This window comes from Streptomyces sp. NPDC042364, from assembly GCF_056437585.1.
The window spans coordinates 56828-112852 of sequence record NZ_JBWKAJ010000013.1 but is presented as its reverse complement, the minus strand read 5'-3'; the positions used below and the strand labels follow the sequence as shown (position 1 = coordinate 112852).

56 protein-coding genes and 5 pseudogenes (1 of these 61 running past the window's edge) are annotated in these 56025 nt (G+C 70.1%); 32 read left to right on the top strand and 29 right to left on the bottom strand.

Annotation, left to right across the window (positions count from 1 at the left end; genetic code table 11):
- Positions 1-120: 120 nt before the first annotated feature.
- From AC067N_RS25080 to AC067N_RS25065, 4 genes and pseudogenes are all read left to right on the top strand, one after another.
- Positions 121-996: pseudogene (locus AC067N_RS25080) on the top strand (IS481 family transposase); the annotation flags it as partial.
- Positions 957-2075, top strand: a pseudogene (locus AC067N_RS25075) (replication initiator). The pseudogenes AC067N_RS25080 and AC067N_RS25075, both read left to right, overlap by 40 nt.
- Positions 2072-2260, top strand: a complete 189-nt coding sequence (locus tag AC067N_RS25070) for a helix-turn-helix domain-containing protein (protein WP_478681125.1) — start codon at positions 2072-2074, stop codon at positions 2258-2260. The pseudogene AC067N_RS25075 and the gene AC067N_RS25070 overlap by 4 nt, the downstream one beginning before the upstream one ends.
- Positions 2260-3510, top strand: coding sequence for a tyrosine-type recombinase/integrase (locus AC067N_RS25065; RefSeq protein WP_478681124.1), 1251 nt, complete (start codon positions 2260-2262; stop codon positions 3508-3510). Before AC067N_RS25070 ends, AC067N_RS25065 begins: the two co-directional genes overlap by 1 nt.
- A 133-nt stretch (positions 3511-3643) precedes the next feature.
- On the opposite strand, the gene AC067N_RS25060 is transcribed toward AC067N_RS25065, so the two are convergent.
- The 3 genes from AC067N_RS25060 to AC067N_RS25050 all read right to left on the bottom strand — a co-directional run bounded on the left by AC067N_RS25060 (position 3644) and on the right by AC067N_RS25050 (position 5834).
- Positions 3644-4108 (bottom strand): hypothetical protein, encoded by a 465-nt coding sequence (locus tag AC067N_RS25060; protein ID WP_478681123.1) that lies wholly within the window; start codon positions 4106-4108, stop codon positions 3644-3646.
- A 533-nt stretch (positions 4109-4641) separates the two neighbouring features.
- Positions 4642-5112, bottom strand: a complete 471-nt coding sequence (locus AC067N_RS25055; protein ID WP_478681122.1) for an NUDIX domain-containing protein — start codon at positions 5110-5112, stop codon at positions 4642-4644.
- Positions 5113-5114: 2 nt separating this feature from the next.
- Complete coding sequence (locus AC067N_RS25050; protein ID WP_478681226.1) at positions 5115-5834, bottom strand: XRE family transcriptional regulator; 720 nt, start codon at positions 5832-5834, stop codon at positions 5115-5117.
- A gap of 274 nt (positions 5835-6108) precedes the next feature.
- On the opposite strand from AC067N_RS25050, the gene AC067N_RS25045 reads away from it, so the two are divergent.
- The 5 genes and pseudogenes from AC067N_RS25045 (at position 6109) to AC067N_RS25025 (ending at position 9253) form a co-directional block, all read left to right on the top strand.
- Positions 6109-6360, top strand: coding sequence for a hypothetical protein (locus AC067N_RS25045; RefSeq protein ID WP_478681225.1), 252 nt, complete (start codon positions 6109-6111; stop codon positions 6358-6360).
- A complete protein-coding gene (locus AC067N_RS25040; protein ID WP_478681121.1) occupies positions 6348-6593 on the top strand; it encodes a DUF7848 domain-containing protein in 246 nt (81 codons plus the stop codon). The genes AC067N_RS25045 and AC067N_RS25040 overlap by 13 nt, the downstream gene beginning before the upstream one ends.
- Before the next feature lie 566 nt (positions 6594-7159).
- Positions 7160-7720: pseudogene (locus AC067N_RS25035) on the top strand (replication initiator); the annotation flags it as partial.
- Between the two features lie 5 nt (positions 7721-7725).
- Positions 7726-7944, top strand: a complete 219-nt coding sequence (locus tag AC067N_RS25030; RefSeq protein ID WP_478681120.1) for a helix-turn-helix domain-containing protein — start codon at positions 7726-7728, stop codon at positions 7942-7944.
- Positions 7944-9253, top strand: a pseudogene (locus tag AC067N_RS25025) (tyrosine-type recombinase/integrase). The gene AC067N_RS25030 and the pseudogene AC067N_RS25025 overlap by 1 nt, the downstream one beginning before the upstream one ends.
- A 102-nt stretch (positions 9254-9355) precedes the next feature.
- On the opposite strand, the gene AC067N_RS25020 reads toward AC067N_RS25025, so the two are convergent.
- The 3 genes and pseudogenes from AC067N_RS25020 to AC067N_RS25010 all read right to left on the bottom strand — a co-directional run bounded on the left by AC067N_RS25020 (position 9356) and on the right by AC067N_RS25010 (position 17089).
- The gene (locus tag AC067N_RS25020) at positions 9356-9571 is read right to left on the bottom strand and encodes a P-loop NTPase family protein (protein ID WP_158685673.1); all 216 of its coding nucleotides are present in this window, start codon (positions 9569-9571) and stop codon (positions 9356-9358) included.
- Between the two features lie 27 nt (positions 9572-9598).
- A pseudogene (locus AC067N_RS25015) lies at positions 9599-14860 on the bottom strand (polymorphic toxin-type HINT domain-containing protein); the annotation flags it as partial.
- A 240-nt stretch (positions 14861-15100) separates the two neighbouring features.
- Positions 15101-17089, bottom strand: coding sequence for an AMP-dependent synthetase/ligase (locus AC067N_RS25010; RefSeq protein ID WP_478681119.1), 1989 nt, complete (start codon positions 17087-17089; stop codon positions 15101-15103).
- A 260-nt stretch (positions 17090-17349) separates the two neighbouring features.
- On the opposite strand from AC067N_RS25010, the gene AC067N_RS25005 reads away from it, so the two are divergent.
- Entirely contained in the window at positions 17350-18279 is a 930-nt protein-coding gene (locus tag AC067N_RS25005) for a MaoC family dehydratase (RefSeq protein ID WP_478681118.1), read from the top strand.
- Positions 18280-18325: 46 nt separating this feature from the next.
- Here AC067N_RS25005 and AC067N_RS25000 read toward each other — a convergent pair whose 3' ends face one another.
- From AC067N_RS25000 to AC067N_RS24975, 6 genes are all read right to left on the bottom strand, one after another.
- The gene (locus tag AC067N_RS25000; protein WP_478681117.1) at positions 18326-18982 is read right to left on the bottom strand and encodes a TetR/AcrR family transcriptional regulator; all 657 of its coding nucleotides are present in this window, start codon (positions 18980-18982) and stop codon (positions 18326-18328) included.
- A 64-nt stretch (positions 18983-19046) separates the two neighbouring features.
- Positions 19047-19463 carry a DUF4229 domain-containing protein gene (locus tag AC067N_RS24995; RefSeq protein ID WP_478681116.1) on the bottom strand — a complete coding sequence of 139 codons (417 nt, stop codon included), beginning with the start codon at positions 19461-19463 and terminating at the stop codon, positions 19047-19049.
- Between the two features lie 97 nt (positions 19464-19560).
- Complete coding sequence (locus AC067N_RS24990) at positions 19561-20085, bottom strand: N-acetyltransferase family protein (protein WP_478681115.1); 525 nt, start codon at positions 20083-20085, stop codon at positions 19561-19563.
- 142 nt (positions 20086-20227) lie between these two features.
- A complete protein-coding gene (gene mqnE / locus AC067N_RS24985; protein ID WP_478681114.1) occupies positions 20228-21391 on the bottom strand; it encodes an aminofutalosine synthase MqnE in 1164 nt (387 codons plus the stop codon).
- Between the two features lie 49 nt (positions 21392-21440).
- A complete protein-coding gene (locus AC067N_RS24980) occupies positions 21441-21896 on the bottom strand; it encodes an Lrp/AsnC family transcriptional regulator (RefSeq protein ID WP_478681113.1) in 456 nt (151 codons plus the stop codon).
- Positions 21897-21974: 78 nt separating this feature from the next.
- Positions 21975-22709 (bottom strand): UbiX family flavin prenyltransferase, encoded by a 735-nt coding sequence (locus AC067N_RS24975; protein ID WP_478681112.1) that lies wholly within the window; start codon positions 22707-22709, stop codon positions 21975-21977.
- 90 nt (positions 22710-22799) lie between these two features.
- On the opposite strand from AC067N_RS24975, the gene AC067N_RS24970 reads away from it, so the two are divergent.
- Entirely contained in the window at positions 22800-23423 is a 624-nt protein-coding gene (locus AC067N_RS24970) for a rhomboid family intramembrane serine protease (protein ID WP_478681111.1), read from the top strand.
- Here the strand turns inward: AC067N_RS24970 and AC067N_RS24965 are convergent.
- Genes AC067N_RS24965 through AC067N_RS24955 form a run of 3 tightly spaced genes read right to left on the bottom strand, consistent with a single transcriptional unit; the run spans position 23413 to position 26389 of the window.
- The gene (locus tag AC067N_RS24965; protein WP_107467290.1) at positions 23413-23985 is read right to left on the bottom strand and encodes a Uma2 family endonuclease; all 573 of its coding nucleotides are present in this window, start codon (positions 23983-23985) and stop codon (positions 23413-23415) included. The genes AC067N_RS24970 and AC067N_RS24965 overlap by 11 nt on opposite strands.
- A gap of 47 nt (positions 23986-24032) precedes the next feature.
- The gene (gene mqnP, locus AC067N_RS24960) at positions 24033-24935 is read right to left on the bottom strand and encodes a menaquinone biosynthesis prenyltransferase MqnP (RefSeq protein ID WP_478681110.1); all 903 of its coding nucleotides are present in this window, start codon (positions 24933-24935) and stop codon (positions 24033-24035) included.
- Complete coding sequence (locus AC067N_RS24955; RefSeq protein WP_478681109.1) at positions 24932-26389, bottom strand: menaquinone biosynthesis decarboxylase; 1458 nt, start codon at positions 26387-26389, stop codon at positions 24932-24934. Before AC067N_RS24955 ends, mqnP begins: the two co-directional genes overlap by 4 nt.
- A 152-nt stretch (positions 26390-26541) precedes the next feature.
- Here AC067N_RS24955 and AC067N_RS24950 point away from each other — a divergent pair, with 152 nt between their 5' ends.
- The 15 genes from AC067N_RS24950 to AC067N_RS24880 all read left to right on the top strand — a co-directional run bounded on the left by AC067N_RS24950 (position 26542) and on the right by AC067N_RS24880 (position 36378).
- On the top strand, positions 26542-26937 hold the full coding sequence (locus tag AC067N_RS24950; protein ID WP_478681108.1) for a PLD nuclease N-terminal domain-containing protein: 396 nt from the start codon (positions 26542-26544) through the stop codon (positions 26935-26937).
- 551 nt (positions 26938-27488) lie between these two features.
- Entirely contained in the window at positions 27489-27821 is a 333-nt protein-coding gene (locus AC067N_RS24945; protein ID WP_478681107.1) for a gas vesicle protein GvpO, read from the top strand.
- A 46-nt stretch (positions 27822-27867) separates the two neighbouring features.
- Positions 27868-28329 carry a gas vesicle structural protein GvpA gene (locus AC067N_RS24940; protein WP_478681224.1) on the top strand — a complete coding sequence of 154 codons (462 nt, stop codon included), beginning with the start codon at positions 27868-27870 and terminating at the stop codon, positions 28327-28329.
- Positions 28330-28338: 9 nt separating this feature from the next.
- A complete protein-coding gene (locus tag AC067N_RS24935; protein ID WP_478681106.1) occupies positions 28339-29052 on the top strand; it encodes a GvpL/GvpF family gas vesicle protein in 714 nt (237 codons plus the stop codon).
- Positions 29053-29115: 63 nt separating this feature from the next.
- On the top strand, positions 29116-29379 hold the full coding sequence (locus AC067N_RS24930) for a gas vesicle protein GvpG (RefSeq protein ID WP_478681105.1): 264 nt from the start codon (positions 29116-29118) through the stop codon (positions 29377-29379).
- A 31-nt stretch (positions 29380-29410) separates the two neighbouring features.
- Positions 29411-30022, top strand: a complete 612-nt coding sequence (locus tag AC067N_RS24925) for an ABC transporter substrate-binding protein (RefSeq protein ID WP_478681104.1) — start codon at positions 29411-29413, stop codon at positions 30020-30022.
- Positions 30015-31160, top strand: a complete 1146-nt coding sequence (locus AC067N_RS24920; RefSeq protein WP_478681103.1) for an SRPBCC family protein — start codon at positions 30015-30017, stop codon at positions 31158-31160. Before AC067N_RS24925 ends, AC067N_RS24920 begins: the two co-directional genes overlap by 8 nt.
- The gene (gvpJ, locus tag AC067N_RS24915; RefSeq protein WP_478681102.1) at positions 31157-31717 is read left to right on the top strand and encodes a gas vesicle protein GvpJ; all 561 of its coding nucleotides are present in this window, start codon (positions 31157-31159) and stop codon (positions 31715-31717) included. Before AC067N_RS24920 ends, gvpJ begins: the two co-directional genes overlap by 4 nt.
- Entirely contained in the window at positions 31717-32019 is a 303-nt protein-coding gene (locus AC067N_RS24910; RefSeq protein ID WP_478681101.1) for a gas vesicle protein, read from the top strand. The genes gvpJ and AC067N_RS24910 overlap by 1 nt, the downstream gene beginning before the upstream one ends.
- Before the next feature lie 10 nt (positions 32020-32029).
- Positions 32030-32407 carry a gas vesicle protein K gene (locus AC067N_RS24905; protein WP_478681100.1) on the top strand — a complete coding sequence of 126 codons (378 nt, stop codon included), beginning with the start codon at positions 32030-32032 and terminating at the stop codon, positions 32405-32407.
- A gap of 48 nt (positions 32408-32455) precedes the next feature.
- Positions 32456-32953: a nucleoside deaminase gene (locus AC067N_RS24900; protein ID WP_478681099.1), complete on the top strand. Its 498-nt coding sequence runs from the start codon at positions 32456-32458 to the stop codon at positions 32951-32953.
- Complete coding sequence (locus tag AC067N_RS24895; protein WP_478681098.1) at positions 32946-33950, top strand: isopenicillin N synthase family dioxygenase; 1005 nt, start codon at positions 32946-32948, stop codon at positions 33948-33950. Before AC067N_RS24900 ends, AC067N_RS24895 begins: the two co-directional genes overlap by 8 nt.
- Before the next feature lie 93 nt (positions 33951-34043).
- The gene (locus tag AC067N_RS24890) at positions 34044-34904 is read left to right on the top strand and encodes a hypothetical protein (protein WP_478681097.1); all 861 of its coding nucleotides are present in this window, start codon (positions 34044-34046) and stop codon (positions 34902-34904) included.
- Positions 34901-35275, top strand: a complete 375-nt coding sequence (locus AC067N_RS24885) for a GntR family transcriptional regulator (protein ID WP_478681096.1) — start codon at positions 34901-34903, stop codon at positions 35273-35275. Before AC067N_RS24890 ends, AC067N_RS24885 begins: the two co-directional genes overlap by 4 nt.
- 182 nt (positions 35276-35457) lie before the next feature.
- Positions 35458-36378, top strand: a complete 921-nt coding sequence (locus tag AC067N_RS24880; RefSeq protein ID WP_478681095.1) for a hypothetical protein — start codon at positions 35458-35460, stop codon at positions 36376-36378.
- 101 nt (positions 36379-36479) lie between these two features.
- Here AC067N_RS24880 and ccsB read toward each other — a convergent pair whose 3' ends face one another.
- The 8 genes from ccsB to AC067N_RS24840 all read right to left on the bottom strand — a co-directional run bounded on the left by ccsB (position 36480) and on the right by AC067N_RS24840 (position 45898).
- A complete protein-coding gene (gene ccsB, locus AC067N_RS24875; protein ID WP_478681094.1) occupies positions 36480-37571 on the bottom strand; it encodes a c-type cytochrome biogenesis protein CcsB in 1092 nt (363 codons plus the stop codon).
- Positions 37568-39265 carry a cytochrome c biogenesis protein ResB gene (resB, locus tag AC067N_RS24870; protein WP_478681093.1) on the bottom strand — a complete coding sequence of 566 codons (1698 nt, stop codon included), beginning with the start codon at positions 39263-39265 and terminating at the stop codon, positions 37568-37570. The genes ccsB and resB overlap by 4 nt, the downstream gene beginning before the upstream one ends.
- A gap of 4 nt (positions 39266-39269) precedes the next feature.
- Positions 39270-40067, bottom strand: coding sequence for a cytochrome c biogenesis CcdA family protein (locus tag AC067N_RS24865; RefSeq protein ID WP_478681092.1), 798 nt, complete (start codon positions 40065-40067; stop codon positions 39270-39272).
- A gap of 1 nt (position 40068) precedes the next feature.
- The gene (locus tag AC067N_RS24860) at positions 40069-40671 is read right to left on the bottom strand and encodes a TlpA family protein disulfide reductase (RefSeq protein ID WP_478681091.1); all 603 of its coding nucleotides are present in this window, start codon (positions 40669-40671) and stop codon (positions 40069-40071) included.
- Between the two features lie 76 nt (positions 40672-40747).
- The gene (locus tag AC067N_RS24855; protein WP_478681090.1) at positions 40748-42022 is read right to left on the bottom strand and encodes a polysaccharide deacetylase family protein; all 1275 of its coding nucleotides are present in this window, start codon (positions 42020-42022) and stop codon (positions 40748-40750) included.
- A 457-nt stretch (positions 42023-42479) separates the two neighbouring features.
- A complete protein-coding gene (locus tag AC067N_RS24850; RefSeq protein ID WP_478681089.1) occupies positions 42480-43154 on the bottom strand; it encodes a histidine phosphatase family protein in 675 nt (224 codons plus the stop codon).
- A complete protein-coding gene (hemL, locus tag AC067N_RS24845) occupies positions 43151-44470 on the bottom strand; it encodes a glutamate-1-semialdehyde 2,1-aminomutase (RefSeq protein ID WP_478681088.1) in 1320 nt (439 codons plus the stop codon). Before hemL ends, AC067N_RS24850 begins: the two co-directional genes overlap by 4 nt.
- Before the next feature lie 930 nt (positions 44471-45400).
- A complete protein-coding gene (locus AC067N_RS24840) occupies positions 45401-45898 on the bottom strand; it encodes a hypothetical protein (RefSeq protein ID WP_478681087.1) in 498 nt (165 codons plus the stop codon).
- Between the two features lie 27 nt (positions 45899-45925).
- Here AC067N_RS24840 and AC067N_RS24835 point away from each other — a divergent pair, with 27 nt between their 5' ends.
- Positions 45926-46363, top strand: coding sequence for a hypothetical protein (locus AC067N_RS24835; RefSeq protein ID WP_003974483.1), 438 nt, complete (start codon positions 45926-45928; stop codon positions 46361-46363).
- A 487-nt stretch (positions 46364-46850) separates the two neighbouring features.
- Positions 46851-48278 (top strand): FG-GAP-like repeat-containing protein, encoded by a 1428-nt coding sequence (locus tag AC067N_RS24830; RefSeq protein WP_478681086.1) that lies wholly within the window; start codon positions 46851-46853, stop codon positions 48276-48278.
- 75 nt (positions 48279-48353) lie between these two features.
- Here the strand turns inward: AC067N_RS24830 and AC067N_RS24825 are convergent, their stop codons facing one another.
- Positions 48354-48650: a GntR family transcriptional regulator gene (locus AC067N_RS24825; RefSeq protein ID WP_478681085.1), complete on the bottom strand. Its 297-nt coding sequence runs from the start codon at positions 48648-48650 to the stop codon at positions 48354-48356.
- A 158-nt stretch (positions 48651-48808) separates the two neighbouring features.
- On the opposite strand from AC067N_RS24825, the gene AC067N_RS24820 reads away from it, so the two are divergent.
- Both AC067N_RS24820 and AC067N_RS24815 read left to right on the top strand, forming a co-directional pair.
- Complete coding sequence (locus AC067N_RS24820; protein ID WP_478681084.1) at positions 48809-49177, top strand: hypothetical protein; 369 nt, start codon at positions 48809-48811, stop codon at positions 49175-49177.
- On the top strand, positions 49177-49533 hold the full coding sequence (locus AC067N_RS24815; RefSeq protein ID WP_478681083.1) for a hypothetical protein: 357 nt from the start codon (positions 49177-49179) through the stop codon (positions 49531-49533). Before AC067N_RS24820 ends, AC067N_RS24815 begins: the two co-directional genes overlap by 1 nt.
- 234 nt (positions 49534-49767) lie before the next feature.
- Here AC067N_RS24815 and AC067N_RS24810 read toward each other — a convergent pair whose 3' ends face one another.
- Positions 49768-50364, bottom strand: coding sequence for a hypothetical protein (locus AC067N_RS24810; RefSeq protein ID WP_478681082.1), 597 nt, complete (start codon positions 50362-50364; stop codon positions 49768-49770).
- Between the two features lie 141 nt (positions 50365-50505).
- Here AC067N_RS24810 and AC067N_RS24805 point away from each other — a divergent pair, with 141 nt between their 5' ends.
- Positions 50506-50901: a TOBE domain-containing protein gene (locus AC067N_RS24805; RefSeq protein WP_478681081.1), complete on the top strand. Its 396-nt coding sequence runs from the start codon at positions 50506-50508 to the stop codon at positions 50899-50901.
- A 9-nt stretch (positions 50902-50910) separates the two neighbouring features.
- On the opposite strand, the gene AC067N_RS24800 is transcribed toward AC067N_RS24805, so the two are convergent.
- Positions 50911-51753, bottom strand: coding sequence for a hypothetical protein (locus AC067N_RS24800; protein ID WP_478681080.1), 843 nt, complete (start codon positions 51751-51753; stop codon positions 50911-50913).
- 321 nt (positions 51754-52074) lie between these two features.
- Positions 52075-52566 (bottom strand): ATP-binding protein, encoded by a 492-nt coding sequence (locus tag AC067N_RS24795; RefSeq protein ID WP_478681079.1) that lies wholly within the window; start codon positions 52564-52566, stop codon positions 52075-52077.
- A gap of 407 nt (positions 52567-52973) precedes the next feature.
- On the opposite strand from AC067N_RS24795, the gene AC067N_RS24790 reads away from it, so the two are divergent.
- A complete protein-coding gene (locus tag AC067N_RS24790) occupies positions 52974-53840 on the top strand; it encodes a transglutaminase domain-containing protein (protein WP_478681078.1) in 867 nt (288 codons plus the stop codon).
- 27 nt (positions 53841-53867) lie between these two features.
- On the opposite strand, the gene AC067N_RS24785 is transcribed toward AC067N_RS24790, so the two are convergent.
- Positions 53868-55349: a HAMP domain-containing sensor histidine kinase gene (locus AC067N_RS24785; RefSeq protein WP_478681077.1), complete on the bottom strand. Its 1482-nt coding sequence runs from the start codon at positions 55347-55349 to the stop codon at positions 53868-53870.
- An 11-nt stretch (positions 55350-55360) separates the two neighbouring features.
- Positions 55361-56025: the 3' portion of a response regulator transcription factor gene (locus AC067N_RS24780; RefSeq protein WP_478681076.1), read on the bottom strand. It continues 85 nt past the right edge of the window; 665 of the gene's 750 nt are visible here — the last part of the coding sequence; its start codon lies off the right edge, out of view; its stop codon occupies positions 55361-55363.

Genomic DNA, 56025 nt, shown 5'->3' with positions numbered 1-56025 from the left:
CCGGTCCCGGGAGATGCTTGACACTTCGATCCCAGCTGATGGTTGACGGTGGCCGTGATCGGCTTTTCTGTGCACGTCGTTGTGGTGTGTGGCAGGAGGCCGGGATTGGCTCTGGTGGAGTTGTCGGTTGTCGAGCAGAGATACCGGGCTGTGCTCGCGGTGCTGGCGGGCGCGACGGTGACGGAGATCGCTGCGTCGCTGGGGGTGTCGCGGCAGACGGTGAGCGGGTGGAAGTCGAGGTATGCCGCCTCGGGCCTGGCGGGGCTGGCGGACCGGTCACGCAGGCCGGCCTCGTGTCCGCATCAGGCCTCCGCCGAGGTGGAGACGGCCGTGTGCGAGCTGCGGCGCAAGCACCCTCGCTGGGGTCCGCGGCGGATCGCTCATGCGCTGGAGCGGTCCGGGGCGGTGAGCCCGCTGCAGTCACGGATGACCGTGTATCGGATCCTGGTCCGTCACGGTCTGGTGGAGCCGGGGGTGCGGCGGCGGAAGCGGTCGGATTACAAGCGCTGGCAGCGTGACCGGCCGATGCAGTTGTGGCAGATGGACATCGTCGGCGGGGTGATGCTGGTCGACCCGGTGACCGGGGAGTTGACTGAGGCCAAGGTCGTGACGGGTGTGGATGACCATTCCCGGTATTGCGTGATCGCGTCGGTGGTGGAGCGCGCGACCGGGCGGGCGGTGTGTGCGGCGTTCGCCCGAGCGATGCAGAGGTTCGGGGTGCCGGAGGAGGTGCTGACGGACAACGGCAAGCAGTTCACCGACCGGTTCGGGCAGGGTGGTGAGGTGCTGTTCGACCGGATCTGCCGGGAGAACGGGATCGCGCACCGGCTGACCCAGCCGGCGTCGCCGACCACGACGGGCAAGGTGGAGCGGTTCCATCAGACCCTGCGGCGTGAACTCCTGGACGATTGTGGTCCGTTCGAGAGCGTTGAGGCGGCTCAGCAGGCGCTGGATGCGTGGTCGCCGCCACCGGCCAGCTCGCGCCCCTCGCACGGCAGATAACCGGACTCGGCGGCTGCGCGCACCCGATCCGCCTGACCGGGCACCGTACGCGCCTGGACGCCGTTACCGGTGAGGTCCTCGACCACTTCGACTCCGGCCGGCTCCCGGCAGGCGAACTGCTGGTCCGCTGCGGCAACCGCCGCGCCACCCGCTGCCCGGCCTGCTCCACCGTCTACCGCTACGACACCTACCAACTCATCGCCGCTGGCCTTCGCGGCGGCAAGACCGTCCCCACCAGCGTCGCCGTGCACCCGCGCGTGTTCGCCACCCTCACCGCCCCCGCTTCGGCCCCGTCCACAACCAGCCCGACACCGGCCGCTGCCACTGCGGCGCCCAGCACGCCGACGACGACCCGCTCCTCGGCACCCCGCTCGACCCCGACCGCTACGACTACGCGGGCGCGGTGCTGTGGAACACGCACGCCCCTGCCCTGTGGGCACGCTTCACCACCCACCTGCGCCGAGATCGCCAAGGCCCCCGGGCTCACGCAATGGACCCTGCGGGACCACGCCACGCTCTCCTACGCCAAGGTCGCCGAGTACCAGAAACGGGGCCAGGTCTACTTCCACGCCGTCATCCGCCTCGACGGACCCACCGGCCCCGGCAGCACCCCGCCCGCCTGGGCCACCACCGGGCTCCTCGACCCCGCCGTCCGCGCCGCCGCCACCCGCACCGAACGCACCGCCTGGCGAACCGACCGACCCGACACCCAGACCCCAACCCCGGCGTCGGCTGAGACGCAGACCGGCCAGACGGACGGCAGTCAGGTCAGCGACGACGCCGGACACCTCACTGACCTGGCCGCCGGTCACCGTCCCGGTCACCGCAACATCGACGGTCAGCGCGTGGACTCGGACACGACGCTGGTCATCTCCCACTGGCAGTACGCCGGAACCGGCCTCCTGCCCGAACTCGAACACCTTGCCGACCTACTGCAGACCCGGACCGGGCAACCGACCCGAACCCGCCACTCGGAGCGCCCAGGTGACCGCGCCGGTCAGTCCGCCGGTCACCCGGTCGGCCACGCCACTCATCGGCTGACCAGCACTGTCCGGACGGGGGCCCTCGCGTGACCACCGGCACCGAACTCCTCACCGTCCCCCAGGTCATGGAACGCCTCCAACTCGGCCGCAGCGCCGTCTACGACCACATCCGCACCCGGCAACTCCCCTCCATCACCCTCGGCCGCGCCCGCCGCATCCCCACCCACGCCTTCACCGACTTCATCCGCACCCGCCTGGAACAGGAAGCCGCCTGATGACCACACCCCGCGACGCCCCCGCCTCCCGCCGCAGCCGCGCGAACGGCGACGGAACCGTCTACCAGCGCAAGGACGGCCGCTGGGAAGCCGCCGGATACGTCCTCGCCGCCGGCAACACTCGTCGCCGCGTCCGCGTCTACGGCACCACCCGGAAGGAGGCCCTGGCCAAGCTCACCGAGAAGGTCGCTGCCAGCAACCTGGGCCTGCCCGTCGCTGCGGCCGACAGCACCGTGAGCGACTACCTGACGTACTGGCTCAACAGCGTCGCCGTCCACCAGATCCGGGAGAACACCCACACCCGCTACGCCGCCTGCGTCCGCCTTCACCTCATTCCCGGCCTGGGTACGAAGAAGCTCGCCCGGCTCACCGCCCGCGACGTGCGTACCTTTCTCGACCGGCTCCGCACCACCTGTCAGTGCTGCGCCCAGGAACGGGATACCGACCGGCGCTCCTGCTGTGCCATCGGCCGGTGCTGCGGCAAGGGCCTGTCGCCGCTGACCGTGGCCTACGTCCACTCAGTCCTCAAGTCCGCCCTGGAGCACGCCGTCCGTGAAGACGACGTGCACCGCAACGTCGCCCGCAACGTCAAGACCCCTGCGCCCCGCCCCCGGCGCTTCCAGCCCTTCACCGCGAGCGAGGCAAGGCAGTTCCTGGAGGCAACCAGCGGCGACCGGCTTCACGCGCTGTACGAACTCGCCCTGCGCACCGGTCTCCGCAAGGGCGAACTCCTCGGCCTGCGCTGGGAAGACCTTGACCTCGACGGCGGCACGGCCAGCATTCACCACTCCCTCCAGCGCACCCACACCGGCGGCCTGACCACCCTGCACACCAAGACCCGCGCCTCCGAACGCCGCATCGCCCTTCCCACCGAGTGCGTCCACTCCCTCAAGAACCACCGGGAGCGTCAGCAGGAGGAACGCCGAGTCGCCGGGACTGCCTGGGCAGACAGCGGGCTCGTCTTCACTACCCCGACCGGCCGCCCCCTTGACCCCGCCAACCTCACCCGTCGCTTCGGCCGACTCCTCAATTGGGCCGGGCTCCGCCGTATCCGCTTCCACGACCTCCGACACTCGACCTCGACCCTGCTCCTGGAACAGGGCGTCGACCTCGTCGTCATCAAGGAACTGCTCGGCCACGCCCACATCGGCGTCACCGCCGGCGTCTACGCCCACGTACACCTCCGCCTCCAGCGCCAAGCCATCGACGCCCTGGGCCACGCTCTCGGGCGGCCAGGCCGACGACCCTGACGACCCACCTGCCGCAGCCGTCGTCCGCTGACGTTGCCGTCAGCGTTGCCGTCAAGCAGCGAGAAGGCCCCGCTGGAGGCACTCCGGCGGGGCCTTCGCAATTCACTCCTAATTCTCTTGGGAATGAGATCTCCTACTCCGGAGAGAATCCCCGAATCGCTGGATTATCCGCCAGCCCGGGGGCGAACCCGGTCAGGCGAGAGTACGCCTCTCGCAGGAATTCACCGAATGCATCCACGAGCTCTTCGCGATCGACGGGAACTCGCCATTCATGCTTCGATGACGTAATCACGACGAGATCCCCCTCCCGCCGAAGCCGAATGACTTCATCGTTTTCTGTGAAGCCGATCGCCGAATCCTCTCCTGAAGAAAGGCGATTCAACGCATGACGAAGGGACAAGGCCAGGTCCACAAGGGTCAGGTAGCCCTGCCCAGAGATGACCTCAACCCCATCGACCACGAGCTCTGCACGTACCCCGAAGTACTTGTAACAGAGGTCCATCTCACTGACGGCTGACGGGCTGACCTGGCACACCTTGTCCCAGGTGTCGCGCCAAGGCGACCCAGGACCCGGGGGCTCAAAAGAGAAGTGAATCACGGATTCCTCGACTTTTCGCTAATCATCTAGAACGGGAACGCCGTCACGGCTTTACCGTCGTTAACGATGACACGGATGCTTGTCAACTCTCCACCCCCATTTGCCGGACCAGCCCTGTCGACAGGAACACCGAAGTCCCATTCATATATCTGCCCGGCGCGGGGCCTACCGGTCTCAGGGTCCGGAGTGTTCGGCCTTGGTGTCCCTCGATTGACGGTCTCCGCTATTCGCCCGCGAACATGCTTAGCCTTGCCTGTGAGGATTCCAGCTTTATCGTCGATCTTCACACCGCCAGGCCGGTGCCGATCCACAATGTGCTGCCAGTCTCCATTTTCCAGCGCTGCGGTTCCGCACAGGCCATTCGAATTGTGCACCAGGACCGGCGTCTCGCCCGCCAGCACATAGTACGTGTGCTACGCGGCGCCGCTCCACCTGCTTTTCCGCAGTTCAAGCGCTGTTTGCTGGTCCGGTGAAGTGCGTGGGTGTCCGTGGTTGTGCGGGGTTGTTGCCGTCGGCTACTGCCGTCAGCCGGTTCAGCCCAGGTACGGCTTTTCGCGGTGTTCCAGGAAGTGCTGGAGCCTGAGTCGTTGGGTGTGGTGCATCGGCAGCTGCTCGATCTCTTCCGGCGGTACGAACCGGAGTTCGGTTGACTCATCGGAGATTGCCAGTTGGCCGCCGGTGATGCGGGCGGTGAAGCAGACGTTGAACTGTCGGCGGACCTCGCCGTCGGTGTAGGCGATGATGTGTTTCGGGTCGGTGTAGGTGCCGACCAGGCCGGTGATCTCGACGTCCAGGCCGGTCTCTTCTTTGACTTCGCGGACGGCTGTGCCGGGCAGGGAGTCGGTGAGGTCCATGCCGCCTCCGGGCAGGGCCCATAGGTCGTTGTCGCGGCGGCGCTGGAGGAGGATGCGTCCGTGGTCGTCGGTGACGACGGTGGAGGCGGCGACGACCATGCTGTTCGGCTTGGGTGCGTTGGGGTCGTCGTAGTACTCGGTGCGGGCCACGGTCAGCCTTCCTCTCGTACGGGGGCTGCTGTCGTCCACACGGCGTCGAAGCTCTCGGCGTAGGTGTCGAACATGCCGCCTGTCTCGTGTCGGCGAAGATGCCATACGGGGGCGGCGTACGCGTTGACGCCCCAGACGTGGGCGTTGACGAGTTGCTGGTCGTCGGCGCGGTAGAGGGAGTTGTAGAGCGTGGTTTCGTGGGTGCGGACTTCGATGCCCGGGGTGCTGGCGAGCGGTCTGTAGTGCATGAGTGCGAGGCGGCAGCGGGATTCGATGCCGTGGCCGAACCGCTCCTCTTGGCCGCGGGCTTGGACGTTGTCGCTGTCGGGGTCCCCGATCGCGATGCGGACGGTGCAGCCTTCGGCGGCGCGTTCGGTGAGGAGTTCGTTCAGCCGCGGGTAAGCCTCGTGGAGGAAGACTGCCGCGTAGACGAGGATGTCGATCCGTTCCCGGGCCTGGGCCATCAGGTCGGTGAACGTCGAGACGGGGAGGTCGGCCCGCTGCTCGTAGAGCGCCACCAGTTCGGGGCTGATGGCGCGGGCGGGGCGGGCCTGGCGGAGCGCCGGCCAGAGTGCGTGCACGTCTTCTCCCAGGGCTTTGGCCGCCTGGAGGGCGGTGGCACGGCGTGGGATACGCCCGAGGTTCACCCAGCGCTCGACCGACTTGGGGTCGACCTCGACCTGCTGAGCGAGTGCGGCGTACGTCCAGCCTCCCGCCGTCATGACGGCTCGTAGTCTCTCGTTCGGCACGAGTCTCCCCTTTCGTCTCGGGACGGCACTAGGGACGTTTTACACGGTGCAGGACGTCCCGAAGTGGGGTTTGGTGGAGGTTCCTTCGTCCCAGTGACCGGCGTGAGGATCGGTGCCGACCCTGCGGCACCAACAGGCCCAGGGGCACGCATCAACGCCGCCGAGGAGCGTCACCGTGCCGAATGAGCGCCACCCCATGTGTTCCCGCCCTGCGACTGGACGCCCGGTCGCGCGCCGCCTCGCCGGGGTGGTCACGATGACGGCCCCCACCCCTGATGCCTACAGGCACACCGTCTCGCCCGATACCGGCGCCCTGGTGGTCGACCGGCGGAGCGGCAAGGTGGGCGTGGTGATGGGGCATGTGGGGCCGTACGTGCAGCTTCGACCGCCACGCGGTGGCCTGGAGTGGGACGTGCCGCCCGAGGACGTTCGCCCACCGACTCCGACGGAGGAGTTGAGCGCGAAGGTGGCCGTGGCCAACCGGAGGTGGGGACGGTGACCCCTCGCTCGGTCCTGCGGTACGAGACCTGGACTCTCCAGCCCGACCGCGAACCGGACGCGGAGCCGGTCCTGTACGCGATGCAGTGCGCCGTGGACGGAGAGACCTCACCGTCAAGCGAGGACTTCGCCGAACCGCAGAACTGGGTGCTGCGGCACTGCGGCCAGAACCCGTTCCACCACACCTACCGGGAGATCATCACCCGGCCCTGGCGGGCTTGGCGGCGGACGTGACCCGTCCCGCTCGCTCAGGAGCCGCACCCCGCTGACCTACCCAACTCCCGTCCCTGCCGGGCACGGCCGATCGAGGCTCCCCCTCCTCGTCAGCCCTGGCAGGGGCGGGCCCTTACGTGCGTGCCGTGCCCATGGCCATGAGGTTCTGGCCTCAGCCACAGAAAGTCAGCCACGACGGCGGGCGCCCCGACCGATCACCCGTCACGTGTGTCTCGCTCAACCCCGCACCGGCATCAGCCCAGTTATCTCCATCGTCACGGTCCCAGCCAGGCACAACGGCCGCGTTCCGGACGACAGCTCCGCCGGGGTGTCGACGCCGCACGGTACGAACTCGCCGGACGGCCTCTCGGGAACCCAGCCGGTCTGCTGCTGAGCGGTCGAACAGCGGGGCTTCCGATTGACAGTCCGGCCTATGCCTCTGGGCCCTGCGCGCCGAGTGGTCGGCGGCCGTCGCCAGCGGGGCGGCAGACAGGAGCGGGCGGCGGTCACCGACCGCCGGCGCGCGGCGGCCCGCGTCAGCGGGACGCCCTTGATCAAGTAAAGAAACTCTGAACAGCTCGCCCTGCGCCGAATTCACCGACCAGGCCGTGGCCGCCTACGTGGCCAAGTACGCGACCAAGTCCGCCGACGCCTCCGGCGCCCTCGACCGCGCCCTGTTCTGCCGCCCCTGTCAGGGACGCGGCGCCACCCTCCTGCCCCACGGCACCCCGCTGCCGTGCACCGCCTGCGGCGGCACCGGACAGGCCCGCCCGTTGCCCCGGCTCGCCGTTGCCCGCCATGTGCGGCAGATGATCCGCACCTGCTGGGAGCTGGGCAGGCTGCCGGAGTTCGCCGACCTGAAGCTCTGGAAGTGGGCGCACATGCTCGGCTTCCGGGGCCACTTTTCCACCAAATCCCGCAGCTACTCCACCACCCCCGGCGCGTTGCGCGACGCCCGCCGCGCCTGGCGCACCGAACAGGCCCGCGCCCACGCCGGCCTGCCCAAGCCCCACCCGGACACGACCCTCGTCGTCGGCCACTGGGCCTACCAGGGCACCGGCTACAGCCCCGGCGCGGCACTCCTCGCCGCCGCCGTCTGGCACCGCAGAGAACTCGCCCGGCAGTTCATCGCCGAAGGGGGTTGCTGATAACCATGCAGGCACCCGCCGCGCCCCACCAAGGGCCGAGCACACCGGAGGAACTGCTGACGGTGCCACAGGTCATGGCACGCCTCCAGCTCGGCCGGTCCGCCGTCTACGACCTGCTCCGCACCCGCCAGCTCGCCTCGATCACCCTCGGCCGCGCCCGCCGCATCCCCACCCACTCCCTCAACGACTTCATCCGCACCCGCCTCGAACAGGAAGCCGCCTGATGACCACACCTCGCGACACCCCCGCCTCCCGCCGAACCCGCGCCAACGGCGACGGAACCGTCTACCAGCGCAAGGACAGCCGCTGGGAAGCCGCCGGATACGTCCTCGCCGCCGGGCAACACCCGCCGCCGCGTCCGCGTCTACGGCACCACCCGGAAGGAAGCCCTGGCCAAGCTCACCGAGAAGATCGCCACCAGCAACCGCGGCCTCCCCGTGCCCTCCGCACAGGGCAGCGTTGGCGCGTACCTGACGTACTGGCTCGATGCCGTTGCCGTCCACCACCTCCGTGAGAACACCCACACCCGCTACACCGCCTGCGTCAACCGGTACCTCGTCCCCGGCCTGGGCAAGAAGAAGCTCGCCAAGCTCTCTGCAAAGGACGTCCGCACCTGGCTCAACCAGCTCCGCACCACCTGCCAGTGCTGCGCGCGCGGCATCGATGCGGGCCGTGATGAGCCCCGTTGCTGCGCCGTCGGAACGTGCTGCTCCAAGCGGCTCTCTCCGCTGACGCTGACCTACATCCACTCCGTACTCAAATCCGCACTCGAACACGCCGTACGCGAGGAAGAAATCCCTCGCAACGTGGCCCGTAACGTCCGCACCGGCACACCCCCGGCCCCGACGCTTCGAACCCCTCACCACCGACGAAGCCCGCCAGTTCCTCACAGCCGCGCGCAGACACCGGCTCCATGCCCTGTTCGAACTCGCGCTCCACACCGGACTCCGCAAAGGCGAACTCCTCGGCCTCCGCTGGAAAGACCTCGACCTCGACCGGGGCACGGCCGCTGTCCGCCGCACCTTGCAGCGCACCAGCACAGGCGGACTCACCACATTGCCCACCAAGACCCGAGCCTCCGAACGCCGCATCGCCCTCCCCGCCCGCTGCCTCCAGTCACTGAAGCACCACCACGAACAACAGCAGCGCGAGCGTGAGGCCGCAGGCACCACGTGGCAGCACAACGGGCACGTGTTCACCACTCCCCAGGGCGGACCGATCGACCCGACCAACCTCACCCGCACCTTCACCACGCTCCTCCGCAAGGCCGGCCTCCGCCGCATCCGCTTCCACGACCTCCGCCACTCGACCGCCACCCTGCTCCTGGAACAGGGCGTCGAACTCGTCGTCATCAAGGAACTCCTCGGCCACGCCCACATCGGCGTCACCGCCACCGTCTACGCCCACGTCCGACTCCGCCTCCAGCGCGACGCCATCGACACCCTCAGCACCGCCCTTGACGGTCCTGCCAACGACGAGTCGACCCGCGACGACAGCGACGACCCGCCGCTGTGCGGAGCCACCCTCCACTGACGTTGCCGTCAACTACTGCCGTCACCCACCGCAGAAGCCCCGCCAGGACGCACCTGACGGGGCTTCAAATTTGCTATCGCCACTTAAGGCTGGTGAGCATCTTCACTCTTCGAGGCCGGACTGAAGCCGCTGCCAATCCTCCTGCTGATCGCGCCAGGCAGCGCTCGCATAGATCGCAGTTTTCGCCTCAGGCAAAGACAGGCCAAGCACACGAGAAGCTACGTAGATCGCTTCGATCGGCGACAGGCCAAGTTCCCGCAGTTCCCGGAATACCGGTTCCCGCTCCACTTGCCCTCGGCCCGTGATGCTCGATGCCAAACCGTCCAGTCGAGACCGGTCCACTCTCTAATCTCCTAGGATCTTTGCGACGTCCAAGGTCATCGACCCCGGGCGCTTGTAGATACTGCCGTCCGGTTTGGGGATATGCCGCTCATAGTTCAGCACGACGGTGCTAAACCCCTGGGATCTCGCCTGCTCAGCGACGGAGCGCTTCATCTGGCGGATTGCATCTGGCCCGATCGGGGCGCGGCTCAGCCCTTGGGTCCCCGCCGGGAAGACCATCAGCCCGTCCAGATGCACGGTGTCTCCGGCCACCCTGACGGTCGCCATGGTCTCAACCGTCTGCCCTCCAACATTGAATGATCCGTCCCAGATGTCTCCATCGGTGAATGGAGAACAGTTGCTGTTGTGAACGAGTACCGGCGTCTGACCAGCGAGCACATAGTACGTGTGTATATCGCTAATCGTCAGATCGAACGTGCGCTGCCGCTCTGCGAACTCGCGCGTCTTGACCACCGGTACGGCAGAACCGTCTGCAGCGCGGATGGTCATGCCCGGCTTGAGATCGCCCGCGTCTACCCACGTGCCGTCGGAGTCGGACCAGAAGGGATGGGTTGTGGTCGTGACCAAGGAGTAGGTGCCCTTGGCTGTTTCGATCGTGAGGTCGACGAAGTGCTTGTCGTCCTCGGTGACGATGGTCCCGGCGACTTCACGCACCGTGGTCTCGCCGGTTGTCGGATCGGTGACCGTGAGCTTGTCGCCGATCTCGACGTCCTCGATGGGTTTGGTCGTTCCGTCGGCCATGAGAACTTCGGTGCCGGCGACGAAGCTGTGTGCAGCCGCGATGAGGCAACCGATGGCAGCGCTGTCCGAACGTTTCAGGGCCGCCTGGAAGACGTTGAGCGTGACCTTGGCCAGCTTCCCCAGACCGTAACCGGCGGCTGAGATTCCCGCATCAATTGCAGCATCCTTGCACCCCTTGCCGTTGTAGCAGTCGACGTAGGAGCGGACCCCGATCACTTCGAGGACGTCAATCTCGGGGTTGCCTCCGAACCAGCCAAGCTTGCCCACTGCGGAGCAAAAATCTCCATAGGCCTTGGACGGAGGACACTGAGTCCTGGCCCAGTTCTCCAGGTTGTACTGGAAGTCAATGTTCTCGTGGTAATAGGGGAACTCCGCGGCGAGTTCTTCCTGCGTGGGGATGTAGACACCTTGGATCGTGACTGACTGGCCATAGGGCTGGATGGTCACGGGCCCGTTCATGGGCGCGCCGTTCACTCCCCTGCGCGGCCTGTAAATGGTGCCGCCCCCGGTAGGACGACCGTCCTTGGACAAGGTGCCGTCGCCATGCGTGACCACCCCGGTGCCGCACCCCGCGTCGAATCCCGGCCCACAGGCCAGACCCAGTCCGGTGGCGTCGGTGAAGAAGAGCGGGTTCTGGGCCCCGTACGTATAGCCGTTGAGTGTCTGGGGCTTGTCGATCTCCATGAGGGGGTCGACGCTGATGAAGCGGCCGAGGGCCGGGTCGTATTCACGGGCGCCGAGGTGGGTGAGGCCAGTGACCTTGGTGTCGTCCGTGCCGCCCACGAAGCCCTTGGTGCCCGGCCAGTTGGTCGGGGCGTCACCGCGGATTCCTCCGAAGGGCAGAGTGCGGCGCTGGGTGAGCTTCTGGGTGGCAGCCTCGATCGAGAGTTCACCCGTTCCATGGTGATCCGCGATCGTGAAGGAGATGGACCCGTCGTCCTTCTGCACCGCCTGGTTGCCGCTGCCCAGGTCGAAGTAGCGGGTGGCCTTCGGGGTGGTGGAGCCCTTGGCCAGGGTGATTTCCGTGGCTCCGAGGTACAGCGTCGTCTCGGTCGAGGTTCTGCCGATGAGCCGGTTGCCGTCGGGGTCGTAGAGGTACTCCGTGACCTTGTCCGCGCCTCCTTCGACCGGTTCTGTCACCTTGGCGAGGTGGCCCTCGGTGTCCCAGAGAAGGGTCTGGGTGTCGCCACCGAGGGTGCGGGTCGTGGTGTTGCCGACCTCGTCGTACCCGTAGCTCTGCAGCGCCGTGCCCTCGGGGCCGGCCTCGGTGACGGAGGTCAGGGCGTGCGGCCTTGCCTTACCCACACCCGGGTAGGCATAGGTCCTTTTGGTGTCCTTGGCGGCGTCACCGGTGACGTCGTGCAGCGTCTCGGTACGACGGTTGCCCACGGCGTCATAGGTGTAGGAGTGCCAGTACTTGGCCGGTCCGCCCAGCACACTGGCGGTCGCGGCGGTGGCGCAGGTGGTGGTGCCCTGGGTCCATGCCTCGGTCAGGCGACGCAGGTGGTCGTAGGTGAAGCACTGGGTGTCGGTGCCGGAACGGGAGACGTCCGACACCGAGAGGACATTGCCCACCTCGTCGTAGTCGTAGGTACTGCTCTTGTCGAAGCCCGGGACGCCCTCGCGATGGACGGTCGAGTTGGCAAGGCGCTTGGTACCCATCTCATAGGCGTTGTTGACGAGGACACTCTTACCGCCGCCGCTGGACAACTGGTGGTCCCTGGGTTGTCCGGTCACTGTGTAATCGGTCGTGGCTTTGAGCCCCTGAGGCCCATCGATCCTGATCGGCCGCAGCGTGGCGTCCTCGTAGGCGTAGGCGACCGTCGCGGCTGGCAGGGAACCGGCCTTCGGATACCCGGCACCCTCGACAAGCCCCGACAACGTGTAAGAGGTCGTCGCCACATAAGTACCCTGCAGCGCCCCCTCCGAGGACGGGATCGTCACAGAGGTGCGCAGCGGGCGGTACAGACGGTCGTAAGCCAGCACCTTGGATGTGTAGGCGTTGCCACCGCTGTAGCGAGTGGATTCGGCCAGGTGCCCCTTGGCGTTGCTGATCGTGTCGTAGACGTACTTGCTCAGCAGTTTGCCGCCGGACCCGTCCTCCCTGGTCTCGGTCTTGCGGCCCAGGTTGTCGTAACCGAACCACAGCACAGGAGCCCCGGGGCGAGCGTCGTCGACCTTCGTGAGCTGGCCGCGGTCGTCGTACTCGCTGATCGTCGTGCCCTTGTCCGGGTCGACGGACTTGATCTGCTGGCCGAGCAGGTCGTAGGTGTACTCCCAGGCGTTGCCTTCGGGGTCGGTGACCTTCTTCAGTTCACCGCGTGGCGTGTGGCCGTAGGAGGTGGTGTCGAACGCTGCACTCGCGCTGCGCGTTCGGTGCTGGCGCAGTTCGGTGGTCTGGCCGCGAGCGTCAAAGATCGTGGTGCTGGCCGTGCCTCCGACCGGCGGAATTACCGTGGTGCGGTCACCGCCGTGAATGGTCGTGGTGGTGGCCAGGACCTGTCCGCCGTCCGCGTTTCCTGCGACCTGCTTCGCCTCGATCTAACGTCCCTGTCCGTCGTACCGGTACCAGGTCTGTGTCTCGACGGTCAGTGCGTCGTCGGGCGCGAACAGAACAGTGGAGGGAGCCACCTTGGCGTAGTAGGTGGCGAATTCCTTGCTGATCAGACCACGCTCGTCGTAGAGGACGTCGGTTACCAGGCTTTGTCCGGCCGGTCCCGGTTCCTGGGTCTGACGCGGGCGGAGGAAGCCGTCGTAGAGGACGTACGACGTTCTCTGGGCCCCACCGTTGCCGATCGCCTTCGTGCCGACGGCAACGGCCTTGTTCTCGGCGATGGTGTAGGTGAACTCGAAGGACGGCGTCTGGCCGGTCGACCGGTCGGCCAGCCACACCTTGGAGGAGCGGCCCAGGGCGTCGTAGGCGAAGTTGGTGACGTTGCCGTTGGTGTCGGTCTGGGCCAGGGGCAGTCCTCGTCGGATGTCGTGCGTGGTGGTGGAGGTCTGCGCCGAGCTCGCGTTACCCGCCGTGGCAGGAGGCGTCGTCACTTTTGTGGTGGTTGCGAAGCCCGTAGCGGGAGTTCGCTCGGTCTTGGTGGTACGGCCGTCGCTGCGCGTCGTCCGGGTCAGGACACCGCCTGCGGTGACCTTCACGTCTGCCGTGAGGTCGGTGCTGGTCAGCTGGCGACCGTAGGAGTCGAATGTGGCACCGGACTCCAGGTAGACGGCTGTGGTGCCGTCGTACTTCTTCAGCAGCGCGCTGGCGGTCGCGTCGCCCTTGGTGGGGGCCTCACCGTAAGCGCCCCCGTCGTAGGCGCTCCGGACGTCGGAAATCACGTCGCCGGGGCCTGCCGCCTTGTCACAGGACTTGGCGACGGTCTCCACACGGGAGGGAAGCGTGAGGATGTTGTTGAGCGTGCTGCTGAGCTGGTAGCTCGTTCGGGTACAGCGGTTGTCGTCAGAGGTCGAGTTGTCACCGAAGTCGTCGATGTGGGTCACTCGACCGGCGACCTCGTCGAACGTCGTGGCAGTGGAGGTGATGCGCCATTCGGCGCCGGCCCCGTCGTCCAGTGAGGTGAACGTCTTCGTGTGCCTGGTGCCGGTGAAGTTGGCCGTTACCGTGCCCCAGTCGCGGACCTTCTTGGCCGTCTCGTGGTGCCAGGGACGGTTCACGGTCTTGGAGAGCACCTTGCCGTTCGGCCCCGAGTAGCTGACCGTCTTGTAGGCGAAGCCGGCCGCTGACTCATGGTCGGTGATCGGGTCGCCCTCGCCCTCGCCGAGAGTGACGGTCACTGATTTGGTGTCGCCGCTGGGTTCCTTGCGGTCGCCGTCCATTCCGCGCAGGAAGTACGTCTCCTGCTGCGATTTCATCGCGGACGGGCCGCCAGGTCCACCGGTCTGGACACGCACGCGTCCGTAGCCGCGCCATTGGGACCAGGTCTTGGACTTTTCCTTCGTCAGTCCGTCGTCATCGTCGTAGTGCCAGGCGGCGCCGCCCAGGTAGTCGTACGAGGTGACCTGATCAGGGGCGCCACCCGTACGGTCGGACGCCACGACCGAGTCGACCACGTACTTGTTGAACCAATGGAGTTCAGGGTCCTCGGTGGCGCTACCGCCCATGTACTGGGGGAAGCAGCGGCTGGTGTTGCTCTTCGGGGTCGGCAGCGCGTCCCAGGCACAGGCCGGGTTCGAATAGTTGACGCTGATCTGGCCGCCGGACTCGTCGGCGATGCTCGACAGGCGCTCCTTGACGAAGGGGGCGTGGCCGTCGCCCACCTTGTCGAGTCGATTGGAGTACTGGGAGTAGACAAGGGTGGTCTTCGGCAGGGTGATCGCCGTATCGGCGGTGTGCCCTGTCCGCTGGATGGAGTCCAGCAGCAACTGGTAGTCGACGTCAGCCTGGCCCCAGCGGTGAGCCAGCTTCCAGGAATCGACCTTCTTGTATCCGCTGCCGTCGTAGACCTGGGTGGTGACCTCGGTCAGTCGCTTGCGGGTGAAGAACGAAGGCGAGAAGCGCCCCTCATCGCAATCACCTCGGTGTCGGCGGAGTACTGATTGAACGCCCACCGGTCATAGGTCCTGGAGTAGTAGACCTCGAATCCCGAGCGGAACTGGTCCGTCCGGGCGGTGATGATCGCCCCTTCACCGGGCTTCTTGTCCATCTTGGCCCAGACGGAGCTGTGAAACTGGGCTGCTGCTCCACCGCCCCGGCGTCCGTTCCCCGTCGGAGCACTCGCCGTCACCGCCGTCTGCGCCGATCCGCCGCCCTCACCTCTCGTACAACGCCTCGATCTCCCCCGCGAACGCCTCCTCGATCGCCTCTCTCCGCAGCTTCATCGACGGAGTCAGATGGCCCGCCTCCTCCGTGAAGCCGCCGGGGAGGACGGTGAAGCGGCGGATGGACTCGGGGCGGGAGACGAGGCGGTTGGCCTCGTCGACGGCGCGCTGGAGGACCATGCGCAGCTCCGGGTCGTCGACCAGGAGTTCGGCGGGCACCGCGTGCTTGCCGTTCATCTGGCGCCAGTGGGTGATGCCCTCGGGGTCCAGGGTCAGCAGGGCGGTGACGTACGGGCGGCGGTCGCCGATGACCATGGCCTGGGCGATCAGCGGGTGGGAGCGGAGCCAGTTCTCCAGCGGGGCCGGGGCCACGTTCTTGCCGCTGTCGGTGACCAGGATCTCCTTCTTGCGGCCGGTGATCGTGAGGTAGCCGTCGTCGTCGAGCCGGCCGATGTCCCCCGTGGCGAACCAGCCGTCGGGGCTCGTGGGGACGACCCCGCCGGCCTGGGGGTCCCAGTAGCCGCGGAAGATCTGGCCGCCCTGCAGGAGGACCTCGCCGTCGGCGGCGATGCGCACACGTGTGCCCGGCAGCGGCCGGCCGACCGTGCCGAGGCGGGGGCGGACCGGCGGGGTGACGGTGACGGCCGCGGTGGTCTCCGTCATGCCGTAGCCCTCGAAGACGTCGATGCCGGCGCCGGCGAAGAAGGCGGCCAGGCGGCGGCCCAGCGGGGAGCCGCCGCAGATGACGTAACGGACCCTGCCGCCGAGGGCGTTGCGGATGCGTCGGTAGACCAGGGGGTCGTAGAAGGTGCGGGCCGCCTTGAGGAAGGCGGTGGGGCCGGGGCCGGTGCCGTGCTGCTCGGACTCCAGCGCCTCGCCGTAGCGGCGGGCCACGGCGGCGGCGCGGTCGAAGGAGGAGGCGCGGCCCATGCGTTCGGCGGAGGCGCGGGCCGTGTTGAAGACCTTCTCCAGGACGTACGGGATGAGCAGCAGGAAGGTCGGGCGGAACGACTTCAGGTCCGCGAGCAGGTCCTCGGTGCGGAAGCTCGGCGAGTGCCCGACGCGGATGCGGGCCCGCATGCAGGCGATCGCGACCATCCGGCCGAAGACATGGGCGAGCGGGAGGAAGAGGAGGGTGGAGGCCTCCTCGTCGGTCTTCGCGCGGAAGATCGGGTAGAGGAGGTCGATCGCGTTGTCGATCTCCGCGAAGAAGTTGCCGTGGGTGAGCGCGCAGCCCTTGGGGCGGCCGGTGGTGCCCGAGGTGTAGATGAGGGTCGCGAGGGTGTCGGGGCCCAGCACCCCGCGTCGTACGGCGACTTCCTGGTCGGACACGTGCCGGCCCCGCTCGGCGAGGCGTTCCATGTGGCCCTTCTCGAAGGCCCACATGTGGCGGAGGTCGGGGATGCGGTCGAGTTCCGGGCCGAGGGCGGCGGCCTGACCGGTGGTCTCCACGGCGAGGGCGACCGCGCCGGAGTCCTGGAGGATCCAGCGGGTCTGGAATACGGAGGAGGTCGGGTAGACGGGCACGGTGACCAGGCCCGCCGCCCAGGCCGCGAAGTCGAGCAGCGTCCACTCGTATGTCGTCCGCGCCATGATGGCGATACGGTCGCCCGGCATCAGGCCTTCGGCGATCAGGCCCTTCGCCACGGCGAGCACCTCGGCCGCGAACTCCGCCGCCGTCACGTCCCGCCAACGACCCGCGTCCCCGCTCCCGTTGCCGTTGCCGTTCCCCTTCCCCTTGCCCTTGCCCTTCCCGTCGGCGTCCTCGCGGCCGTCACCGGAAGCACCGCCCCGGTTGTCCTTGCGGCTGAGGACGACCGCCCCGGGCTCGTGGTCCGCGTTGTCGAAGGGGATGTCCGCGAGCGAGCCGTATGCCCCGGGCGTGACCAGCGGGGGGACGTACGCCTCTCGTACCGTGCCGTCCAGCCGCTTCAACTCGGGTTCCACGAGCAGGGGTTCGCTGCGATCGAGCTGGGACACGGGCGGCTCCTGGGCGTTCGGTGTGCCCGGATCGTACGGGGCCGGTGTGTGAGGTTCGTGTGAGTGCGGGGGTGGTCCGGGGATGTTCCGGGGGCGGGGATGTGCAGTGTCGCGGAGCGCTCCGCCGCAGGTCAAGGATGCGTGGACACGACCCGAGGGTCACTCGTCTCCCACGCTCACACACCTGCTCCGCCGGGCCTTTACCTCGGGTAACCTGACTTGGGAGTAAGGACGCGGCGCTGCAAAGGGGAAACGGTCCGATGCCTCAGCTCACCCTCACCGGCCCCCCTCTGCTGCCGCCCCTCCTCGCCCGGGGCGCTCTGCTCTCCCCCTGCAAGAGCCGCAGGCTGCCCCGTACGGCCGCCCGGCACGGCGACGGCACGGTCGGCCGCCTCGACCGCCTGAACCGGCTCGTCCTGCCCGGCGTACGGATCGATCTCGCGCATCTCGCCGCATACGAACGGGTCTGCGGCTTCCCCACCGGTGAGGACGCCGTCCCGCTCACCTATCCGCATGTGCTCGGCTTCCCGCTCGCCATGCGGATCATGTCCGGCCGTGACTTCCCGCTGCCCCTGCTCGGGCTCGTCCACACCTCGGTCGAGATCACCCGCCGCCGTCGGCTGCCGGCCACCGGGGAGTACGAACTGAGCGTGTACGTGGACGGGTTGACGCCCCACCGACGCGGTACCGAGGCCGCGGTGGTGACGGAGGTACGGGACGCCCGCGGTGAGTGCGGCTGCGACGAGATCGCCTGGGAGTCCCGCAGTACGTACCTCGCCCGGCACCGGACGGACCTCGACCCGGGCGCCGTCGACAAGAGCGCGCGTCCGGCGCCCGCGCCGCTCCCCGCCCTCGCCGAGTTGCGGCTCGCCCCGGATGTCGGACGGCGCTACGGGGCGGTCTCGGGCGACCGCAACCCCATCCACCTCCACCCCCTCGGCGCCCGCCTGTTCGGGTTTCCCCGCGCCATCGCCCACGGCATGTGGACGGTCGCCCGCTGCCTCGCCGAACACGGAACGCCCCCGGCGGTCCTGGTCCGGGCCGAGTTCCGGGCGCCGGTCCCCCTCCCGAGCACCGTCACCTACGCGGCGGAGGGCCGCCCCGGCGGCGACTTCGAACTGCGCGGCCCGGACCGGAGGGGCGGGGAGCGGGTGCATGTGGCGGGGAGCGTGTATCCGCTGATCCACTGAGCGCCGGCGCAGGCGTGGGGGCGCGCGGTACGGAGACCGGGAGGACCTACGGCGTGGCGAGGTCGGCCGGTGGGGTCCAGGGGCGGCCGTCCATCAGGTTGCCGAGGCCGGACCAGGCGAAGTTCATGAGGGTGGCGGCGGCCTGTCTGGCCGTGAGGCCGGGCGTGGCGTTGGCCCAGGCGGCGAGGGCCTCGGCGGCACCGACCAGCGCCTCGGCGAGGCCGGCGACCTCGCGTTCGGGGAGGGACGGGTCGCGGCGGGCCTCACGGGCGGCGGCCAGGATCAGCCCCGTCACGAACGCCACCATCTCCTCGCGCATCGCCGCGACCTCGGCGGCGAAGGGCTCGCCGTGCGTACGGGCCTGGAGGTGCAGAACCGCCCAGGCATCCGGGTTGCGCGCGGTGTGGGTGAAGAACGCCCGCAGCCCCTCCCAGAGTTGGCGGTCGGCGGGCAGCCGGGGGTTGACGCCCTCGCGTACGGCGGTGCTGAGCGCCTGGGCCTCGCGGCGGATGCAGGCGGTGAAGAGGTCTTCCTTGGAGTTCAGGTAGAGGTACACCAACGGCTTGGACACGCCCGCCAGTTCGGCGATCTCGTCCATGGAGGCGGCCCGGTAGCCACGCTGCCCGAACGTCCGTACGGCCGCATCCAGCATCTGCTGTTCCCGCACCGCCCGGGGCATCCGTTTGTTCTTCACAGCACCCATGCGGGCAAGCGTACGGTTTTGCCGCCGGGAAAGATCCCGGCCGGCTTTTCCGCGGGGCGGCGCGTTACGAGGCGGGACGGCCCGACGCGGACGGGGTCGCCTCGGCCGTCTCGGACGCGCCGGCGGTCCGGGAAGGCTTGGCCGTCTCGTCGTCGACGGTCTCCGTGGGCGCGCCGTCCTCGTCCCGGGAACGGGCGACGTCGTCCGCCTCGTCCTCCTGACCGCGGTTGGCGGCGATGTTGGACTTCAAGCGGTCGATGGAACGGTCGAGGCGCGGGGCGATCCGGGCGGAGGCCCGGTCGCGCTCCTTGCGGAGGGCGACGAAGCTGATCGGCGCGGACACGACGAGGGCGAGCATGATCATCCACATGCCGTTGGAGGCGCCGAGACCACGCGGGGCGATGCCGGAGTAGACGAGGGCCCAGACGACCACGAAGCAGCCCACGAAGATCCCGAGGCGCATCAGTGTGTAGCGGAGCATCTCAATCCACTCTTCCGTTTCCGTTCCGGACGTTTCCAAAGGCCACCGTCCAGTGAAGCACGGTCGGGGGGCGATCTTGCACGGGGGTGCGGACGGCTCAGTCCAGGGGCAGGAGCATCGTGATGTCGTCGCGGTGGTCGTCCGGGGCGACCCGGATGGCACCGGGTACACGGCCGACCTCCTTGTAGCCGCAGGCCGCGTAGAAGTGCTCCAGGCCGAGGCCGCCGCGGCAGGTGAGGCGGACGGCGTCGATGCCGTCGAAGCCGCGGGCCGCCTCCTCCGCCGCTTTCATCAGGTCACGGCCGTAGCCCTTGCCCTGGTGGGAGGGGTGCACCATCACCGTGTAGAGCCAGACCCAGTGCGTCATCAGGCGGTGCGTGTTGAAGCTGAAGAACGCGGTGGCCGCGGGCTCGCCGGCGGCGTCGAACCCCACCAGCAGCCGCTGCCGGCCCTCCGCCATGCCGGCCATGTGCTTCACCAGCTCGGGACGGATCGCCTCCGGCGAGACCGGGGGCACGAACCCGACGGCTCCACCGGCGTTGGAGACGTCCGCCCAGAGGGCCAGGATGCCGTCACGGAGGGCGGGGGTGAGGCGCGGGTCCAGCTGGAAGGTAAGGGCCATACGGGGAGGTTAGCCATTACTTTTGGCGGTGCTCAAGCGGATTCCGGACCGCGGACACGTGCGGGCGGGTGGGGGCCGATCACACGGTTCCCCGCGCCCGCGGAGCGACCCCGCACCCCCGAGTTGATGGGCGCCCGGCCGTTCAGACCCGCATCGGCTGCGGCGACTCCCGCCGCAGCGGATCCGCCCCCTCGTACTCCCGGATGATCTCGTACCGGGTGTTCCGCTCCACCGGACGGAATCCGGCGTCCCGGATGAGGTCCAGCAGATCCTCGCGGGTCAGCTTGTTCGGCGTGCCGTAGTTGTCCGCGTCGTGGGTGATCTTGTACTCGACGACCGAGCCGTCCATGTCGTCGGCCCCGTGCTGCAGCGCGAGCTGCGCGGTCTGGACGCCGTGCATCACCCAGAAGACCTTCACGTGCGGGACGTTGTCGAACAGCAGTCGCGAGACCGCGAAGGTCTTCAGCGCCTCCGCGCCCGTCGCCATCTGCGTACGCGCCTGGAGCCGGTTGCGTACCTTGCCGTCCTGCATGTCGACGAAGTCGTGCTGGTAGCGCAGGGGGATGAAGACCTGGAAGCCGCCGGTCTCGTCCTGCAGCTCCCGCAGCCGCAGCACGTGGTCGACGCGGTGCCGCGGCTCCTCGATGTGGCCGTAGAGCATGGTGCACGGGGTCTTCAGACCCTTCTCGTGCGCCAGGCGGTGGATCCGCGACCAGTCCTCCCAGTGGGTGCGGTGGTCGACGATGTGCTGCCGGACCTCCCAGTCGAAGATCTCCGCGCCGCCGCCCGTCAGGGACTCCAGACCCGCGTCGATCAGCTCGTCGAGGATCTCCGACGCCGACAGCCCGCTGATCGTCTCGAAGTGGTGGATCTCCGTGGCCGTGAACGCCTTCAGCGAGACGTTCGGGAGGGCCGCCTTCAGCTCCCGCAGCGAGCGCGGGTAGTAGCGCCACGGCAGGTTCGGGTGCAGGCCGTTGACGATGTGCAGCTCGGTGAGGTTCTCGCTCTCCATGGCCTTGGCGAGCTTGACGGCCTCCTCGATGCGCATCGTGTACGCGTCCTTCTCCCCCGGCTTGCGCTGGAAGGAGCAGTACGCGCAGGAGGCCGTGCACACATTGGTCATGTTGAGGTGACGGTTGACGTTGAAGTGGACGACGTCGCCGTTCTTCCGCGTCCGCACCTCGTGCGCCAGCCCGCCCAGCCATGCCAGGTCGTCCGACTCGTACAGCGCGATGCCGTCCTCACGGGTCAGCCGCTCACCGGAGCGGACCTTCTCCTCCAGCTCGCGCTTGAGCCCGACGTCCATGCCTCCGCCTTCCCTCAACGACAACTCAGGCCACCGTACTCCCCCGGTCCTACTGCTCCTCGGGCAGCTCACCCACCCTGTTCTCCCACTTCGTGGAGAGCACGATCGTCGTACGGGTCCGGGAGACGCCCTTCGTGCCGGACAGCCGGCGGATCGTCTTCTCCAGGCCGTCGACGTCGGTGGCGCGCACCTTGAGCATGAAGGAGTCGTCACCCGCGATGAACCAGCAGTCCTCGATCTCGTCGAGGTCGCGGAGCCGGTCCGCCACGTCCTCGTGGTCGGCGGCGTCGGAGAGCGAGATCCCGATGAGCGCGATCACGCCGAGGCCGAGGGAGGCCGCGTCGACGGTGGCCCGGTACCCGGTGATGACTCCGGCGGCCTCCAGCCGGTTGATGCGGTCGGTGACACTGGGTCCCGACAGGCCGACGAGGCGCCCCAGCTCCGCGTAGGAGGCCCGGCCGTTCTCCCTCAGGGCCTGGATGAGCTGCCTGTCCACCGCGTCCATGCGATCGGTTGCCTTCCGCTGAAGAGTTGCTTGGTAGATGAGAGTGGTGCGCCGTGCGCGCGGGTGAGCGGGTGCCGCTCAGGTGGCCCCGGGGGCCGTGGTGCTCGTATCGCCGGTGTCGCTCTTCTCCGAGGGGCGGGCCCGGCCGATCTCGCCCTCCCAGCGCCGGTACAGGGTGTGCGGGACGCCCGCCGCGTCCAGCACCCGGCCGGCCACGAAGTCCACCAGGTCCTGGATGTGCGTGGCTCCCGCGTAGAAGGCCGGGGAGGCGGGCAGTACGGTGGCGCCCGCGTCGTCCAGGGCCACCAGATGCCGCAGGGTCTGCCCGTTCAACGGCGTCTCCCGTACGGCGACGACGAGTCGGCGGCGTTCCTTCAGGGTGACGCTCGCCGCCCGTTGCAGCAGGTCCTTGCTGAGCCCCAGCGCCACACCCGCGACGCACGCCGTCGACGCGGGGACGATCAGCATGCCCTTGACGGGGTACGAGCCCGAGGACGGCCCGGCGGCCAGGTCGCCGGCGCTCCAGTGCCGTACCCGGTCGCCGTCGACGTGCACCGGGAACGTGCCGGGCTTGCCGTCGGCGCCGCGCGACAGCCATTCCCGCAGGTCGTCACGCCAGTGCGCGTCCCGGAACGCGATGCCCGTCTCGTCCAGCAGGGTCAGCCGCGAGGCCCGGGACACCACGAGGTCGACGCTCTCGCCGGCGGCGAGGAGCGCGCGCAGCACGGCGGCGGCGTATGGGGTGCCGGATGCACCGGAGACCCCTACGATCCAAGGCGTACGCGCCGTCTCTCCTGGCTTGACTTGGTTCACGACACCGAGCCTATCCGGCGCCGTGGAGCGGGAACCGGTCAAGGGGGCACGGCCGTTTCACTGAGGGGACGAGTTGAGTCGGGGGTTGACATGGCAGATGGAGTGCGCGGGGCGCTGAGCCCTGATCGGGAGTGGTCGCGCGGGGACCGTGCGAAGGCCGCCGCCAAGCTGATGGCGGGCTGGGTGGCCCTGCTGTGGATCCTCGAAGTGATCGACGTGGCGAGCGGGCACGCGCTGGACGACTTCGGCATCATGCCGCGTTCGGTGCCCGAGCTGGTCGACGTCGTGCCCGCGTCGTTCATCCACTTCGGCTTCGGCCATGTCGCGGCGAACAGCGTGCCGCTGCTGGTGCTCGGGTTCCTCGCGGCACTGGGCGGGCTGCGCCGCTTCGCCGCGGTCTGCGCGCTGGTCATCGTGGCCGACGGCCTGGGCGTGTGGCTGATATCCCCGGACAACACCAACACGGCGGGCGCCTCGGGTGTCGTCTTCGGGCTCTTCGGGTTCCTGGTCGTCAGCGGGTTCGTCGAGCGGCGGCTGGCGGGGGTCGCGGTGGGCATCGTCATCGCCGCGATCTGGGGCGGCTCGATCCTCGCGGGCATCGCACCGACCGCGGCGGGCGTCAGCTGGCAGGGCCACCTGATCGGGCTGGTGGCGGGGGTGGTGTCGGCGTTCCTGTTCCGGCGCCGCCCACACCGCGCGGTGCTCACCGCGTAGGGCGCGCCTTCGGGTCGACGGGGAGGCGGCCGGTGGCGATCGTGAGTTTGCCCAGCGGCGAGTCGACGGTGACGTCGGGGCCGTAGGAGATCGTGTCGCGACCCCGGTAACCGTCGGGGCCGGGGTTCCACATCGTGACGCAGTGGCCCTTGAGCGGGTCGAGGATCAGGTAGTTGGCGATGCCGCGAGAGGCGTACCAACGCGGCTTGAGCTCGTAGTCGCGGCGGATGCTGCCCTGGGACACGACCTCGACGACGATTTCGACGAGGTCGGGTGAGTACGCCCCCTGGTTCTTTTCGACCTCCGCCGCGGGAATGACGGCCAGGTCAGGGCAGAACTCGTTCTCATCGTCGAAGGGGAAGGCAACATCGCTGGTGAAGCCCCATTCCTCGGCCACCTGCTCCCGCAGGGTGTTCCACACCAGTCGGATGGTCTCCGCGTGGTGGGGCTTGACCGGACTCATCATGATGCTGCCCTCGACAATCTCCATGCGATAGCCGGGGAACATGTCCTCGAACCGGCTGAGCTGCGAGTGCAGGCGGTCAATGCCCGAGACGGTCACGCTGGCCTCCCTGGAGTTTCTGCACTCGATGGTAGGCCGCACCGTATTCAGAGGGTCAGACCCCGAACCAGAAGATCCAGCAGCGCGCACACGAACAGGGCAATGCCGATGAAGCCGTTGACGCTGAAGAACGCCCGGTTCAGGCGGGACAGGTCATGCGGGCGCACGATGGTGTGCTCGTAGACGAAGGCGCCCGCCACGATCGCCAGGCCCAGCCACAGGAAGGCGCCCGCGTCCGTGAGCACCGCGTACCAGGCGAACAGGGCCGTCGTCAGGACGTGGCAGACCCGCGCCGCCCAGACCGCCGCCGGGATGCCGAAGCGGGCCGGGACCGACAGGACGCCGGTCTCACGGTCTGAGTCGACGTCCTGGCAGGCGTAGATGAGGTCGAAGCCGCCGATCCAGATGCCGACCGCCAGGCCGAGGACCACCGCGTCCCAGGACCACTCGCCGGTGACCGCGAGCCAGCCGCCGACCGGTCCCATGGCCTGGGCGAGGCCGAGGATGGCCTGCGGGTAGTTCGTGAAGCGTTTGCCGTACGGGTAGACCACCATCGGGATCACGGCGACGGGGGCCAGCGCCAGGCAGAGCGGGTTCAGCAGCGCCGCCGCGCCCAGGAAGACCACCAGGGCGATCAGGGCGCCGGTCCAGGCGTGCTTCACCGACATCGCGCCGGTCACCAGCTCACGGTGCGCCGTGCGCGGGTTCCGCGCGTCGATCTCGCGGTCGATGATCCGGTTGACCGCCATCGCGAAGGTGCGCAGCCCGACCATGCAGACGGTGACCAGCAGCAGCCGTACCCAGTGGACGTTGCCGTCCAGTTGGAACATGGCCGTGAGCGCGGCGATGTACGCGAAGGGGAGCGCGAAGACCGAGTGCTCGATCATCACCAGCCGCAGGAACGCCTTGGTGCGGCCCGGCCGGGGGATCGCGGCGGAGGCGCTGCTCACAGGCCGTACTCCTTCCAGCGGCGGTCGACGAGCGCCGCCGTGGCCGGGTCCGACTCGACCATGTCGGGCCAGCCCCCGTCCCGGGTGTAGCCCTCCTCGATCCACTTCCTGGTCGCGTCGATGCCCGCCTTCCCGCCCCAGAACTGCTGGTAGGAGGCATGGTCGAGGTGGTCCACCGGGCCCTCGACCACCGTGAGGTCGCGGGCGTAGTCCGTGTTGCCGAGGGCCCGCCAGGCGACCTCGTGGAGGTCGTGGACGTCGCAGTCGGAGTCCACGACCACGATCAGCTTCGTCAGGGACATCATGTGGGCGCCCCAGATCGCGTGCATGACCTTCTGCGCGTGCTTCGGGTACTTCTTCTCGATCGAGACGATCGCGCAGTTGTGGAAGCCGCCCGCCTCGGGGAGGTGGTAGTCCACGATGTCCGGGACGATGATCTTCAGCAGGGGCAGGAAGAAGCGTTCCGTCGCCCGGCCGAGGGGGCCGTCCTCCGTCGGGGGGCGGCCGACGACGATCGACTGGAGCAGCGGGCGCCTCCGCATGGTCACGCAGTCGATCTTCAGCGCGGGGAAGGGCTCCTGCGGAGTGTAGAAACCGGTGTGGTCGCCGAAGGGGCCCTCGGGGAGCATCTCGCCGGGCTCCAGCCAGCCCTCGATGACGACCTCGGCGTTCGCCGGCACCTGCAGCGGCACCGTCTTGCAGTCGACCATCTCGATCCGCCTGCCCGCGACGAACCCGGCGAACAGGTACTCGTCGATGTCACCGGGCAGCGGCGCCGTGGAGGCGTACGTCACGGCGGGCGGGCAGCCGAACGCGATCGCGACCGGCAGCCGCTCACCGCGCTTGGCGGCCACCTGGTAGTGGTTGCGGCTGTCCTTGTGGATCTGCCAGTGCATGCCGATGGTGCGCTTGTCGTGGCGCTGGAGGCGGTACAGGCCGAGGTTGCGCACGCCGGTCTCCGGGTGCTTGGTGTGCGTGAGACCGAGGTTGAAGAAGGAGCCGCCGTCCTTGGGCCAGGTGAACAGCGCGGGCAGTTGGTCCAGGTCCACGTCGTCGCCCTGGAGGACGACCTCCTGGACGGGGGCGCTGTCACCCTTCACCTTCTTCGGCGGTACGTGGGTCATCGCGCCGAGCTTCCCGAAGGCCTCGCGCACGCCCACGAACCCCTGCGGCAGCTCCGGCTTGAGCAGACCGCCGATCTTGTCGCTGATCTCGCCGTACGACTTCAGGCCGAGGGCCTTCAGCAGGCGGCGGTCGGTTCCGAAGACGTTCATGGCGAGCGGCATGCTCGACCCGCGGACGTTCTCGAAGAGCAGGGCGGGACCGCCGGCCTTGTTGACCCGGTCGACGATCTCCCCGACCTCCAGATACGGGTCGACCTCGGCCTTGATCCGCTTGAGATCGCCCTCGCGCTCCAGAGCGCGGAGCAGGGAGCGAAGATCGTCGTAAGCCATGGGGTCAAGTATCCCCGAGGGGCTACCCTGACCCCGTCACGGGGCCCGGCGTAAGCTCACGGCTTTCGTCGCGGAGGGCCGGCGCCGCACGGCCCGCCCGTCAGTACCGGGTCCGGCGGACGGGCCCACCACCGCGTTCCAGGGGGCGTTACATGCTCAGGGTGTTGATGTATCTCGTGCCGTTGGCGCTGACGATCTACGCGTTCATCGACTGCCTCAACACCCCCGAGGACGAGGCGAAGCACCTGCCCAAGATCGCCTGGGTGTTCATCATCCTGCTCTTCTGGATCGTCGGCCCGATCGCCTGGCTCGCCGCGGGCAAGCTGCGTCACGCTCCCGCGAACGGCCGCACGCCCTCCGAGTGGCACCGCAGCCGCCGCACGGAGTACATCGCCCCGGACGACAACCCCGAGTTCCTGAAGTCCCTCTCCGAGGAGAACAAGAAGGACGAGTCCCTGCTGAAGAGCTGGGAGGCCGATCTGCGCCGCCGCGAGGAGGAGCTGAAGCGGCAGGAGCGGGAGAAGCGGGAGAAGGACGGCGAGGAGTGAGCCGCGGCGCCTTGTAGGAGCCGGGGCGCCTTGTAGGAGCCGGGGCGCCGTGAAGGAGCCGGGGCGCCGTGTAGGAGCCGGGGCGCCTCATAGCTCGGGGGTGCGTCTCTCGTCGGCGGGTGCGGGGGGTGTGGTTTCTCGCGCCGTTCCCCGCGCCCTGAGAAGCACCCGAAAAGCGGCCGGGGCTGCGCCCCGTGGTTTCGAGGCGCTCGGCCTGTACGCCGCCCACGCCTTCATCTTCGTCTCCGCGGACTCTCCGCACCGCCCGAACGACCCCCGCCACGACCTGGACCTGGCGAGCTAGTGCCTGTTGCGGCACTACGTCCTGGTCAAGCCGATCGAGGCCCGCCCCGGCACGCCCGCCTCCGCCTGGCACCGGGAGCCGAAGCGGGTCTTTCACGCGCCGCCGAGGGCGTATCGACGGGCGGCGCCGGACGCCCGGCGCCGCCTGTGAGGGCGAACACCGTGACGGATTATTTCGGATATATAGGCATCAAAGTGTCATATGGGCGTTTCCGGGCACTCGGCGAGACAAGCGAGAAAGAGAGAAGGTGAGCCCCACGAACGGCCATGAGTCGGGGAAGCGCCGTCCCTCGTCGCGGCAGGAGCCCCCCGAGGAACGGCTCTCCGCGCCCGAGGCCATGCGGAACGCGATCCAGCAGCTCGCCGAGGTGCTGGGCCGCACTCCCGAATCCGTTTCCGCGCTGAAACCGACCGAAGAGGGCTGGGTGGCCGAGGTCGAGGTCGAGGAAGTGGAGCGCATCCCGCAGACAAGCAGCGTGATGGCCAGCTACCAGGTGGTCCTGGACCCCGCGGGCAAGCTGCTGGCGTACGAGCGCGGACGCCGGTACACGCGCGCACAGATCGACCGAGGCGGCCGCTGAGGCGACCCCAGGCACTTCCATGCCCGGAAGGGACGACATCGTGACTGTGGTACCACAGGGCGGGGGCGGGGCCGTTGCCGCGCCAGGAGGCGGCGGCGGGGGCGGCGGCTCGGGAAACCTGTACGACGTGCTGGAACTGGTCCTGGACAAGGGCCTGGTCATCGACGTGTTCGCCCGGGTCTCCCTGGTCGGCATCGAGATACTCAAGATCGACGCCCGCGTGGTCGTGGCCAGTGTCGACACCTATCTGCGGTTCGCGGAGGCTTGCAACCGGCTGGACCTGGAATCGGGACGCAAGGCCCCCGCCCAGCTGACGGACATCGTCGGCGACACCACCGAGGCGGGCGCCCGCGGCAAGAGCAAAGGGGCGCTGACGGGCGCTGTCCAGGCGGTCACCGAGTCCTTCCAGAAGGGGCGTGACGACGACCGCGAGTCCGGGCGCGAGAAGCAGCGGGTGCGTTCCGAGCGCGGTTCGAGCCGCCGCTCCTCCAGGGACGACGACGAGTGAGGCGAGCCGATGTCCGTGTACGTCTACGCGATCACCAAGGCCGAGCATCCGCTGGACCTCGCTGACGTCAAGGGCGTCGGGGAGGAACCGGGCGACCTGCACGCGGTCAGCAACGGCGCCCTGAGCGCCGTCGTCAGCGAGGCCCCGGACGACCTGTCGGTCGCCCGCCGGGACCTGGACGCCCACCTGGGCGTCCAGGAGAACCTCTGGGCCGACGGCACCATCCTGCCGGTGAGCTTCGGGTTCATCGCCCCGGACGAGGATTCGGTGCGCGCCCTGCTGGACGAGCGGGCCGGCCCCTTCTCCCAGCGGCTCGACGAGCTCGCGGGAACAGCGGAGTTCAACGTGAAGGGCCTCACGGACGAGGAGGCCCTGTTGCGCGCGATCCTGACCGAGTCCGAGCAGGTCCGGGCGCTGAACAAGACGATCCGCGAAGGCGGCGGGGCGTACGAGGACCGCCTGGCCCTCGGCGAGCTGGTGGCCCGGGAGGTGGAGGCCCGGAACGCCGCGCTGGCCGAGGAGGTCCTGACCGCGCTGCGTCCTCTCGTCGTCTCCGAGCAGGTCGGCCCGCCGTCCCAGCAGTACTTCGTGAACGCTTCCTTCCTGGTGGAGAACGCACGGTTCGAGGAGTTCACCCGCGCCGGCGGTGAACTGGCCGAGCGTCTGGGCGAGGGCGTCGAACTCCGGCTGCGCGGCCCTCTGCCGCCGTACAGCTTCGTCTGACCGCCGACGGCTTCCGTATGACCGTCGACGGCTTCGTCCGACCGTCGTGAGGAGGCGATGGAGGTGGGACTGGTCGGGACCATCCTGACGCTGCCGCTCGCCCCCGTGCGCAGTATCGGCTGGGTGCTGGACAAGGTGCGGCAGCACGCCGAGGAGGTGTACTACGACCCCGCCCCGATCCAGGAGGAGCTGGTGAACCTGGAACGGGCGCGGACGGAGGGACGCATCGACGAGGAGGAGGCCACGCGGCGCGAGGACGAGTTGCTGCACCGGTTGCAGGAGATCAGCGCCTACCGGGCCCAGCAGGCCACAGGACCGGGGCCGTGACGCGCGTGGGCGCGGAAGGGAAGAGAGGATCATGAAAAACGCCACGATCGGTGCGGCCGTCCTGGGGGGCTACCTCCTCGGCCGGTCGAAGAAGGCCAAGCTCGCCCTCGGCGTGGGCGCGTTGCTGGCCGGTGCCAAGGCCGGGCCCGGGCAGCTCGGCAAGGTGCTCGGCTCCCCGCTCCTCAGCAACGTCACCCAGCAGGTGCGCACCGAGCTGACGGGCGCGGGCAAGGCGGCGGCGACCTCCGTCCTGACGGCGAAGGCGGACAGCCTGGCCGGGGCGCTGCACCAACGCACCGAGGGGCTCCGGGAGCGGAGCCACGCGAACGGGGACGGCGAGAAGGAGGAGCCGGACGACCAGCAGGACAAGGGGGACGAGCCGGACGACCAGCAGGACGAGGCGGACGAGCCGGACGACCAGCAGGACGAGGCGGACGACGAGCAGCAGGACGAGGCGGACGACGAGCAGCGGGACGAACACGGCGACGAGCGGCAGAAGGGCGAGCAGAACCGCCCCGAGGCGAAGAAGGGCCGGGGCGGGTCACAGCGCCGGAGCCCGTCGCGTCCCAAGAAGCAGACCGCCTCCGCGGGCCGCGCCAAGAGCGGTGGCACCTCGAGGTCGAGGAGGCAGGACCATGGCTGAGGGCAACGGAGCGAAAGGCGGTGCCGGCACCCTCACCAAGGCACGTGAGGACGCCCCGCACAACCCCGGCACGGCACGGCTGAAGGAGGAGCTGGAGGAGTACATCGAGGCCCGGCTGGCCGTGATGCTCCAGGGCGTCGGCCACGGCATCGGCGAAGGGGCGCGCCGGATCGGCGAGGGGAACGTGGGCGGCGGCCTGGCCTCGACCGCGTCCCACGCCAAGGGCGCGCTGATGGACAAGGCGAAGGGCGCCACCGGCAAGGCCAAGGACATGGCCGGGAAGGCGAAGGACGCCGCCGTCGGCAAGAAGAAAAAGAAGGACCCCGAGGGCGGCACCGGCCGGGGACACACCATGATCGAGGACATCGACGTGGGTGTGCCGGTGCGCGAGGCGTACAACCAGTGGACGCAGTTCCAGGAGTTCAGCCGGTTCGCCAAGGGCGTGATCGCCGTCGAGCAGCAGGACGACACCACGACCCAGTGGCATGTCAAGGTCGCCAAGTCGAAGCGACACTGGCGCGGCAACATCACGGAACAGGTGCCCGACCAGCGGATCGTCTGGACCTCCGAGGGCGAGAAGGCCACGACCAAGGGCGTCGTCACCTTCCACCCGCTCGGCGAGAACCTCACCAAGGTCCTGCTCGTCATCGAGTACTCCCCCAAGGGGCTGTTCGAGAGGACGGGCGGCCTGTTCAGGGCCCAGGGCCGTCGCGCCCGCCTCGACCTCAAACTCTTCCGCACGTTCGTCATGATGCGCGGCGAGGCCACCGGCGGCTGGCGCGGTGAGATCCACGAGGGCGAGGTCACCGAACCGGACGACTCCGCCGAGGACACCGAGGCCGAGGGCACCGACGAAACCGAGGACACCGAGGACACCGAGGCCGAGGACACGGACACCGGCGCGGACGACGAGGTGCCCGACGAGGAGTCCGAGGACGAGGACCGGGACGAGGACACCGAAGCCCGGGACGAGGACGAAGAGGAGGACGAGGACGAGGAAGGCGAGTACGAGGAGGACGAGGACGAGGACACGGAGGCGCGGGACGAAGAGGCGGACGACGAGTACGCGGACGACGAAGAGGAGGACGAGGACGAGGGCGAGGAGCCGGAAGGGGAAGCGAGGTCGAGCAAGCCGTGAGCGGGCCCGCCGACTCCCCCGCCCAGACCCCGTCGCGGGCCTTCTCCCCGTACGGCGGCGGCCAGGGGTCCAGCGCGAACCTCGCCGACATCCTCGAACGGGTCCTCGACAAGGGCATCGTCATCGTCGGCGACATCAAGGTGAACCTGCTGGACATCGAGCTGCTCACGATCAAGCTGCGTCTCCTGGTGGCATCGGTCGACAAGGCCAAGGAGATCGGCATCGACTGGTGGGAGCACGACCCCGCCCTCTCGTCGCGGGCGTCCCGCTCCGACGGCCGCCGCTCCCTGGAGGAGCAGAACGAACGCCTCCAGGACGAGATCAGGGAACTCCGGAGCCGCCTCGCGGAGTCCCCGGCGGAGCTGGCCCCGAGCAGCTCGTCCGAACAGCGACGCGCCCCCGACCCGGAGCGCAGGGCCCGCGCCGCACCCCGCAAGGAGCGCCGCGCGGATGACCGCGGGGAGGCGGGTCGAGGGGGCCGCTCGGACGAGCCGCGTCCCAAGCGGCGCAAGGCCGCCGCGCGGGAGGACGACGAGCGCGACGAGGACCGGCGCTGATGAGCGCGTACGACCCGCCAGCCGGGTACGACGACGAGTACGACCGCCCCCTCAGCCAACGGCAGGTCGCGCTGATCGATCTGCTCGACCGGCTGCTGAGCGGCGGCGTCGTGCTGACCGGCGATGTCGTGCTGAGCGTGGCCGACATCGACCTGGTGCGCATCTCGCTGCGCGCGGTGATCGTCTCCGTCCAGGAGCAGATGGAGGAGCAGTGGGCACCGATCCTCCCGGGCGGGACGTCCACGGCACCCGCGGACGCGGCGTACGCGGAAGGGAGAGGTCATGGCGCCGATTCCCTCTGAGGGGCCGCCCATGGACCGGCTCCGGGAGGTGGCGGACGCCGCGCGGCGCGCGTTCTCGCTGCTTCCCGCGCGGCCGGACGAGATCGCCCCGCCACCGCTCTCCCGCGGCGGGGCGGTCGCGCACCGGCTGCGGACCGATCCGGACACCGTGGAGCGGGACCTCGTCAAGCTGGTGCTCACCATCGTCGAACTGCTGCGCCAGCTGATGGAGCGCCAGGCCCTCCATCGGGTCGACCAGGGCGGTCTGACCGAGGAACAGGAGGAACGCCTCGGGATGACACTGATGGTCCTGCACGACCGCATGACCGAACTCTGCGACCGCTACGGCCTCACCCTGGACGACCTCAACCTCGACCTCGGCCCGCTGGGCACCCTGCTCCCGCCGTGATCCCCCGCGACATACGTGGGCCCGCCGTTTCCCGGGAAGAGTGAGGCCATGACTGAGGAGACGACGGCGAGGGACCGGACCCACCGGGCGCACCCGGAACACCCGGCGTGGGCGCGGGCGTGGCTCGCGACCGCCGTGGCGGAGGCACGGGCCGGCCTGGCCGAGGGCGGCATCCCCGTCGGTGCCGCGCTCTACGGCCCGGACGGGACCGTCCTCGGACGGGGACACAACCGGCGGGTCCAGGACGACGACCCCTCCATGCACGCGGAGACGGCGGCGTTCCGCGCGGCGGGCCGGCAGCGGTCGTACCGCGGTACGACGATGGTGACGACGCTGTCGCCGTGCTGGTACTGCTCCGGCCTCGTGCGGCAGTTCGGCATCTCGCGGGTGGTGATCGGCGAGGCGGTGACCTTCCGGGGCGGTCACGACTGGCTGGCCGAGCACGGCGTGGAGGTCGTACTGCTGGACGACGCGGAGTGCGTGGAACTGATGCGCGACTTCATCGAGAAGAACCCGGGTCTGTGGAACGAGGACATCGGTGAGTAGCTCGGTCAGCGGTTCTGCGGGCGGTCCGGGGACGGGCGGCCACCGCATCCCCACCATCGACCTGGCCCCCTGGTTCGACGGCGACGCGGAGGCCCGTGCCCGTGTCGCGCGGACCGTCGACGCGGCGCTCCGGACCGCCGGCTTCCTCCTGGTGACCGGGCACGGTGTGGACGCGGCGCTCCGGACGCGCGTCCGTGAGGCGGCACGGGCCTTCTTCACGCTGCCGGTGGAGCGCAAGAGGGCGTACGAGGTGAAGGTCGGCGGCAGGGGGTGGCTGGGGCCGGGGGCCGAGGCGAACGGCTACGCGGAGGGGACCGAGACCCCGCCGGACCTGAAGGAGTCCCTGACGTTCGCGACCCACGAGCCGTTCGAGGACCCGGTGGTCAACGCGGAGTGGTACCAGCCGAACGTCTGGCCGGCGGAGGTGCCGGAGCTGCGGCCGCTCTGTGAGGAGTACCTGGCGCGGATGGGCGAGCTGGAGCGGCATCTGCTCACTCTGCTGGGCGATGCGCTCGGCCTCGAACGGGACTTCTTCGCCCGGCACATGAGCCATCCGACCTACGGCTTCAACATCAACTGGTACCCGGGCCGGGACGTCCTCGGGGACCCCGCTCCCGGCCAGTTCAGGATCGGCCCGCACACCGACTTCGGCACGGTCACGATCCTCGACCGGCAGGCCGGCAGGGGCGGGCTCCAGGTGTACACGGACGAGGGAGGCTGGGAGGACGCGCCGTACGATCCGGCGGCCTTCACCATCAACATCGGTGACCTGATGGCCCGTTGGACGGGCGACCGCTGGCGCTCCGGCCGCCATCGCGTCCTGCCTCCCCCCGCCGACGAGCCCGCGGAGGAGCTGATGTCGCTGGTGTACTTCGGCGAGTGCACACCGGGGACGGTCGTCGAGTCGCTCCCCGCCCCGGTCGGCCGGGTCGCCTACCCGCCGGTCGACTCGCACGTCTACCTGAGGGAGAAGCTCGACTCGATCACCGTGGACTGACCACCCTCTTGTATCAAGCATTTGACACAAACACCTGTCCGGGCCATCTTGTATCCACGACTTGGTACAAGACCGATCCGGGGGGATCTCCACATGCTCGACAGCGCCCCGCTCCCGCACCGGCTCCTCGAACACGCGGACCACTTCGCCCGCTGGTCCGGGCTGGCCATCGGCATCGTGGTGGCGCAGGCGATCTCCACCCTGGGGGGCGTCGAGTTCGAGCAGCGCGTCGTGTTCTGCATCACGGCCTTCGGCCTGTGCGCGGTGGCCGGCGTCCTGCTCGCCGACGCGCTGACGCTGCGCCCCCAGGAGGCGGTGAGGACCGCGAGTCTCGCCCCGCGCCTGGTGAGAGACCATGTGCCGCCGCGGATGGGCCCGCTGATCGCCCTCCAGGGGGTCTCCCTCGTCGTGCTGCTGGTGGTCACGGCCGCCACGGCCTCCGTCGACCCCGACCGCGTCCTCAGCACGGGGAAGGTCGTCCACATCACCTGCAACGGGATGCGCGCGAGCCTCGGCCCGTGGCCCGGCCTGTACTACAGCCTCCCGATGTTCGGCGCGCTCGCCATAGCCACCCCCACCTGCGTCTGGGCCCTGCGCCGCATCGCCCACGGGCCGGGCGAGGACCAGCAGCGCCGCGACCGCGCGTGGGCGGTCACCGGGGCCTGGGGCCTGCTGGTGTCGAGCCAGCAGCTGTACGCCGTACTCATGGTCTCCGTCGCGCTGACGGAGACGGGCTGCGCGGGGGCGGTGGGCGTGCTCACCTTCTGGGTCTTCTACCCCCTGGCCCTGCTGAACCTGTTCACCGTCGTCTGGTCCCTGGTCACCGTGGTGGCACCGCGGGCGGTCGAGGACGAGGAACCGCTCGACGACAGCACGGCACACCACGACGCGGCGGCCCTCGACGACGCGGCTGCCGCCGACGAACCCGCCGCCGAGGGGACGCTCCGCCGATGACCGACCCCGCCGTCCGCGTCGACACCACCAGCCAGGTACCGCCGTACGAGCAGATCCGCGCCCAGCTGGCCGCGCTGATCCGCACCGGCCGGCTGGCCGAGGGCGAACGGCTGCCGACCGTACGCCAGCTCGCCGCCGATCTGGGCCTGGCACCCGGCACGGTCGCCCGCGCCTACCGCCAGCTGGAGGCCGACGGGCTGATCCGCACGCGCCGGGGCGCCGGCACCCGCGTCGCCGCCCTGCCCGCCGGGCCGCGTGCCCACGACGCCGGCCAGCTCACCACGCTCGCCCGCGACTTCACCTCGGCCGCGCGGGCGCTCGGCGCCGACACGGAGGACATCCTGACCGCGGTACGCGACGCCCTGGCGTGACGGCACACCGCACCGGCCCCTGAACCGGGCGCGCACTACCGCGCCTCCCCGGTCATCAACCGCTCCGCCCCGCGGCACTTCACGGACGCCGTTGCGACACTCTCGCGACCCGAACGAGCACTCTTCGCCCTAGTCCGAAACAACTGCCCCCAGCCGAAAAGCAGTTGATACCCAGAGCTGCTATGACGCACGCGAAGGAAGAGCCGTTCGTGGTGCTGGCGGACGCCCGGGGCGCGGGCAAGAGCACGGCACTGCGGGAGTTGCGGGACGCGTACGAGGGGCGGACCCCCGTCGCGTTGATGGACGGCGAGGAGACACGGTTCGAGCGGCCGCCGCGGGGCCGCCCGGCGGAGTCGTGGTCGCCCGCCTACGAGGCACTGTCGACGATCGCGGAGCAACTCGCGGCACCGGTCGCCGGGGCGGGGCGCGTCGCGTTCCCCCGGCTGGCGTGCGGACTGCTCGCCGTCGCGGCCGGTGGCTGGAGCGACCGGGAGGTGCCGAGGCTCCGGGAGGAGGCCGAGCGGGCACTCCTGCTGAGCGGCACGGGCGGCCTGCTGGGGAGACCGGCGGGCCGGTGGACCGGCAGGGTGGTCGCACGGCTGGTGTCGTCCGTGTCGATGTCGGGGTCGGGCCCGGTGGTGGAGGCGATCGTCGAGGCGGCCCTGGAGGCGTTCAGCGAGGGCATGTCGTCGTCGTACCGGCGGCTGCGGAGGGGGGCGGTCTGGTACCGGGACTATCCGTACGCGGCGGGCAGTCCGAAGCTGGGCCTGGTCCTGCTGTCCCGGCACTTCAGGGCCGGCGGGGACGCGCGTGCCCATGCCGAGCGGCATCTGGTACGGGCGTTGCTGGCGGACCTGGGCGACGCGGGCGCCGGGGGCGGGCGGCCGGTGATCCTCATAGACAACGTGCAGGAGACGGCGGGGCTGCGGCTGATGGAGTCGGTGCTGTGGGACCGGGCGGCGGGGATAGCCGACCGGGCGGTGTTCTACGCCGGGTTGCGGGGGCGGGACCATCCGGCGCTGCGCCATGCGACGCGGACGAGCGACTGGGTACCGGGGCGGGCGCCGTCCTCGCGGGCACTGCTGGTGTCACTGCCGCAGTGACTCGAGTGCACGCCCTCCCCCTGTCCGTACACCGAAGGCCGGTTCCCATGACCCATGTCACAAGGGAACCGGCCTTCGGTGTGCGGCGGCTGTACGTGCGGTCAGCCGACGTCGGCGTAGGAGTGCTTGCCGCTGACGAAGATGTTGACGCCGTAGTAGTTGAACAGCCAGCAGGCGAAGGCGATGAGCGCGATGTACGCGGCCTTGCGGCCCTTCCAGCCGGCGGTGGCGCGGGCGTGCAGGTAGCCGGCGTAGGCGACCCAGGTGATGAACGACCAGGTCTCCTTGGGGTCCCAGCCCCAGTAGCGGCCCCACGCGTCGCCCGCCCAGATGGCGCCCGCGATGATCGTGAACGTCCACAGCGGGAAGACGGCGGCGTTGACGCGGTACGAGAACTTGTCGAGGGACGTCGAGGCGGGCAGCCGCTCCATGACGGAGGTCGCGAACCGGCCCGGCCGGCCGCCGCTCGCCAGCTTGCTCTCGTAGGAGTCCTTGAACAGGTACAGGATCGTGCCGACCGCGCCCACGTAGAAGACGGCGCCGCAGAAGATCGCGGTGGAGACGTGGATGTACAGCCAGTACGAGTGGAGGGCGGGCACCAACTGGTCGCTGGCGGTGTACAGGACGGTGACGGCGAGACCGAGGTCGAGGAGGACCGTGGTGATCAGCGGCAGGCCCAGCCAGCGCGCGTTCTTCTTCAGCGCGAGCAGCGCGAGGTACACCCCGACGGCCACGGTGGAGAAGGTGATGTTGAACTCGTACATGTTGCCCCACGGCGCCCGCTGCACCGAGAGCGCCCGCGCGAGCACACCGGCGGCCTCGACGGCCCAGGCCAGCACGGTGAGGGACACGGCGATACGGCCGTAGAGGTCGCCCTGCTCGTCCCCGCCGTGGGCGCCGGGCCCGTCCGGGACGTCCCGCGCACCGGCGGCTGCCCGTACGACCACCCTGGGCCGCTCCAGAACGGAGGTGCCGCCGGCCGACTTCACGGTCACCGCGGGCGCGTCCGCCTTCTTCGCCGCGTCGGACCCGGCGGTGAGCGCGGCGGCCGTCCGGCCCACCTTGCTGCGGCTGCCGAAGAGCCATTCGGCGATGTACGCGAAGAAGGCCAGCGTGTACACGGCCATCGCGGAGTAGATCAGCGTGTTGCTGAGGTTCGCGAGGTTTTCGTTGGTCGCGGCGGCGAGAGTCACTTCTCAGGCCCTTCGGCAGTGACGACTGAGGGTTCGGAGTCGGGGTCGGGTTGGTTGTCGGGCGCGGTCGGAGCCTCGTCGTGGATCAGCGCGGCGAGGTCGCCCAGCTCCTCCGGCACCTTCGCCGACTCGCTGCGGCCGAGGCCCGCCATCTCGACCACGGTCACCCCGTCGGCGCCGGCGACCGCGCGGACCCACACCCGGCGGCGCTGGATGAAGAGCGACCCGGCGAGACCGAGGATCGCGGTGATCGCGCCGGCCAGGGCCCAGCCGCTGCCGGGCTGCTGGGTCACCTGGAAGCCGGCCCACTCCTTGACCCCGTTGAACGTGATGGTGCCCGCCCCGTTCGGCAGGGTCATGGACTCGCCGATCTCCAGGTTCTCCCGCACCTGCGCGCCCTTGGAGTCCCGGAACGCCTTCAGCTTCGACTTGTCGAGCTGGTACACGCTCTGCGGCAGCCCCGCGTTGACCCGCAGATCACCGTGGTACGGCGTCAGGTTCAGCCGCGGATTCAGCAGCGCGGGGAACTGCGAGACCACCGCCGAGTCCGCGCCGCCGTACGTCGGGAGGAAGAACGCCTGGATACCGAGCTGGTCCCACTTGCCCTTGGCGTCCCGGTAGCCGTCCATCACCTTGATGGCGCCGGTGGAGGTGACGTTGGAGTCCAGCGGCAGCAGCGGCACCGCGTCCTCGAAGACGACCTTGCCCCGGCCGTCCTTGATGGTGATGACGGGCGCGTAGCCGTGGCTGACGAGGTAGACCTTGGAGTCGTCGATCTCCAGCGGCTTGTTGACCTCGATCCTGGTGGCCTTCTCCGCGCCGTCCGCGCCGACGGCGTAGTCGACGCTCGCCTCGTAGACCCGCGGGGTGCCCTTGTTCGGCCCGGTGGCCTCGTAGGTGCCGCGGAAGTTCTTGAGGTCGAAGCTGAACGGGTCGAGGTCGTCGGCGGTGAACAGGTTGCCGGACTTGAAGTCGTCGTACTGGGGCAGGACGTTGGAGAACCCGTCGCCCTCCACGATCAGTTTGTTGCCCTCGGACCTGTAGAGCTGGCCCCAGGCGAAGGCGATGAGCATCACGATCAGCGCGAGGTGGAAGGCCAGGTTGCCGGCCTCCCGGAGGTAGCCCTTCTCGGCGGCGACCGCGTCCCCCGCGACATGGGCGCGGAACCGGCGACGCTTCAGCGCCTTCAGCGCGACCTCGCGGACCTGCTCCGGGGTGGCCGCCGTGCGCCAGGTCGCGTACGCGGGCATGCGCGTCAGCCGCTTCGGCGCGCCCGGCGGGCGGCCGCGGAGCTGGCCGACGAACTGCCAGGTGCGGGGCACGATGCAGCCGATGAGCGAGATGAACAGCAGGATGTAGATCGCGGAGAACCACACCGAGCTGTAGACGTGGAACAGCCCGAGCTTCTCGTAGACCGGGCCCAGGGTGTCGTGCCGCTCCATGAAGTCGGCGACCCGGGTCTCGTCCTGTCCGCTCTGCGGGACCAGGGAGCCGGGGATCGCCGCGAGCGACAGCATGAACAGCAGCAGCAGCGCGACCCGCATGGAGGTCAGCTGCCGCCAGAACCAGCGGGCCCAGCCGATCACCCCCAGCTGGGGCACGTTGAGGGTGTCCTCCTGCGGGGCGGTGGACAGCCGCGAGCCGACGACGTCGAGTTCGCCGTCGTCGCGCTTGCCGGAGTCGGTCGTCGTCATTGGCTCAGATCCCGGGGGTGAAGCTGGAGGACCAGACCTGCATCTCCTGCACGATGCGGTCCCACGCGCCGGTCAGCATCAGCACTCCGATGGTGATCATCATGCCGCCGCCGATGCGCAGCACCCACGCGTAGTGCCGCTTGACCCAGGTGAAGGCGCCGAGCGCCTTGCGGAAGGCCACCGCGGCGAGCACGAAGGGCAGGCCCAGCCCCAGACAGTACGCCACCATCAACAGGGCGCCGCGCACGGCGCTGCCCTCCTGCATCGCGAGGACGTTCACGGCGGCGAGGGTCGGGCCGATGCAGGGGACCCAACCTATGCCGAAGAGCGCGCCGAGGACCGGGGCACCCACCAGCCCCGCGGTCGGCTTGGTGTGGAAGCGGAACTCGCGCTGGGTGAGCCAGGGCATGAGCCCCATGAAGAAGAGGCCCATGAAGATCATGAGCCCGCCGAGGACCTTGGCCAGCACGTCCTGGTGTTCCAGCAGCGTCCGGCCGAAGTACCCGAAGAGCGCCCCGCTGGAGACGAACACCGCGGTGAACCCGAGCACGAACAGCCCGGCCCCGGCCGCCATCCGCCCCTTGCGGGCGTCCGCGAGATCGGTGCCGCCGACGCCGGTGACGTAGGACAGATAGCCGGGGACGAGGGGCAGGACGCAGGGCGAGAAGAAGGAGACGAGGCCGCCGAGCAGGGCGATCGGCAGCGCGAGCAGCAGGGCCCCGCTGGAGACGGTCTCGGTGAGGTCGGCGGCGTTGGTGGTGACGGCGGTGTTCAGCACGGCCGCGGTCGTCGGTCCCGGCACGTCACTTCTCCGCGAGGACGGGCTTGAGCATCTTGCGCAGCAGTTCCTCGGTGAGCGGCGTCTGGGCCCGCGCCGCGAGCTTGCCCTCCCGGTCGACGACGATCGTCGAGGGGATGAGCTGCGGGTTGAGCGTGCCCTTCTCGAAGCGGAGCAGCAGCTTGCCGGTGGGGTCGTAGAGGCTCGGGTAGGTGACCTTGAACTCTTCCTCGAAGGCCAGCGCGGGGCGGGTGCTGGTGTCGCGGGTGTTGATGCCGACGAACTGCACACCCTGGCCGGCGAGGTCCTTGGAGACCTTGACGAAGTTGGTCGCCTCCGCGCGGCACGGCGGGCACCAGGAGCCCCAGACGTTCAGGACGACGATCTTGCCCTTGTAGGCGGAGGCCACATCGAGTGTGCCGCCGTCGATGGTCTTGCCGGCGAGCCTGGGCGCGGTGGCCCGCTCCCCCTTCTTCACGGTCGCGATGCCGTCGGAGCCGGCCACGAACCCGGTACCGCCGCCACCGCCCTCGATGCCTCCGCCCGAACAGGCGGACAGCGCCAGCGCCAGGGCGGCGGCCCCGGCGGAGAGCAAAGCGGCACGACTGCGGCTCGTACGGACACTCATGTGAAAAGTTTCGCATGCCCGTTTCATCGACCGGCGGCGGGGTCGAGCAGCCCGGCCGGGCCCGCTTCCGCCGAGGTCAGGCGGTCGAGCCCGTCTTGAGGAACTCCTTCCAGCCCCCCGCCGGCTTCTGCCCGACCCCGAGGGTCCGGAGCTTGTCGAGGACGTCCGGCTTCTGTACGTCCAGCCAGTCGACGAACTGCCGGAAGGAGACGATCCGGATCTCCCCGTCCTTGGCCTTCTCCTTGGCCCGGGCGATGTGCTTGAGGGCTCCCTCGACGGCGTCCATGTAGACCCCGCCGTTCCACTCCTCGAAGTGGTTGCCTATGAACAGCGGTGCCCGGTTCGTCTCGAACGCCCGCTGGAATCCGGCCACGTACGCGCCGGTGGCCTGGGTGCGGTACGCCGGGTAGTTGGCGGGCGGGGCCTGGGTGGAGTTCTGGGACTGGTTGAACATGATGTTGTAGTCCATCGACAGGACCTCGAAGCTGCGGCCCGGGAACGGCACGGACTGCAACGGCAGGTCCCAGATGCCCTGCTTCTTCCGGGGCCAGACCTGGAGGCCGCCGGGCGAGGAGGAGTCGTAGCGCCAGCCCAGCTCGCGCGCGGTGGGCAGCAGGTTCTCCTGCCCGAGGAGACAGGGGGTGCGTCCGCCGACCAGTTCCTTCTCGTAGTCGAAGGGCAGCGGGTCGAGGTCGGTCCAGCCGCTGTTCGTCTTCCACTCCGTCACGAACGACTTGGCCTGCTCTATCTCGCTGCGCCACTGCTTGGGCGTCCACTTGCCGACCGAGCCGAAGCCGTCGCCGCAGAAGTGGCCGTTGAAGTGCGTGCCTATCTCGTGGCCGTCGAGCCAGGCCGTCCGCAGGTGCTTCAGCGTCGACCTGATGTGCCCGTCGGTGAGATAGCCGATGTCGGAGGCGCCGGGCGCGTTGTTCGGCGGGAGGTACTTGCGCTTCTTCGACTCGGGGAGGAGGTAGATCCCGGAGAGGAAGAACGTCATGTGGGCGTCGTGGTCCCGCCCGGCCTTCAGGAACCGCTCGAACAGGCCGTTCCCGACGTCGCCCGCGCCGTCCCAGGAGAACACCACGAACTGCGGCGGCGTCTCGCCCGGCGCCAACGGCCGCGGCTTCTCCGGCTGGTTCGGCTGCTTGCCGGTGTGAGCGGTCGAGCCGTCCCCGATCGGCTTCACCTTCTTCTCCGGCGTCCCGCGGCCCTTGCCGCCGCCTCCGGCACCCCCGGAGTCACCGTCCTCGGTGGGCTTGCCCCCGAACCCCGTACCGCAGCCGGTCAACCCGAGTCCGGCGGCGGCCCCCGCCCCGAGCCCGAGCAATCCCCTTCGCGACATTTGGCGCATTGCGTCCCCCTTGTTCAGGTCACGCCCCGCTCGACGTGAAGCACACCGTTCTAGAGGTCAGGGGAATCACCAGGGTTCCGCCGATCTGCCATATATTGCAGAGACTTTGACCGAAAACGGTTGCATGCGCCCTCTGCACGCCTCACGCCGAAGCGCACGCCGGGGGCACACGCGTAGGTACGACCCCCCGAACAAGAGAGCACGCCTCATAGGACAGACGTACGGACCGCAGGGTTCCAGTTGATCAAGACCAACGCGAAGCGGGTCGGTCGGGGGCACAGGGAACCGCACGCTTGTCAGGGCCGCGAGGGACGGCGGGCGCCATGGGGGCCGAGGGCAACCGCACGCTTCAAAGGGGCGCGGGGAACTGCGCGACCAGCCACGACGGCCCCGCAGTCACCCACCGACCCCAGTCACCCGGCACCTCTGGAGGCACCCGGCAACCCCAGCGGAGCGCTCACGCCCCGAACGCCTTGCCCTTCCCCTTCACCGGCTTGGCCCCGGCCAGCAGATGCGGCGGCACCAGATCCCGCGCCGGCTCGCTGTACCCCACCGACACGATCCTGTCGCCCTGGTACGTGAACGTGGTCAGGGACGCCAGCGTGCACTGCCGCCGCCGCGGGTCGTGCCACAGCCGCCGCCGCTCGACGTACGACCGGACGATCCAGATCGGCAGCTGGTGCGAGACGAGCACGGCCTCGTGCCCGCGCGCCGCGTCCTTCGCCGCGTCCAGCGCCCCCATCATCCGGACCACCTGGTCGACGTACGGCTCACCCCAGGACGGCCTGAAGGGGTTCACCAGGTGCTTCCAGTTCTCCGGCCGCTTCAGCGCGCCGTCACCGACACCGAAGGTCTTGCCCTGGAAGACGTTGTCGGCCTCGATGAGCCGCGCGTCGGTCGCGAGGTCCAGCCCGTGCGCCTTGGCGATCGGCGTCGCCGTCTCCTGCGCCCGCTCCAGCGGCGACGCCACGACATGGGTCACGTCACGGCCGGCCAGGTGCTCGGCGACCCGGTCGGCCATGCGGCGCCCGAGGTCGGAGAGGTGGTACCCGGCCAGCCGCCCGTACAGAATCCCGTCCGGGTTGGCGACCTCGCCGTGCCGCATCAGGTGGACGACGGTGATGTCACTCATGCTGCCGTGGCCTCCGCTGCCGCTCGCGCCGCCGCCGGAAGGGCGTCGGCGATCCTCTGCACCGCCCGCTCGTCGTGTGCGGTGGACACGAACCACGACTCGAACGACGACGGCGGCAGATAGACGCCCTGCGACAGCATCGAGTGGAAGAAGGCGTTGAACCGGAAGGACTCCTGCGCCCTGGCGTCCTCGTAGTTCCGTACGGGGGTGTCCGTGAAGAACACGGAGAACATGTTGGAGGCGTTCTGCAGCGTGTGCGCGACGCCCTCCTTGGTGAGCGCCTCCGTGACGAGCCCCTGGATCTGCAGGGACACCGCGTCGACGACCTCGTACGCCGCGTCGTCCAGGAGCCGCAGCTGCGCGAGCCCGGCGGCCGTGGCGACCGGGTTCCCGGAGAGCGTGCCGGCCTGGTAGACGGGCCCGGCGGGCGCGAGGTACGCCATCACGTCGGCCCGGCCGCCGAACGCGGCCGCGGGGAAGCCGCCGCCCATGACCTTGCCGAAGGTCATCAGGTCGGGGACGACCCCGTCGATCCCGAACCAGCCGGCCCTGCTGGTGCGGAAGCCCGTCATGACCTCGTCGGAGATGTACAGGGCCCCGTTCTCGGAGCAGACGTCCTTGAGCCCCTGGTTGAAGCCGGGCAGGGGCGGTACGACGCCCATGTTGCCCGGGGACGCTTCGGTGATCACGCAGGCGATCTCGCCGGGGTGGGCGGCGAAGGCGGAGCGTACGGCGTCGAGGTCGTTGTAGGGGAGGACGATGGTGTCGCCGGCCTGTGCGCCGGTGACACCGGGGGTGTCCGGCAGCGCGAAGGTGGCGACTCCCGACCCGGCCGCGGCCAGCAGCGAGTCGACGTGGCCGTGGTAGCAGCCGGCGAACTTGACGACCTTGGCGCGGCCGGTGAAGCCGCGGGCGAGCCGGATCGCGGACATCGTGGCCTCGGTCCCGCTGGAGACGAGCCGCACCCGCTCCAGCGGCCCGACGCGGTCGACCATCTCCTCGGCGAGCGCCACCTCGCCCTCGCCGGGGGTGCCGAAGGAGGTACCGCGCGAGACGGCCTCCTGGACGGCGGCGATGACCTCGGGGCGGGAGTGGCCGAGGATCATGGGCCCCCAGGAGCACACGAGATCGACGTACTCACGACCGTCGGCGTCGGTCAGATAGGGACCGGTGCCGGACACCATGAACCGGGGCGTACCGCCCACGGCGCGGAAGGCGCGCACGGGAGAGTTCACGCCGCCGGGCGTGACGGCCGCCGCGCGCTCGAAGAGAGTCTGCGAAACCGGGGCTTCGTATGAATAGGGTCCCTGGGGCATGACCTGCGCTTTCTCCAACTCTTCCGACTCCGTCGCTGGTGCTGCCGTCAGCGTAGGCCAGCGCTCGCCGGCCACTGCGCGGAAGATCTCAGCCACGGGGCCGTCGGCGAACCGACCTCCGAGACGATGCCCGCGCCTCGTCCTTCGACGGTCTGAGAGACTGGGGCTTCGTACGGATAGCTCACACAGGCCATGGTGTCAGAGGCTCCGAAGATCCTGTCGACTGGTGTTTCCGCGCACGTTTCGGCGAGCGGTCGCGGGGGAGGTCACTGACACGATGATCGGGTTGCGCGGCGGGGATCACGTGGCCCAGAAATGCGTTCGGGTGGAGATATGCATCGCGGTGGCGGACTGGGCGAGGGGACCGGTGACCTCGGTCCTCGTCGTGCCCGGCGGGGAAGGCACCGGCGCGAGGCGGAGGAGACTGCGGAGACTTCACGACAGGAGCGGGGCGGGTCCGGGGCGTCCGGCGCCACGGCCGGCGGAGCGAGCGGACCGGGCGGATCGGCCGGATCGGCCGGATCGGCCGGATCGGCCGGGTCGAGCGCCTCGGCCGGTCCCGTCGGTCCGGTCGGCTCGGGTACGTCGTCGAGCGGTCCCGGTGGTGTGACCGGGTCCGGCGCCCAGGGCGGCGCGGGTGGCGGGCCGGGCACTCAGGGCGGAGCCGCGGACACCGGGTCCGCGGGTGCCACGGGGCCCCTGCGCGGTCTGGGCCCGCTCGGTTCCCTGGGGGCGCTCGGCTCCCGGAGGTCTAGGGGCGGGCAGGGGGCGCAGGGAGCCCGGGGCGCTCAGTCGCCGTCGGGTTCGCCGCCGCCGGCGCCGTCGGGGCCCCCGCCGCAGCCCCCGCTCGGTGGCGCACCGCAGCCGCCTCGGTCCCCGCAGTCACAGCAGTCACCTCAGTTGCCGTCGACCCCCCAAGGGTCGCCGGGGTCACAGCCCCCGTACGCTCCGCCCGGCCCGCGGGGCGTGTACGGTCCGCAGGGTGCGCACGGCACCCACGAGACCCAGGACCAGCAGCACCCGGCCGACGGGTCCGTCGGCATGCCCGGACGGGACGGCGCCGACGATCCGCAGCAGGAGGGTTCGCGCTTCTCGCGCCGCCGGCGTGCCGCACGCAGCGGTTCCGACCATCTTGAGAGCGGTTCCGAGCGCACCGAGAGCGGTCCTGACCGGCCGGGGAGCGGTTCCGACCGGGTCGAGCGCGGTGGTGGCGACCGCATCCAGGGCGGCGGCCCTGAGCGGATCGGGCGGCGCAGCCGTATGGAGGGTATGGACCGTATGGATCGCGCCGAGCATGTGGATCGTGTCAATCGTGACGGAATGGATCAGACGGGCCAGACGGACCGGCCTGACGCCGTCGACCGTGAGAGCCGTGCGGCGCGCCGACGCCGCGCGGACCGCCTCGACCAGGTGGTCAACCGGCTCCATACGGCCGGGAGCAGGAATGGTGGTCGGGTGGGGGTGACGTACAAGTACTTCGGCGCGCCCGACGGCGCGACCGCGGCCCGCGTCCCGATCTCGATGCGCCCCGAGGAACTCGGCGGCGACGAGCTCGGTATGAACGGCATGTTCACCAAGATCAAGCCGGAGACGATGGCCGCGATGGTGCTGACCGGCATCGAGGGCGTCCCCCTGCACAAGGTCCCGCCGCTGGAACTGGTCGTCCTGCACCCCGACTACGCGGTCGTGAAGCTGCCGATGACCGTCGTGGACCCGCTGCGCGGCATCGGCGAGGAAGCGGTCGGCGCGGCGGCCTTCATCTGGTCCACGGTCCCGGACCGAGGCGGCCCCCGCGACGCGTTCAACGTGTACCAACTGCTCCACGAGTGGCAGGACTTCAGCCATCGGTTGCATGAGGCGGGGCATCAGCCGTACTGCCTTGTGTGGCCGTGAGCCGGGGTTTCACCGGTTTCGGGCGGGGTTCTCGGACCCCGCCTTCGTCATGTGCCGGGAGGGGCCGTCAGGCGCCAGGGCACATCGAGGGCACATGGGTTTGGACGAGGCACTGAGCCGCAGACCGAACGCCCCTACGCCCACCACCTCCGACAGGCAGCCCCCGGACACACCGAGCGCCTCCTGACCGACACCGCCTGGGACGCCCCGGCCACCGGGCTCGCCGAGCCGTTCGGCCGGTGAGCATTTTCAGAGCGCCCACCGGAGCCACTCCAGCCGGTGGAGCGTCATCGGCGTGCGTCAGGGCCTGGGGTTGCGCGTCACCACGTCGGTCGGCTTGGGGTCGTGCTCGACGCGGTCGCGAGGTGGACGGGCGCCGTACTCGATGGAACGTCCGTGTCTCGCAACGGAGTTCCTGCGGTGTACAACCTTCACTCGAAGTGGTCCGTCTCCCGTGACGTCACACACGTTCCGCACAGGAGGCACAGTGCCCCGCCGCACTCTCACCGCCGCGATCGCCGTCACCGCGCTCGCGACCCCCCTCGCGCTCTTCGCCACCTCCGGCACGGCGTCGGCCGTGCCCGTGCCGCCCCGCACGCCGATGACCGACTTCAACCACGACGGACACGCCGACCTCGCGGTCGCGGCGCCCTTCGGCACCGTCGGCGGTGTGGAGAAGGCCGGCTACGTCTCGGTCGTGTACGGCACCGCCTCCGGGCCCGGAACGGCGCGCCACCAGATGATCAGCCGGGCCACTCCCGGCGTTCCCGGCGACCTCCAGGGCACCTTCGCCTTCGGAGTCCAGACGCTTCCCGGTGACCTCGACGGCGACTCGTACACCGACCTGCTCGTGGCGAGCGGCGGCGACGACGGCGAGCCGACCGTGCTGTGGGGCTCCAAGGACGGCCTTACCGGCCAGAACACCGTTCTGCCGTACCGGTACTCCGAGTTCGCCCTCGGTGACTTCAACGGCGACGGCAAGCGCGACCTCGTCGTGAACTCCGACCCGAGCGACGACCCGGACGTGTCCGGGATGACGATCCATTACGGCCCGTTCACCCGCGACGGCAAGACGCGCACCCAGGACAGCATCACCACGGATGACGGCCCCTCGGGTCTGCGCTCCTTCATCACCGGTGACCTCACGGGCGACGGCGTCGACGACATCGTCACCACGCACGGCTTCGAGGAGATGCAGCACGAGGCCCGCTTCTGGAAGGGGTCGAGGACCGGCGTCGGCCACACCTCCAAGGCCCTCGGCACGGCGTACAGCGGCACCGTCGGCGATGTCGACGGCGACGGCTACGGCGACCTGATCACCCGCGACATCGGCTCCGTCACCGAGGTCATCGACTCCGACCCGGGCAGCATCACCATCCAGTACGGCGGCTCCACCGGGCCGAGCAACACGCGCAAGAAGGTCATCACCCAGGCCACCGCGGGGGTTCCCGGGGCGAGCGAGGCGGACGACGCCTTCGGCGCGTCCCTCAGCGCCGGTGACGTGAACGGCGACGGCAGGGCGGAGGTCGCGGTCGGCGTTCCCGGCGAGAGCCTCGACGCCGCCACCGGTACCGGCGCGGTGATCCTGCTCAAGGGCGCGTCCAAGGCCGCCGGTGGCATGACCGGCAAGGGCGCGATCGCCTACAACCAGTCCACGGCGGGCGTGCCGGGTGTCTCCGAGTCGGGCGACGACTTCGGCCGCCAGGTGAGCCTCTCCGACCTGAACAGGGACGGCAAGGCGGACCTGACCGCGACGGCCCCCGGCGAGGACGGTGCCTTCGCCGACTCGGGCGCCCTGTGGAACCTCTACGGCTCCGCGAGCGGCCTGACCACGACGGGCGCCGGCACGCTCAGCCCCGTGAAGCTCGGTGCGCCCGAGCAGGACGCCGGGTTCGGCCACACGCTCGGCGGCTGACGCCCTTCTTCTCTCTCGCCGTCGGTCCCCCGCCGAAGCGCCGCGAGGCTGCGGGGGCCGCGTCGCCCGGCCCCTTCAGGCGTCCGTCGCGCCCTCTCCGGCCGCGTGGCCGGGCGGTTGCTCGACGACGAATGAGCCCTTGCCGCGCACCGTGACGATCAACCCGCGCTCGCGGAGTTCCAGCGCGGCACGTCGCGCGGTGAGTCGGGCCACGCCGTACTCATCGGCAAGGTGGTTCTCCGAGGGGATGGGCCGGTCCGGCGCCAGTTCCCCGGACTCGATTTTCCCTGCGATGACGTCGGCCAACTGAACATAGAGCGGTCTGGCACTCATGGGGTCCAGCGTGATCTTCGGCTCTTCCCTGTCGCTCATACGTCCAACGTAGAGCGGCAGTGACCTCCACTATCGGGTGGATCCCTCTGCACTTGTATACAGAGGGATGCATACAGGTATAGCGTCGAAGACGTAAAGACCCCGGCGAGGTGGCTAGACCTCCCGGGGCATGGCCAACGCTTACCAGGAGCGTCGACATGCACGACCTTATCCGCCACACCCTCGAACGGCTGCGTCTTCTCCTCGCGCCGGGCACGGGCAGACGGCGCCGCCCGCAGCACCGCCCTCGCCTCTGCCTCCACCTCACCGTTGTACGGCGCCCCTCCGCGCCCCTGGCTCCGCCACCCTCCGCTCCCCCGCCCCCGCACCTGCCCCGTCATCGCTCGCCCTACGGCCTCGTCACGTCCATCGACGGCGCCACCTCCCCGCTCGTGCGCCCCTACCTCGCCACCCATGAGCGGGAAGCGACCCTCCGGGAACGTCGTCGTCTCGCCCTCGTCCTCGCCGCGGACTTCGGGATCGACCTCGGCCGCCACCTGATAGGTGCCCAGGAGGTGGCCGCCTGATGGAACCCCTGACCAACCTCAGCCTGCTGCCCTGGCCGTCGCCCGGCGGCAACCCCAGTCACCTGGTCACCGACGGGGGCGCCGGGTACGTCTCCCGCCTCGCCGACGAGATGGAGGCCGCGCAACTGGCCACCGGCGCCGACGTGCTCGGCCTCGCCCGCAGGGTGCTGGACGACCCCGCGTCGCCGTACACCGAGGTCCGCTACGCCGGCCTCCGGCTCGCCGAATGCCTCACCGACGCCCTGCGCGTCGCCGAGTCCCGGGGCCTGCGCCTGCCCGGACCGGGGACCGAGAACGTCGAGGGTGCCGACGGCGTCGAGGAGGCCGGTACGACCGAGCGCCACGCATCGCCGTAGTCCGGCGCCGGCGGCCAACCCGGATCCCGTTCCGGCCGTGACCACGTCGAACGGCCGGAACGGGATCCGGCATTCCTTCCCGCCCTTTCACGGTGGCCCTTTCGGGCAGTGCCCTCATCGCGCAGTGGCTGGAGAGGCAGTTCCGGCCAAGCTCCACCGTTCATAGGGTCGTTGGCGCAGCTATCGCTCACGCGTCACGCCCGGCGAGCACCGGGGCGGGCCGTGCACCGGGTGTCAGGCATACCGCCGCGCGGTGTCGATCCAGGAGCCCTCGTGTCGGTTACTGGTGATTCCCCTGAAGTTGCGGGCAGCGACAACCCCACTCGGCCGACGCTTGGCGTTCGGCGCCGTGCTGAGCAGGACGGACATGGCTGCCGACAACGACTTCATCGCTATGTAGGGCTCGGCTTCAGAGGACGACCAGCGGATCGGTTCTCCTCGCCTGATGCTCCGGCGGACGACTTTGAACGCCTGGCGGACACCGCCGAGCATGTCTATCTCGGCCTCGGTGAGGAAGCGCTCGGCGGCCAGCTTGGCCATGAGCGCCTCGATCTGTCCCTCGGCGGCGGTCGCCCGTTCGAGGCAGCCCCAGCCGACGTGCTCGGGCGCGGTGACAGGTGTGTGGCCGTCTGCCAGGGAGTTCCACGTCTTCCAGACGGCTACGAATTCTCCGTAGAGGCGTTGGAAGTCCTGAGCCGCTGTCAGGTCCATCTCGCGGTTCTTCTTGACCTGTTCCCAGTGATCAGTCACCCGGGTCGTCACGAGCCAACCGCCGCCGAGAGTGACGGCCACCGTGAGCAACGGGGCACCTAATGACTCGATGATCGACATGGATCTCCTTGCCGATGGTGACGAGTGGTCACCGACAATTGTGCTGCCCCGCTGGTGCAGACAGCGCCGGTCGCGTGTCCTTCTGCGCATGCTGGTCACCGACCACGAGCCGTTCCCCTGACCGGCGCCTATCTTGACCCCATGCAGTCCTACACGATCGGTCAGGCCGCGCGGTTGCTCGGGGTGAGTCCGGACACCGCGCGGCGATGGGCGGATGCGGGCCGGGTGGCGACCCGGCGCGATGACAGCGGGCGTCGGCTCATCGACGGCCGGGATCTCGCGGCGTTCTCCGTGGAGCTGGCCGCCGACGCCGCCGCCGAGGACGACGTCCCCTACACCTCGGCCCGCAACGCGTTCCCCGGAATCGTCACCGCCGTCAGGCTCGGCGACGTGGCCGCGCAGGTGGAGATCCAGGCCGGTCCCCACCGCCTGGTCTCCCTCCTGACGCGGGAGGCCGTGGAGGAGCTGGGACTGGAGGTCGGCGTGGAGGCCACCGCCCGCGTGAAGTCCACGAACGTCCACATCGACCGGACCTGAGCCGGGGCCTCAGGGCCGTTCGAAGTACTGGAGCAGACCGCCGGCGCAGAAGCAGAGCGCGCCGGCGAGGGTGCCCCCGTTGGCGATGTCGGCGTTGACCAGGCTGCCGGTGGCCGGGCGGGTGTAGGCGGCGACGGCCGAGACCATGAAGAGGACGGAGCCGAGCTGGTTCACGGCGACGATCCACCAGCCGAGGTCGCGCGGCAGCAGGCGTGGCCGGCCGTGGCAGATCTCGACGAGGGCGAGGTGGCCGGAGATCAGGAAGAGCACACAGCCGATCACGTCGGGCGTCCAGATCAGACGGTTGATCTGTTGCGTGGTCAGACCCTGCAGGAAGGAGTCGAGCAGGTTGACGCCGAACACCAGGGTGCCGGTGAACAGGACGAACGTGCTCAGCCAGTCGGTTCGCCCCGGCTCATAGCTCCACCATCGCCAGTGGCGCGTGACCAGGGCGCCTTCGCCCCCCGGCACGTGGCGGGGCGCGTTGACCACCTGGAGCAGGGACACATAGCCGCCCGTGTTGAAGCACAGGCCGCCGGCGAAGTAGACCGACGCGCAGATGGTGGCGTCGCCGGAGCTGAACTGGGCGACGGCGGCCCCCGCGGCGAACAGCGCTCCGCCGAGGACGAAGGCGGTGGCGGCGATCGCGTTCAGCCTGCGCAGCCGGGCGACGGAGGTGTGGTCGGCGCTGGCCCGATGGGCGGCGGCCGCTCCGGGCGGGTGGACGGTGATGAGGCCGCGGCGCCGGGCCGGGCGGGATTCCCAGACGGCGGTACCGCCGCCGGGCGGCTGCCATGTGAGCCGCGTGACGAACGGTCCGGCGCCCTCGGCGTGCTGCCCGGACCGTCTCATACGGGCGGAGCGGCGGCGAGGCCGCCCTGTTCCACGGGTCCGTTCAGGGAACGTCCACTCGTCCCTCCCCGCCGCCACTGGGGGCTGTCTCCCGCTTCCCTCATGGCATCTCCCCAGGTCACTGTGGACGGGGCGCCGTCGGCAACGGACCCCTGAACCTTCATCGACTCTGCCAGAGCCGGGGGGAGGCGGCCCGCCGTCGGAGCGCGCGCTGGTCCGATCAGCGGATGGCCGGGCAGCGAGGCCGGGACAACCCCCCGGGGCGACGACGAGCCGGTCCGGGCTCCGCGCGCCGCCGGGTCGGACCCGACCCTGTCCGGCCTACGCGCGCGCCGCCAGGTCGAACCAGACCGCCTTGCCGTCGGGGTGGACCAGGCCGCCGCCGTAGGGGAGGGCGGCGGCCGTGCCCCAGCGGCCCTCGGTGAGGGCGTCCACGAGGTACAGGCCGCGGCCGCCCTCCTCACACCCCTCGGGGGCCAGTTCCCGCATGACCGGCGGGCTCTCGTCACCGTCGTAGACGATCACCCGGACCCGCCAGGTCTCCACCGCCAGCCACAGAACCGATCCTCCACCCTTGGCGTGCACACACGCGTTCGTGACCAGCTCGGAGGTGCACAGTGCGGCCGCGTCGACGAGGTCGTCCAGGCCGAGGGCGCGCAGCACGGTGGCGACGAAATCGCGCGCGATGAGCGGGGAGGTGTCGAGAGGCGGACAGAACAGGGTGTACGTCGTCGCCGCGGGCGAGACCCACGGGGTGGGGGACGGGGCCCGCGGGGAGGGCACGGCGGGGAGGTTCGGGGCGGTATCGGGCATGGCTGACCAACTCCATTGCGGCGAGAAGGGATGGGTGGGTCCCTACCGCGTCTGGCTCCTCCTCGGGTGTCGACGGCCCGGGGCGCACTTTCAACTGGCGGTTCTCAGGGGCTAGTTGCGGACTGGTTGCTCTTTGTTCATCAGTCGGGCACTCTCCGTGAGCACTGGAATGACCGTAGTGGGCACATTTGCACCACCGCAACGGGGTCGCTGGAAGTAGTACGAAAGCGCGTCGCAGGGGAAGCCGACGTGGGGGCCTGGGGGCGGTCGGATCACCGGGCCCCGGGTGCAGGGGGACGGTCATGGGCACGGGCGCGCCCCGTGTGAGGATGGGCCGGGGCGCTCGCCGGGGACGGGTGGGTGCCCGTACGGGGAGCGGCGGGGCCGCACGGGGAACGGGGACGGAGATGACCAGTAGGTTGCTCATGGCGTACGGCGCGCGGGAGAGTCGGGCCGGTGCGGCGGTACGGAGCGCGCAGGACGTACGCGGGTCCACGCGGGCCACGCCCATCCTGGACCACGACGACCCGTTGGTGAGGGCGATCGCGGGCCGGGTGGTGAGCGAGGCGACCCCGCGGGAGGCGCTGCGCGCCGCGCACCGGATCATCGCGCGGGGTGTGCGCCCGGTGTACTCGGTCGAGGACCGGCGCCGGGTCTCCCGGACGCTGCGGCTGGGGCGGGGCTCGTGCAGTCAGCGGATGGCGGCGCTGGAGGCGGTGGCCCGTGCCGTCCGGGTGCGGACGCGGGTACGCGGGCTGCTCGTCGACGGCGCGTTCTGGTATCCGCGGTTCCCGCGGCTCAAGCCGTTCGTGCCGGCGCAGGTCCTGCTGGCCTGGCCGGAGTTCCGGATCGACGGGGCCTGGCTGCCGATCGGCGAACTGTTCACCGGACCCGCAGCGGGCGGGCGGTACACCAACGACGGCGGGGAGACCCTCTTCGACGCGGTGGCCCGCACCGGCATCGCCTGGGACGGCGGGAACCGGGCCGGGGCGAACGCCCAGGACGACGGAAACCCGGCCGGGGCGAACGCCCGGGACGGCGGGAGCCATGTCGGGGCGGGCGCCCGGAGCGGCATGTCCCGGGCCGGAGCACGCGCCTGCGCCGCCGACGGGGGCTCCTGCGACCTGTCCGCCCAGCTGATCGCGGACCTGGGCCATTTCGACGACCGCGACACCCTGTTCGACCGGCACGGCCAGACCCTCTGCCGGACGGCCCGCACCCTGACCGAGCCCGTCCTCGGCCGCTGGACCCCGGGCACCCGCACCACGGCCTGACCGCCGAGGCCGGGGAACGGCGGTACGTCAGGTCGCGATTCCCCGTACCGTGAAGCCGATCGCGAGCCCCCCGCCCTCCCGCCGGAAGGCGAACGGCCTGCCGCCGTGGGCGGAGGCCACCGCGCGGACGATGGACAGGCCGAGGCCGGAGCCGGGGAGGCTGCGGGCGTCGGCGGCACGGTAGAAGCGGTCAAAGATGCGTTCGAGGTCGCAGTCGGCGACGCCGGGCCCCCGGTCGAGGACCTCCACCCGGACCACCTCGGGCGCGTCGCCCTGCCCCCCGTCGTCGAGGTCACCGCCGCCCCGCGCCGGCCCCCGCGCGACCACGACCTCGATCGCCCCCGTCCCGGCGCGGTCGAACTTGGCCGCGTTCTCCACCAGGTTGGACACGGCCCGCTGCAGCGCGCCCGCCCGCCCCTCGACGGTCGTGTCCCCCTCCACCCGTACGGCGACCTCCCGCCCGGTCCGCCGCCGCGCGGTGGCCGCGACGTCCTCGGCGATGTCGGCCAGCTGCACCCGCTGCACGGGCTCGGTGCTCGACTGCCCGGCCGCGAGGTCCACCAGCTCATTGACGAGGTCGGTCAGTTCGCGGGCCTCCTGGGCGAGGTCGTCGACCAGTTCCTCCCGCATCCGGGCGGGCAGTTCGTCGATGCGGCGCAGCAGCGAGATGTTCGTCCGCAGGGACGTCAGCGGGGTCCGCAGCTCGTGGCCGGCGTCCTGCACCAGCCGCCGCTGGTCCTCCTCCGACTGGGCCAGCCGCACCAGCATCCGGTCGAAGGAACGACCGAGGCGCCCCACCTCGTCCCGGCCCGCGACCGGCACCTGGATCCCCAGGTGCCCCGTCCGGGCCACGTCCTCCGCCGCCCCGGCCAGCTGCACCAGCCGCCGGGTCTGCCGCCGCGCCAGCCACCATCCGAACAACCCCGCCGAGACGACGACACCCGACACGAACAGCAGGGTCCGCTGCTGCAACTCCCGCAGCAGGTCCTCCGTGTCGCTGAACTCCTGGGCCACCTGCACGGCCCCCCGCCCGCCACCGAGCGCGACGGTCGTCACCCGGTACCGGCCGCCGCCCACCTCGACCCCGCCGTGCTCGACCATCGTCCCGGCGAACCTCGCCCCCGCGACACGACGGTCGGCGGGCCGCACGGGCAGCCCGGGGTCGCCCTTGTCGAGGATCTGGCCCTCGGGGCCGAGGACCTGGACGTCCGTACGACCGGAGCGGATCAGGTCGTCACGGGGGCCGCCGCTGTCCGAGGGAGCGAAGTCCTCGGGCCCCAGCAGGTCCTGCTCGACCAGCTCCCGCAGATCGCGGACCACCTCGGCGAACACGGTCTGCTGGTCCACCCGCACCAGCCGCGCCGCCGCGCTGTAGCTGAGGATCCCGACGAGCACGGTGACGACACACGCCACCGCCACGAACGACACGGTGAACGTCGCCCGCAGCGACGGCACCGGACGCAGCCGGGCCGGCACCCGGGCCGGCAGCCGGACGACACGCGGCGCCACCGCCCGCCGCCTCAGTCTTCCCGCAGCGCGTACCCCACACCCCGCACGGTGTGGATCAGCGCGGGCGCCCCGGGCTCGTCGAGCTTGCGCCGCAGATAGCCGACGTAGACGGCGAGGTTCTTGGAGCCGGGCCCGAAGTCATAGCCCCAGATGCGGTCGTAGATGGTGGCGTGGTCGAGGACGATCCCGGCGTTGCGCACCAGCAGTTCGAGCAGGTCGAACTCGGTCCGCGTCAGCTCCAGCTCCCGCGCACCCCGCCAGGCCCGCCGCGCCTGTACGTCCATCCGCACCCCGGCGGCCGAGACCAGTCCGGTCTCCTGCCCCGTTCCCGCGGCCCCCGGTGCCACCGCGGCGGGCGGCTCCTGGGCCGGCTTCCCGGCGAGGTCCCCGGAGTTGCCGGTCCGGCGCAGCAGCGCGCGCAGCCGGGCGAAGACCTCCTCCACGTCGAACGGCTTGACGACGTAGTCGTCCGCGCCGGCGTCGAGCCCGGCGATCCGGTCGGCGGTCTCCACCAGCGCGGTCAGCATCAGGATCGGGGTCCGGTCGCCCTCGGCGCGCAGCACCCGGCACACCTGGAGACCGTCTATGCCGGGCATCATCACATCGAGGACGAGCACGTCGGGCTGCCTGCGGTGCGCCTGCGCGAGTGCCTCGACGCCGTCGGCCACCGCCGTCA

Coding starts and splice junctions, on each gene's coding strand:
- mqnE (WP_478681114.1), bottom strand. CDS start 21,391: ATGGACGTCGGGCTCAAGCGCGAGCTGGAGGAGAAGGTCCGCTCCGGT.
- AC067N_RS24805 (WP_478681081.1), top strand. CDS start 50,506: ATGCAGTCCTACACGATCGGTCAGGCCGCGCGGTTGCTCGGGGTGAGT.
- AC067N_RS24885 (WP_478681096.1), top strand. CDS start 34,901: ATGACCGACCCCGCCGTCCGCGTCGACACCACCAGCCAGGTACCGCCG.
- AC067N_RS24880 (WP_478681095.1), top strand. CDS start 35,458: ATGACGCACGCGAAGGAAGAGCCGTTCGTGGTGCTGGCGGACGCCCGG.
- AC067N_RS24795 (WP_478681079.1), bottom strand. CDS start 52,566: ATGCCCGATACCGCCCCGAACCTCCCCGCCGTGCCCTCCCCGCGGGCC.
- AC067N_RS24935 (WP_478681106.1), top strand. CDS start 28,339: ATGTCCGTGTACGTCTACGCGATCACCAAGGCCGAGCATCCGCTGGAC.
- AC067N_RS24900 (WP_478681099.1), top strand. CDS start 32,456: ATGACTGAGGAGACGACGGCGAGGGACCGGACCCACCGGGCGCACCCG.
- AC067N_RS24980 (WP_478681113.1), bottom strand. CDS start 21,896: ATGGACGCGGTGGACAGGCAGCTCATCCAGGCCCTGAGGGAGAACGGC.
- AC067N_RS24910 (WP_478681101.1), top strand. CDS start 31,717: ATGAGCGCGTACGACCCGCCAGCCGGGTACGACGACGAGTACGACCGC.
- AC067N_RS24995 (WP_478681116.1), bottom strand. CDS start 19,463: ATGCTCCGCTACACACTGATGCGCCTCGGGATCTTCGTGGGCTGCTTC.
- AC067N_RS24905 (WP_478681100.1), top strand. CDS start 32,030: ATGGACCGGCTCCGGGAGGTGGCGGACGCCGCGCGGCGCGCGTTCTCG.
- AC067N_RS25065 (WP_478681124.1), top strand. CDS start 2,260: ATGACCACACCCCGCGACGCCCCCGCCTCCCGCCGCAGCCGCGCGAAC.
- AC067N_RS24955 (WP_478681109.1), bottom strand. CDS start 26,389: ATGGCTTACGACGATCTTCGCTCCCTGCTCCGCGCTCTGGAGCGCGAG.
- AC067N_RS25030 (WP_478681120.1), top strand. CDS start 7,726: ATGCAGGCACCCGCCGCGCCCCACCAAGGGCCGAGCACACCGGAGGAA.
- AC067N_RS24800 (WP_478681080.1), bottom strand. CDS start 51,753: ATGAGACGGTCCGGGCAGCACGCCGAGGGCGCCGGACCGTTCGTCACG.
- AC067N_RS24855 (WP_478681090.1), bottom strand. CDS start 42,022: ATGCGCCAAATGTCGCGAAGGGGATTGCTCGGGCTCGGGGCGGGGGCC.
- resB (WP_478681093.1), bottom strand. CDS start 39,265: ATGACGACGACCGACTCCGGCAAGCGCGACGACGGCGAACTCGACGTC.
- AC067N_RS25005 (WP_478681118.1), top strand. CDS start 17,350: ATGCCTCAGCTCACCCTCACCGGCCCCCCTCTGCTGCCGCCCCTCCTC.
- AC067N_RS24990 (WP_478681115.1), bottom strand. CDS start 20,085: ATGGCCCTTACCTTCCAGCTGGACCCGCGCCTCACCCCCGCCCTCCGT.
- AC067N_RS24815 (WP_478681083.1), top strand. CDS start 49,177: ATGGAACCCCTGACCAACCTCAGCCTGCTGCCCTGGCCGTCGCCCGGC.
- AC067N_RS24860 (WP_478681091.1), bottom strand. CDS start 40,671: ATGAGTGTCCGTACGAGCCGCAGTCGTGCCGCTTTGCTCTCCGCCGGG.
- AC067N_RS24890 (WP_478681097.1), top strand. CDS start 34,044: ATGCTCGACAGCGCCCCGCTCCCGCACCGGCTCCTCGAACACGCGGAC.
- hemL (WP_478681088.1), bottom strand. CDS start 44,470: ATGCCCCAGGGACCCTATTCATACGAAGCCCCGGTTTCGCAGACTCTC.
- AC067N_RS24825 (WP_478681085.1), bottom strand. CDS start 48,650: ATGAGCGACAGGGAAGAGCCGAAGATCACGCTGGACCCCATGAGTGCC.
- AC067N_RS24840 (WP_478681087.1), bottom strand. CDS start 45,898: ATGGAGCCGGTTGACCACCTGGTCGAGGCGGTCCGCGCGGCGTCGGCG.
- AC067N_RS24925 (WP_478681104.1), top strand. CDS start 29,411: ATGAAAAACGCCACGATCGGTGCGGCCGTCCTGGGGGGCTACCTCCTC.
- AC067N_RS24820 (WP_478681084.1), top strand. CDS start 48,809: ATGCACGACCTTATCCGCCACACCCTCGAACGGCTGCGTCTTCTCCTC.
- AC067N_RS24920 (WP_478681103.1), top strand. CDS start 30,015: ATGGCTGAGGGCAACGGAGCGAAAGGCGGTGCCGGCACCCTCACCAAG.
- AC067N_RS24850 (WP_478681089.1), bottom strand. CDS start 43,154: ATGAGTGACATCACCGTCGTCCACCTGATGCGGCACGGCGAGGTCGCC.
- AC067N_RS24790 (WP_478681078.1), top strand. CDS start 52,974: ATGACCAGTAGGTTGCTCATGGCGTACGGCGCGCGGGAGAGTCGGGCC.
- AC067N_RS24810 (WP_478681082.1), bottom strand. CDS start 50,364: ATGTCGATCATCGAGTCATTAGGTGCCCCGTTGCTCACGGTGGCCGTC.
- AC067N_RS25000 (WP_478681117.1), bottom strand. CDS start 18,982: ATGGGTGCTGTGAAGAACAAACGGATGCCCCGGGCGGTGCGGGAACAG.
- AC067N_RS24970 (WP_478681111.1), top strand. CDS start 22,800: ATGGCAGATGGAGTGCGCGGGGCGCTGAGCCCTGATCGGGAGTGGTCG.
- AC067N_RS25050 (WP_478681226.1), bottom strand. CDS start 5,834: ATGACGGCGGGAGGCTGGACGTACGCCGCACTCGCTCAGCAGGTCGAG.
- AC067N_RS24950 (WP_478681108.1), top strand. CDS start 26,542: ATGCTCAGGGTGTTGATGTATCTCGTGCCGTTGGCGCTGACGATCTAC.